Below are 57,671 nucleotides of genomic sequence, written 5' to 3'. Positions count from 1 at the left end.
GTCCGCGTCGTGGATCAGCCGCAGCCGGATGGGCTTGGCGCCGTAGCGGATGGCGTTGGTGACCAGCTCGCTCACCACCAGCTCCGCGGTGAACGTGGCCTCGGTCAGCGCCCAGCGCTCCAGCTGTTCGACGACCTGCTTGCGGATGGGGGCCACCAGCGCCGGGTCGGCCGGGATGTCCCAGGTCGCGACCTGGGAGGACGGCAGACCGCGGGTGCGGGCCAGCAGCAGGGCCACGTCGTCGGCGGAGCCGCCCGAGGGGAGCAGCGCCCCCAGTACGCGGTCGCAGATCTCGTCCAGCGAGTCGGCGGGGGCCGACAGGGACTCGCCGAGCATCCGCTGGCTCGTGTCGACGTCCCGTTCGCGGCTCGCGAGCAGCCCGTCCGTGTGGAACGACAGGACACTGCCCTCCCGCAGCTCCACCTCGGCGCTCTCGAACGGCAGTCCCCCGACACCGAGCGGGGGACCGGAGGGCAGGTCGAGCTGCCGGGCCGGGCCGTCCGGTGGGACCAGGAAGGGCTGCGGGTGCCCGGCCCGGGCCAGGGTGCAGCGCCGCGACACCGGGTCGTACACCGCGTAGAGGCAGGTCGCGCCCACCTCGCCGGTGCCGGCCGCCTCTTCGCCGCCGGACTCCTGGGACAGCCGGACGACCAGGTCGTCGAGGTGGGTGAGCAGTTCGTCGGGGGCCAGGTCGATGTCGGCGAGGGTGCGGACGGCGGTGCGCAGCCGGCCCATGGTGGCCGAGGCCGGGATGCCGTGGCCGACGACGTCCCCGACGACCATGGCGACCCGCATCCCGGACAGCGGGATCACGTCGAACCAGTCGCCGCCCACACCGGAGCGGGTGGCGGGCAGATAGCGGGAGGCCGCCTCCACCGCGGCGGTGCGCGGCAGACGGCGGGGCAGCAGGCTGCGCTGCAGCGTGAGCGTCGTCTCCCGCTCGCGGGAGTAGCGGCGCGCATTGTCGATGCAGACGGCGGCCCGGGCCGTGACCTCTTCGGCCAGCAGCACATCGTCGTCCGTGAAGTCCTCGGGGCGCTGAAAGCGGGTGAACACCGCGACGCCGAGGATGGTGCCCCTGGCCTGGAGCGGGACGGACATCGTGGAGTGGATGCCGTACTCGCGGACCCGCCGGAAGCGGACCGGGTCCCAGGCGAGCCACTCCTCGAGGTCGTCCTCCGAACCCGAGGCCACCACCGCGTGGCCCGCGATCAGCGAGGCGGCCTGCGGGGAGGACGCCGGGTAGACCTCCACCTGCCCCGGCTTGGCGACGGCCTCGGGGCTGCCCGAGTTGACCGACTGGTGGGCGGCCCGGCGCAGGCTCACCGGCGGGACGGGCGGCCCCGCGGACTCGCCGCCGTGCTCCCGGGTGTCGAGCAGGTCGACGCTGACGAAGTCGGCGAGCGCCGGGACGCACACGTCCGCCAGTTCCTGGGCCGTACGGGTGACGTCGAGGGTGGTGCCGATGCGCACGCTCGCCTCGTTGACCAGTTGCAGCCGCTCCCGTGACCGGTACTGGTCGCTGAAGTCGTGGGCGGTCACGCACACGCCCCGCACCTGGCCGGAGGGGTCGGTGAGCGGGGCGATCCGGGCCAGCCAGGCGTGCGCCCCCCGGGTCTCGCCGCTGGCCTTCATGTACGTCTGCATGTCCTGCCGCCGGCCGGTGCTCAGCACCCGGCGCAGGTTCTCCTCCAGCTCGGTGTTCTGCGGCCGGCTGCCGATGTCGGTGGGTCTCAGACCCCGCAGGCGGTGGGCGGGCATTCCCAGGAGGTCCGCCATGGCGTCGTTGACGCCGCGCAGCCGCAGCCCCTCGTCGAAGATCATCGTGGCGCAGGGTGACTGGGTGAGGGCCGCCCGCACCAGCGGGTCGTCCGCCGGCCCCACGTCGTCGGCTTCCGGCGGGGACACCGCGAACCACTCGGCCGCCTCGCCCTCCGGCGGCCTGCGGTGGGCGAGCACCCACACGGACACCGTACGGCCGTCGCGATGGCGCAGCGCGAGCATGCCGCTCCAGCGGGCGTCATGGGGCGCGGGCGGCGCGTCCGCGTCGGCGGCCAGCAGCTCGGCGGCCGGGCGGCCCACGACCTCGGCGGAGGTGTGGCCCAGGAGGCGGCGGGCGCCCTCGTTCCACTCGGTGAGCGTGCCGTCGGCGGCGATGACGACACGGGCGGCCACGCCATCGTCCAACGGCTCGTCCGGGATCATCGTCGCCACTCCATACGGACACTCACAGTGATCAGGGAGGTCGCTTGAGTTCCAGCCTAGTCCGTAGGCGCGCGACGTGAACCGGTAACCCCGAGGGCGCCCGGCTGTGCGGGGGCGAGGCTTGATTCCGGCCGATGTGACGCCCGGTACAGAAGGATGTCGCCGCACCCTTGACGGCCCTGTGTGACACCTCGACAGAATCTGTTTGTTCACGATCAGTTGTGAGTACTTCTGGGCCTTAATGAGGGAGAGCCTCCATGTCGGTCACGCGCAGATCGGTCTTGCTCGCCTCCGCCGCCGCGCCCGCGGCCGGAGCGCTGCTCGGCACGCCGGAGGCGTGGGCCGCCGAGGAGGTGCGCGGCGCGTCCGGCCGCAGTATCGTCCCGCTGCGCGACGGCTGGCGCTTCGCGCTGGTCAACCCGGGCGGCATCACCGACCCGACCGGCGCCTACGCCGATGCCGCGCTGCCCGGCTACGACGACTCCCGGTGGCGCGAGGTCGCCGTCCCGCACGACTGGAGCATCGAGCAGGCTCCCACCACCGAGCACGGCACCACCAGCGGCACCGGCTTCCTGCCCGGCGGCCTCGGCTGGTACCGCCTCTCCTTCACCCTGCCGCCCGCCCTCGCCGGCAAGCGGATCTCGGTGGAGTTCGACGGCGTCTACATGGATTCCCACGTCCACTGCAACGGCGAGGAGGCCGGCCGCCACCCCTACGGCTACACCGGCTTCGCCTTCGACCTCACCGACCTGGTGCACACCGACGGCACCACCGGGAACGTGATCGCGGTCAAGGTCCAGAACCGGCTCCCCAGCAGCCGCTGGTACTCGGGCAGCGGCATCTACCGCGAGGCCCGCCTGGTGATCACCGAGCCGGTCCACGTGGCCCGCTGGGGCACCCATGTCCGCACGCCCGAGATCTCCGCCGAGCGGGCCGTCGTACGGATCGACACCTCCGTCGTCGACGCGTCGGGCGCGGGCGCGGACGTCGAGGTCGTCTCCCGGATCGTCGACCGGAAGGGCCGTACGGTCGCCCGTACCTCCTCCACCGTCGCCGTCACCGACGAGCGGACCGAGACCCATGAACTCACCGTCGAGCGACCGGAGTTGTGGGACATCGAAGCCCCGCACCGCTACACCCTCCACACCGAACTGCGCGTCGGCGGCCGGACCACCGACATTTACCGCACGCCCTTCGGCTTCCGCACCTTCCGCTTCGACCCGGACGAGGGCTTCTTCCTCAACGGCACCCACCACAAGCTCAAGGGCGTCGACCTCCACCACGACCTGGGCGCCCTCGGCGCCGCCGTCAGCAAGGACGCCGTCCGCCGCCAGCTGCTCATCATGAGATCGATGGGCGTCAACGCCTTCCGCACCTCCCACAACCCGCCCTCCCCGGAGATGATCGAGGTCTGCGAGGAACTCGGCATCGTCATGCTGGTGGAGGCGTTCGACTGCTGGAAGAGCCCCAAGACGCGGTACGACTACGGCCGCTTCTTCGACGAGTGGGCCGACAAGGACATCGCGGAGATGGTCCTGGCCGCCCGCAACTCGCCCGCCGTCCTGATGTGGTCCATCGGCAACGAGGTCAGCGAGTTCACCTCCACCGCCGGTCTCGCCATGGCGGACCGGCTCATCGCCGCCATCAAGGCCTACGACACCACCCGCCCGGTCGTGATCGGCTCCCACCGGCACCGCAGCGTGCCCGCCCCGGGCTCTCCCGGCGATCTGATCCTCGCCAAGATCGACGGCCTGGGCCTCAACTACAACACCGCCAAGTCGGTGGACGCCCTGCACGCCCGCTATCCCGAGCTGTTCCTGTTCGAATCGGAGTCGTCCTCGGAGACCTCCACCCGCGGTGTCTACCAGGAGCCCGAACACCTCAACACCGGCGAGGACCACACGCCGGGCCGGCGCGCGACGTCCTCCTACGACAACAACCTCGCCTCGTGGACCATGAGCGGCGAGTACGGCCACAAGAAGGACCGGGACCGCAAGTGGTTCGCCGGGCAGTTCCTGTGGTCGGGCATCGACTACATCGGCGAGCCCACGCCGTACGACGTCTTCCCGGTCAAGGCGTCCTTCTTCGGTGCGGTCGACACCGCGGGTTTCCCGAAGGACATGTACCACCTCTTCCGGAGCCAGTGGACCGAGCGGCCGATGGTCCACCTGCTCCCGATGACCTGGAACCACGCCGAGGGCGACACGGTCGAGGTCTGGGCGTACGCCAACGTCGACACCGTCGAACTGTTCCTCAACGGGAAGTCGCTGGGCGTACGGCGGTTCGACACGAAGAAGACCGTCGACGGCCGGACGTATCTGGAGACCACCGAGGCCACCGGCGACGACAAGACCTTCACCGACGGCCCCTGGCCCGGCAGTTACACCAGCCCGAACGGCAGTGCCGGAAAGCTGCACCTGACCTGGCGTGTGCCCTACGAGCCGGGCGAGCTGAAGGCCGTCGCGAGCAAGGACGGCAGGACGGTCGCCACCGACGTACTGCGCACCGCCGGCGCCCCGCACGCGATACGCCTCACACCGGACCGCGAGTCCACCGCTGCTGACGGCCGTTCGCTGGTCTTCGTGACCGCCGAGGTGGTCGACCGGCGCGGTGTGGTGGTGCCCGGCGCGGAGCACCTGCTCTCCTTCGAGGTGGCGGGCGGCTCCCTGGCCGGGCTCGACAACGGCCGCCAGGAGAGCGCCGAGCGCTACCAGGCGAGCACCCGCACCGCCTACCACGGCAAGGCCCTCGCCATCGTCCGCTCCGGCACGAGGACAGGCCAGGTGAAGGTGACGGCCCGCGCCGACGGACTGCGCACCGGCACGGCGGCCGTACGGGCCACCCCGGCCCGGGACCGGGCCGAGACGGCCCCGCCCGCCTTCGGGCCGGAGCACCCGGCGCCCTCGGACCACCCGCACGCGGACGCCAGTTACTCCGGCCGCCCGGACACCCTGCCCGCCGCCATGCTCGACGGCGATCCGGCCACCGGCTGGTCCAACGGCTTCTTCAAACAGGCCACGGCCCTGCTGCCCGCCTTCGACGGGGCCCGCGGCGAGGACTGGGTCTCGGTCGACCACGGACGCACCCGCGCCTTCGACCGGGTGGACGTCTCCTTCACGGTGGACGCCACCCACAGCCTGCCCGCGGCGATCACGGTGGCGGTATGGGACGGCCGGGCGTGGCGGGCCGTGCGGGACGCCGCGATCGACTGGGCCACCGCCTCCGACGCCCCGACGGTGATCACCTTCAAGTCCGTCCGCGGCTCCCGGATCCGGCTCACTCTGACGAGCAGCCACCCCGGCGAGGCGCGGGGTGCGCTGCGCATCAGCCGGCTGGACTCCCTCTAGGCCGCGTTGGTCCGGACGGGTGACGGAGAGTCAGTCCCGTCCGGACCGTTGACGGAGTGTCACATCAGCCACAACCATGGCGGGCATCCGTATCTGGGAGCGCTCCCATGCCGAGCGTCACCCGCCCCTCTCCAGAGGAGCCCGGACGTGAAACGACGCAGAACCGCCCTGCTGTCCCTGACGGCCCTCCTGGCGACCGCGCTCACCGCGCTGCCCTCGGCGCCGGCCGGGGCCGAAGAGGTCGAACAGGTCGAGAACGGCACCTTCGACACCACCACCGCCCCCTGGTGGACGACCAGCAACGTCACCGGAGGACTGTCCGACGGCCGGCTCTGCGCCGACGTCCCCGGCGGCACCGCCAACCGCTGGGACGCCGCCGTCGGGCAGAACGACATCACCCTCGTGAAGGGGGAGTCGTACCGCTTCTCCTTCAGCGCGACCGGCACGCCCGCCGGGCACGTGGTGCGGGCGATCGTGGGCCTGTCGGTGTCCCCGTACGACACCTACTACGAGGTGACACCGCAGCTCAGCGTCTCCGGCGACCGCTACTCCTACACCTTCACCTCGCCCGTCGACACCGCTCAGGCCCAGGTCGGCTTCCAGCTCGGCGGCAGCGCGGACGCATGGCGCTTCTGCATGGACGACGTCTCGCTGCTGGGCGGCGTCGCGCCGGAGCCGTACGAGCCCGACACCGGCCCCCGGGTCCGCGTCAACCAGGTCGCCTACCTGCCCGCCGGGCCGAAGAACGCCACCCTGGTCACCGACGCCACGGCGAAGCTGCCCTGGGAGCTGAGGAACGCCCGCGGCACCGTGGTCGCCCGGGGCACGACCGTGCCGCGCGGGGCCGACAGCTCCTCCGGGCAGAACGTCCACTCGATCGACTTCGGCGCGTACCGCACGAAGGGCACCGGCTTCACACTGGTCGCCGACGGCGAGACCAGCCGTCCCTTCGACGTCGACGCGAGCGTCTGGGAGCGGCTCCGGCTGGACTCGGCGAAGTACTACTACACCCAGCGCAGCGGCATCGAGATCCGCGAGGACCTGCGGCCCGGGTACGGACGCCCCGCCGGACACGTGGGCGTGGCCCCCAACAAGGGCGACACCGCCGTGCCGTGCCAGCCGGGTGTGTGCGACTACAGCCTCGACGTCAGCGGCGGCTGGTACGACGCCGGCGACCACGGCAAGTACGTCGTCAACGGCGGCATCTCCACCTGGGAGGTGCTGAGCACCCACGAACGCGCGCTGCACGCCCGCACCGGCGACGCCGGCAAGCTCGGCGACGGCACGCTCGCCATCCCCGAGAGCGGCAACAAGGTCCCGGACATCCTCGACGAGGCCCGCTGGGAGCTGGAGTTCCTGCTGAAGATGCAGGTGCCCGCCGACAAGCCGCTGGCCGGCATGGCCCACCACAAGATGCACGACGAGCAGTGGACCGGACTGCCGCTGCTGCCCGGCGACGACCCGCAGAAGCGCGAACTGCACCCGCCCTCCACCGCGGCCACCCTGAACCTGGCTGCCACGGCCGCGCAGGCGGCCCGCCTGTACCGGTCCTACGACAAGGCGTTCGCCGACAAGGCCCTGGCGGCCGCCCGCAAGGCCTGGTCGGCGGCGCTGGCCCACCCGGACCGCTACGCCTCCGAGAGCGACGGCGTCGGCGGCGGCGCCTACCCCGACAACGACGTGACCGACGACTTCTACTGGGCGGCGGCCGAGCTGTATCTCAGCACGGGGGAGAAGCAGTTCGAGGAATACGTCCTGAAGTCGCCGGTCCACACCGCCGACCTCTTCAAGCCCCTCGGCTTCGACTGGGCCCGCACCGGGGCGGCGGGCCGGCTCGACCTCGCGACGGTGCCGAACAAGCTGCCGGGCCGCGACAAGGTGCGCGAGTCCGTCGTCAAGGGCGCCGACCGCTACCTGGCCACCCTGAAGGACCACCCCTACGGGATGCCCTACGCGCCCGACGGCAACAAGTACGACTGGGGCTCCAGCCACCAGGTCCTCAACAACGCGGTCGTCCTCGCCACCGCGTACGACATCACCGGCGCCTCGAAGTACCGGGACGGCGCCCTGCAGAGCATGGACTACATCCTCGGCCGCAACGCGCTGAACATCTCCTACGTCACCGGCTACGGCGAGGTCAGCTCCCAGAACCAGCACAGCCGCTGGTACGCCCGCCAGCTCGACCCCGGCCTGCCCCACCCGCCGAACGGCACCCTGGCCGGCGGGCCGAACTCGAGCATCCAGGACCCCTACGCACAGAGCAGACTCCAGGGCTGCGTCGGACAGTTCTGCTACATCGACGACATCCAGTCCTGGTCGACCAACGAACACACGATCAACTGGAACGCCGCCCTGACCCGGATGGCCGCCTTCGTGGCGGACCAGGGGTAGGGAACGTGCCCGGTGCCGGGGGAGTCCGCCGACAGGACGCCTCCGGCACCCGCGCGTAGCCTGGTCACATGCACGCGGTGCGGGTAGACGGCATCGAGGTCGCCTACGACCGGGTGGGCTCGGGCCCGCCCCTGGTGCTCGTGCACGGCGCCACCGCGGACGCCCGCCTCTGGCGTGGCCAGGTCGCCGACCTGGCCGACGCGTTCACCGTGGTGGCCTGGGACGAACCGGGGACCGGCCGCTCCTCCGACGTACCGCCCTCCTTCACCCTCGCCGACTACGCCCGCTGCCTGGCGGCGGTCGTCAAGGACGTGGGCCTCGGCCCGGCCCACGTCCTGGGCCTGTCCTGGGGCGGGACCATCGTGCTGGAGCTCTACCGGCACCACTCCGACCTCGTCAGGACGCTGCTCCTCGTCGACACCTACGCCGGCTGGAAGGGCTCGCTGCCCGCGGCCGAGGTGCGGGCACGGGTCGAGGGGGCCGAGCGGCTGCTGGCGGTCCCGGCCGAGGACTTCGCGCCGACCATGCCGGGCCTGTTCGCGGGCCGGCCGCCCGCCGAAGCCGTACGCCTGATGTCCGTGATGTCGGCCGACACCCGCCCCCAGACCATGCGGACCGAGCTCACCGTCATGGCCGAGGCCGACCAGCGTGACCTGCTGCCCACGATCACGGTGGAGACGCTCCTGCTCTGGGGCGAGCTCGACACGCGTTCCCCGGTGGAGCAGGTGGCCCACCCGTTCCTGGCGGCGATCCCGCACGCCACGCTGGTCGTGCTGCCGGGCATCGGGCACCTCAGCAACATCGAAGCCCCGGAGGCCTTCAACCGGACGGTCCGGGAGTTCTGCCGCGCCCGTTCCTGAGCGGCCGGCACCGGACGTTCACGCCTCCTCCCTGGGCACGTGGGCGAGCTTGTCCGGATTGGCCACGACATAGATGCCGCGCACCCGGTCGCCCTCCGGGGTGAGGTCCAGCACCAGGACGGCGAACGGCGCGTCCCCGTCGAACAGCACGGCGGCGTCGTCGCCGTTGACGCGGCGGTAGCGCCAGACGGGGTTGCGCGGACCGCCGCGCCCGGAGGTGAGCAGGCGGGCCACCTTGTCCCGGCCGTGCACCGGGCGCAGGCTCGCCGGCCTGCGTTTGCCGCCGGCGTCCGTCCACGCCGTGACGTCCGGCGCGAGGACCTCCATCAGCGCGGCGATGTCCCCGCCGAGCGCCGCCCGCACGAACCGCTCGGTCGCCTCCCGCCGCACCCGCGGATGCGCCTCGTAGCGCGGCCGCCGCGCGTGCACATGCTCCCGGGCCCGGTGCGCCAACTGCCGTACGGCGGCGGGGGAGCGGTCGATGACCTCCGCGATCTCGGCGTGCGGGTAGCCGAACACCTCGCCCAGGACGAACACGGCCCGCTCCAGCGGGGTCAGCGACTCCAGGACCACCAGCATCGCCAGCGACACCGACTCGGAGCGCAGGGCGGGCCCGTCGGCGGTGTCGGCCTCGCCCTCGGCGACCAGGGGCTCGGGCAGCCATTCGCCGACGTACGTCTCCCGCCTGCGGCTGATCGTGGCACGGCGGCGCAGCGCGTGGTTGACCGCCACCCGCACGAGATAGGCGCGGGGGTTGTCGACGCCGGCCAGGGGAGCGCCGCCGCCGCGGGCCGTCCAGGACAGCCAGGTCTCCTGCAGGACGTCCTCGGTGTCGGCGACACTGCCGAGCATGTTGTAGACGACGCCGAACAGCAGCTCGCGATGGTCGACGAACACCCCGGTCGCCTCGTCGACCGGGGCGCCGGTGCCGGGTGTGGTGATCTCGGTCATGCGTGGTCCTCCCGGAGACGGTTCACCACTGAGACCGGGGCGGGGACCCGGAATGTGACATCGCCGGGGTGCACCCGCTGCCCGGTACCGTCAGATTCCTCTCTGACCTGGTGATATTTACGAGTCAGTACCCGAGCGGTACCTTGAGGGCATGCCAGCTCTCAACGTGGAGTTCAGCGACCGCGAACTTGAGGACCTGCGGCAGATCGCCAAGGAGCGCGGTACGTCGATGAAGGCGCTCGTGCGGGAGGCGGCCGCGGCCGACATAGCGCGCCACCGGGCGCTCCAGGAGGGCGCGGAGGCCTTCCGCAGGTTCTTCGCGACCCACGCCGACGAGTTCGCCGCCGCCTTCCCCGACGACGAACAGCCCGCGAAGGACGAGGGGCGGGCCGCCTGACCGATGGCACCCGTCATCCATATCGACGTGCCGTGGCTGCTGCAGCGCCATGAGGAGGTCCTGCCGGACCAGCCCACCGTCAACGACTTCTCCGCGCTGGTCGCCGCCGTCGCCCGGCACCGTGTGGACCCGCCGCGCCTCGGGGTGAACTCCGACCCGGCCTGGCGGGCCGCCGCGCTGCTGCACACCCTCGCCGTGCTCCGGCCGCTGCCCGCGGCCAACGCACGCTTCGCCTGTGCGACGGCCGTGGCGTACATGTTCGTCAGCGGCGTCGGCATCGACCCGCCCTACGGCGCCCTCGTCGACCTCGCCCGCGACCTGATGTCCCACACGACCGACGTCTACGGCGCGGCGGACCGGCTGCGGTCCTGGCAGATCTGACCCGATTCACACAGGGCGCACGGAAATGTCGAAAACGGGTGCGAGCGATGAACGCGCGTTCCCCGTTTCTGACTTTCTGTCAATGGGCCGGATGTTGCACGGGCGCCTTGTTGGTCGTGTGGGGGTTGTGCAAGAGTGAAACACACGTGCGGGGGGAATGGCCGGGTGTCGCACGTGATTTGTGGACCGGGTCCGATTCGCCGCCGGTGAATTCGCACCTCCCGCGCCGCGCCAGAAAAGGTTCGCACCAACCGGGCTCCTTTTTCGGCGGCAGGACTTCTGTGTGTCACCTGCGCGTGGGAAGGAACCATCTCAGTGCCCACCCCCCACCCCCCTCGTCCCGCGTATCCCCCGCCCGGCGGGGATCCCGGGGAATCCGATGAATCACTCGCCGCCCCGCTGAGAGGCACCCCGGAGGGCGAGGTCGCCGCCCATTCCGTCGCGATGCTGACGGCGCGGCACTGGCAGCCGGTGCACGACTACGCGGTCATCTGTCTCGCCTCGTCGGCGCAGGTCGCCGCCATGGTCACCGGGACCGCATTCCACCGGACCCTCAACCGCGTCGCCTTCGGCGACTCGGCCGTCGCGCTGCGCCCGGTCCTTCTGGTGACCGTGCGCGACACGATCAGCGAGTGGTCCGGCGACGATCGAATATCCGCCGTACTGCCGGCGCTGCAGAAACCGGCCGGAGGGCGGGGGCTGCGCGCGGCGACGTCCATGACGCCCGAAAACCGGGCACTCGCGGAGCGGGCATTCCAGGCACTTCCCGCAGCCGCGCGCTGTTTGCTCTGGCATGTCGAGGTCGAGGCAGATCCTTTAAGCGTCCCCGCCGGCCTGCTGGGCATGGACACCGACATCGCGTCGGCCGCCCTCGAACAGGCGCGTGACAAATTCCGTGAAGGTTGTGTACATGCCCATCGCGAACTCGCGCCGACCCATGATTGCCGGTTCTACAACCGCCTCCTCGACGTCCCGATCCGCCGGGGCGGCGCACTGCTGCCGGACGTGCAGCAGCATCTGGCGGAGTGCCGCTACTGCCGGAACGCCGCCGAACAACTGAGCCATTTCGAGGGCACTCTCGGCCCGTTGATCGCCGAAGCGGTGCTCGGCTGGGGCGCGCGCCGCTACCTCGACTCGCGTCCGGGCCGGGCCGCGCACGGTACGCGCGGCGGTCGCGGCGGCCGGCGCGGCGGCGGACGGTCCGGGAACGCGCGCCACCGTCTGCTGTCCCGGATCCCCATGCCCGCCCGCCGGGTCCCGGGCGTCCGGATCCCGGACGCGCTGCGGTCCTCCCGGGCGCTGCTCTCGGGCGTCGGAGCGGTGTCGGCCGGGGTGCTGGCGACGGTGCTCATCATCAGCGCGTCGTCGTACGACGGCGGCCAGGCCGACCCGGCGGGCTCCAACAGCGCCGCCGGCGGCAACGGCGGCGGGTCCGCGACACCGCCGGACACGGCCGTACTGCCGACGGCCCCGGGCGTGACGCGGCTGCGCAACGCGGGCGCCGACCTGTGCCTCGACATCCGGGACCTGCCGAAGGAGGGCTCCGGGGCGAAACTGGCCTCGTGCTCGACGGCGTGGACCCAGCAGTGGACGTACGAGAACGACGGGCTGCTGCGCAGCGTCGCGGATCCCGGGCTGTGCCTGGACTCGCACAAGGACGCCGGTGTCGTCGTCCTCGGCACCTGCGCCGAGGAGGACGCCGAGCGGGGTGAGGACGTGCGCTACGACCTCACCGTGCAAGGGGAGTTGCTGCCACGCTGGGACGAGCAGCTCGCCCTCTCCTCCACCAACGACGACCCGGACGCCGACATCGTCGTCAAGGTCCGCGACCGGTCCGACGAACAGCGCTGGCAGCCGGAGCCCGTGCCCACGGCCGCGGGCGCCCTGTCGATCGCGGAGGAGCCCGTCCCGACCGCACGGCAGGTGACAGCGCCGAACCGCTGAACGGCCGAGCGGTGCACTCGGCCTCGCCCCCGCCCACGCCTCAGACCGGCTCCTCCGTCAGATCGGCCGGACCGACCGTCGAAGGCGTGGCATGGCCCGACAGGGCCAGGGTGAGGTCGAGTTCGGCCAGCAGGCAGCGGATGACGTGTTCGACGCCGGGCTGTCCGTCGAGGCCGAGACCGTAGACGTACGGGCGTCCCACGAGCACCGCCCGCGCGCCCAGCGCGAGGGCCTTGAAGATGTCGTCGCCGGTGCGGACGCCGCTGTCGAAGAGGACGGTGAGCCGGTCGCCGACGGCGTCCACGACACGGGGCAGCGCGTCGGCGGCGGCCACGGACCCGGCCACCTGGCGGCCGCCGTGGTTGGAGACGACGACGCCGTCCATGCCCGCCTCCGCGGCCAGCCGCGCGTCGTCCGGGTGCAGGACGCCCTTGAGGACGATCGGGCCGTCCCAGTTCTCCCGCAGGAACGCCAGGTCCGGCCAGGACTTGGCCGGGTCGGAGAACATGCCGACGAAGTGCATCACGGCCGCGTTCGGGTCCTCGTGCACCGGCTTGGCCAGACCGGCCTGGAAGGCCGGGTCCGAGAAGTAGTTGGCCGTGCCGACGCCGTGCAGGAAGGGCAGATACGCCTGGTCGAGATCGCGGGGCCGCCACGACAGCAGCTGGGTGTCCAGGGTGACGACGAGCACGCTGAACCCGGCCGCCTTCGCCCGGTTCAGGAAACTGCGGGCCACTTCCGGGTCCTTGGGCCAGTACAGCTGGAACCACCGCTCGGCGTCGCCCATCGCCTCGGCGACCTGCTCCATGGGCGTGCTCGACGCGGACGACAGGATGTACGGCACGCCCTGCGCCGCGGCGGCCCGGGCGGCGGCGGGTTCGGCGTCCGGGTGCATGATCGACAGCACGCCGACCGGCGCCAGCGCCAGCGGGGCGGGCAGGGCGCGGCCCAGCACCTCGACCGACAGATCCCGTGCGTGCACGTCCCGCAGCATGCGCGGCACGATCCGGCGACGCTCCAGGGCCGCCCGGTTGGCGCGGGCGGTGCTGCCGTCGCCCGCGCTGCCCGCCACATAGCCGACCGGGCCGGGCCCGAGCCGCTGTTCGGTCAGCTCCTCCAGCCGGGTCAGATCGGTGGGCAGGCGCGGCACGGCACCAGTCATCCCGTTGAGATAGATCTCGTACTGGAAGTCGGCCCAGTGCTTCGCCATGTCGTCCGTCCCGCCTCTCGTCGCTGAGAACGCGCAGTACGCCGACCATACCGACCGGTAGGCAGGACGGGAGTGATCAGGGCCGGGTCGCCGACTCGTGCAGGACGCGTGCAAGTTCGCGCGGCCTGGAGAACATCGGCCAGTGGCCGGTGTCCAGCTCGATCAGCTCCCAGCACTCGCTCTTGAGCAGCTCGGCCACCACGGGCATCGGCTCCTCGCCGTCGAGCAGGCACTTGACGTACGTCACCGGAAGCGCGCCGAGGTCACCCCGCAGCACGGCCGGTTCGGTCGCCGTGGCCCCCGGGTGCGGGGTCGAGCCGTTCACGATCCGGGCGATCTGCTCGTCCGTCAGATCCTGTCCCGCGTAGTCGGGCGCGGTCAGCGGCGGCCAGAAGCCGCTCGCGGCGATCGCCTCCCGCACCGGCTCGCTCGGCCAGCCCGAGAGGGCCGGCTCACCGTCGACCGGGACCATGGCGTCGACGAACACCACACGCCGCAGCCGGTCACCGATCCGCTCGGCCGCCTGCCCGACCGGGACGCCCGCGTAGCTGTGCCCGACCAGGACGACGTCCCGCAGCTCGAGCCGCTCGACCTCGTCGACGATGTCCCGCACGTGCGTCTGCTGCCCCGCCGGCAGCCCTTGTTTCTCGGCGAGGCCCGACAGCGTCACGGCATGCACGTCGTGCCCGGCGGCGCGCAACTCGCCCGCCACCTCGTCCCACGCCCACGCCCCGAGCCATGTCCCCGCCACCAGTACGAAGTTCGTCATGCCGGCAACGTAGCCGAGGGGTCCGACAACGCCCCCTCGGCGCCGGGCCCCGTGATCGGCGGCACCGGCACCTCGACGGTCCGGGCCAGCCGGGCGCCCTCGGGGCCGTACACCGCCCGGGGTTCGGGGAACAGCCACAGCAGCGCCAGGAACAGCACCGCTGCCACGGCGAGCGACAGCGGCAGGCTGATGTCGACACCGCCCGCCAGACCGCCGAGCGGGCCGACGAACTGCCCGGGGATGTTGGTGAAGAGCACGCCGAGCACGGCCGCCACCCACCAGGCGGTCATGCCCCGCCAGTTCCAGCCGTGCGCGAACCAGTAACGGCCGCCGCGCTGACGGCGGTTGAAGACCTGGAGCGCCTCCGGGTCGTACCATCCGCGCCGCGTCCAGTAGCCCAGCATCATCACGACCATCCACGGCGTGGTGCAGGTGATGATCATCGTGGCGAAGGTCGAGATGGAGCGTACGAGGTCGAGCCCGAACCGGCCGGCGAAGATGAACGCGATCGACAACGCGCCGACCAGCAGCGTCGCCCGGACCCGGGACAGCCTCGGGAACACGGACGAGAAGTCGAGCCCGGTGCCGTACAGCGCCGTCGTGCCCGTCGCCATGCCGCCGATCAGCGCCAGCAGGCAGACCGGCAGGAAGAACCAGCCCGGGGAGATCGCGAGCAGCCCGCCCACGAAGTCGGGGGCCGCCGGGTCGACGTAGTCCGGCGCCTTGTCCGCGATGATGCTGGCGGTCGTCAGGCCGAACAGGAACGGCAGCAGCGTCGCGAGCTGCGACAGGAACGCGGCCCCGACCACCCTCCGGCGCGGGGCGCTCGCCGGGATGTAGCGCGACCAGTCACCGAGGAACGCCCCGAACGACACCGGGTTCGACAGCACGATCAGCGCCGCCCCGATGAACGACGGCCAGAACAGGTCCGTCGTCGCCGCGTCCGCCGAGTCGGTGAAGACGCCCGCGTACGACGGGTCGAAGTCCCCCGCGAACGCCACCGCGCCGAGCAGGAACAGTGCGCTCGCCGAGGTCACCGCGATCTTGTTGACGAACAGCATGAACCGGAAGCCGTACACGCACACGGCGAGGACCAGCACCGCGAACAGCGCGTAGGCGACGGCGTAGGACAGGTCGTCCCGGGCGAGTCCGAAGAGCCGGTGCGCGCCGCCGACCAGGGCGTCGCCGGAACTCCACACCGAGAGGGAGAAGAACGCGACGGCCGTCAGCAGGGACAGGAACGAACCGACCACGCGGCCGTGCACACCGAGGTGCGCGGACGACGAGACGGCGTTGTTGGTGCCGTTGACCGGGCCGAACACCGCCATCGGACACAGGATCAGCGCGCCCGCGACGACCCCGAGGAGGGTGGCCGCGAGGCCCTGCCAGAAGGAGAGGCCGAACAGGATCGGGAAGGCGCCCAGGACGCAGGTGGAGAAGGTGTTGGCGCCGCCGAAGGCGAGCCGGAACAGGTCCAGCGGGGTCGCGGAGCGCTCGGCGTCGGGGATCCGGTCGATGCCGTGGGTCTCGACCTCCGTCAGGGACGGGGGAGACGCGGCGGGGGAGGGATGGTCCGCGTCTGAGGGACGGTCGGCGTCTGCGGGGCGTTCGGCCGGCGAGGACAAGAGGGCTCCAGCGGGGAGTGGGGCGGCGGAGCGCGGTGTGACGCGACTGCTGGGCGGACGGCCGCTCGCCGGCGCCGGGGTGTGCGGCGGCGCGCGGATGCCGTCCTCGGGGGTCTGCCGACCGTAAACGATCAAGGGCGGGAGACGCCAGAGGACGGTTCATCCATTCCCGGCGGTCCTGTTGGACGATTCCTCCACTCCTCGGTCATTCCTCGTCGTCAGCGGGCGGCGTGCGGTCCGGCTCGGCGTCCGGCCCCTGCGCCCGCACCCGCTGCACGTGTTCGAGGGAGTCGCGCAACTCCGCGAGCCAGTCGTCCGTATGACGCTGGACCAGTCGCACGCACCAGGCCAGCGCGTCGCTGCGGCTGCGGGCGACGCCGCCGGCGATCAGGGTGTCGAGGACCTGGCGCTCCGGCTGGCGCAGCCGCGTCATCACCGGCGCGGCCACGTGTGTGAAGAGCGCGCGCCGGTCACCGCACTGGACACCCCAGGACACCTTCCGTCCGAACCGGTGCTCGGCCTCCCGGGCCACGGCCATCCGGTCCTCGCGGGTGCGCTCCCGGAACTCCTGCACCCGGCTCTCCAGGGCCGCCTCCCGTTCGGCGTCCGGAGCGTCCTGAGCCAGCCGGGGTTCGGGGACGCGGCCGATCACGGTGATCTCCTCGCGGTCGACCGTGAGCTCGGTCAGTTCCTCGAAGAGGTCGTCGGGAAGGCGGCCGGCGAACCAGCCGCGCAGTTTCTCTCGCTGCTCATTCGTAATCATGTAATGACGATTACTCGACCCGAGCATGAACACAAGGGGTTGCGAAGTGGTCGGCTGAGAGCGGAATCGGAATGTTTCAGGCCTATTAACGAACAGCCCGAAATCGGCCATCTGGCCGCTTCGTGCTCCCGGAGGCCGTGCGGTTACGGGCTTCGCCCGTCCGGATTCCGTAACTTCACGCCACTGATTCAATACGCAATGTTACTGAAACCAGTGGGGTCGATGTGTGTTTCGGCGGTGGACTCGGCAGACTCGCGCTCGCCGATCCGGCACCGACCGAGCATGGATCGGCACACCCTGTAATCGAGCGGAAGGATGCACACAATGCGGAACACCGCGCGCTGGGCCATGATCCTCGGCATGACGGCCACCGCCGTCTGCGGACCCCTCACCGGGGCCGCGCTCGCCAGTCCGGGTCAGGCCCCCACCGCGCTCTACGCCCCGTCGGCCCTCGTTCTCACGGTGGGCCACGGTGAGAGCGCGATCGCCGTGACCCCGGAACGCGCGGTCACCCTGACCTGTGCCCCGAAGCCCGGGGGCACGCACCCGGTCGCCGGCTCGGCCTGTGCGGAACTACTGGGCGTCGGCGGGAACATCGACGCCCTGACCGCCAGGGACGGAGTGATGTGCACCAAGCAGTACGACCCCGTGGTCATCACTGTCGACGGTGTCTGGCAGGGCAAGCGCGTCTCCTATGAGCGCACTTTCTCGAACGACTGCGTGAAGAACGCCCACGGCTCGGGCCTCTTCGCGTTCTGAGACCGGGATCGTGCGGTTCCCGTGAAACAGGCGGCCCGTTGCTGGGGAGCCGGGTTGCCGCAGCGGGGATCCGCGATCTCGTACAAGGGGGCCGGCGGGCGGAGTGGGGCCGCCCGTCGGCCCCCGGGCTTTGTTCCGGGGGCGGGCCCCCCGGGTCACGCCCGGTCGCGGTGGCTCGTGTCGCACCACGGGTAGCGGCGGCTGCGGCGGCAGGTGCACAGGGCCACGCGGAAGCGGTCGGAGCGGACGACGGAGCCGTCCTCCAGCTCCACCTCCACCGGGCCCTCCACCAGGAGCGGGCCCTTGCGCTGGACGGTGACGCGCCGGGGCGGCGCGGACCGGTCAGACGGGGAGTTCGGCACGGACGACCACCAGCTCTTCCTCGTTCTCGGTGGCGGACAGCAGTCCCCGCTGCCGCAGCCAGCGTTCCCGGCCACGCAGCACCGGCCCGAACGTGATCCGGTGCCGGCGGGTCACCGCGGCCTTCAGGCCGGACGCGCGCAGTCGCCCGACGGTCAGCTCCGGGTCGCTGAGCGCCGACTGCACGAGCAGAAGCACCCCGCCCGGACGCAGCAGGGCGGGCGCCTCCCGGCAGATCCGGTCGACGACCAGCCGTCCGTCGGGGCCCGCGTCCCAGGCGCGTGACGCGCCGCGCGGCTTCCCCCCGTCCTCCGGCGCCGGCACGTACGGCGGATTGGCCAGGATCAGATCGAACGACTCCCCGCGCACGGGTTCGAAGAGGTTCCCGTGCCGGATGCGGAGGGGGAGCCCCGCCAGCCGGGCGTTCAGCCGCGTCGCCCACACGGCGCTCCGGGACACGTCCACAGCGGTCACACGGAGACCGCGGCGCGCGGCCGCCAGGCCCAGGGCGCCGGTCCCGGTGCCCACGTCGAGGACCTCCGCGCCCGGGGGCAGCGGCTCGTCGGACAGGGCGCGCGCCAGCAGCTCGGTGTCGTCCTGTGGGGCGTAGACGCCCGGGGGTGCCAGTGGATTCACGCCGGTCGGGTACCCCGACCATCAGGAGATATAGGTCATCTCCTGGGAAAGCGGTGCATGAAGTGACGAACGTGACGCACGCCAGTCGGCGAGCAGCCCGGTGCCGAAGCGGTCCTCGACGAACTCGGTGGCGTCGATCCCGAAGGCGACATCGGGGGCGAGGTGCGGCTCCCGCTCCAGCAGACCGCCGATGACGTCATGGCGCACCACCTGCTCGTGCACCGCGTCGGCCTCGACGTGCTCGTCGTAGAAGTGCTCGGCCGCGGGCCCGGCGCCCGTGCGGCGCATCGCCTCGGCCAGCCGCCGCGACCCGGGCGACGAGGTGATCTCGACCGTCGCGAAGTGGCCGACCAGGGCGCCCCGGAGGGCCCGGTGCAGGCCGAAGAGGGACATGAGGTTCACCGTGACCAGGGCCTCGGCGGTCGCCGCGTCGAGGTAGCGGCCGTAGGTGGTGTCCAGGCCCAGATCCGTCATCAGGTCCGCGTACAGCCGTGCGTGCACACGGTCGGCGCGGCCTCCGCCCCACTCGTCGAACTCCACCGCCGCCATCGCCGCCTTCGCCCGGCCCCACAGCCGCGGCAGCACCCAGGCGTGCGGGTCGGCCTCCTTGAGGTGGTACAGGGAGCGCTGGGCCGCGTACTCGCGCACCTGCCACAGTTCGCCCTCGTCACACAGGAAGTGTGTGACGCCCGTGCCGTGGACGGGCTCGACCAGCAGGCCCCGCAGCGCCTCGTCCACGCTGTCGTGGACCCGGGCGTCGGTGCGCAGCGCGGACAGGAAGCGGTGCTCCATGGCCGCCCGGGTGCGCAGCAGGCCGGGGTCCCACTCCAGCTCCGGGTCCACGCCCGTGAAGCCGCGGTAGTGCAGCTCGTAGCAGAGGTACAGGGCGAGCTGGAGGTCGTCGCCGTACACCTCGGCCCGGGCGATGTCCTCGGGGCGGGGCAGCCGCCCCGCGCCGCGCAGATACGCCTCGACGCCCCTGCTCAGCGGGCCACGCGGGGTGGGCAGGCCCGGTTCGTCGCGGTCATGCTCCATGCGCGCCGGGTACCCGGACAGGGCCGGGCCACCCGCCCGGGTCACTCTCCCTCCGACTCCTCCTGCGCACGCTCGTTCGGTGTGACGGCATCGCCGGCCTCGCCCCGGCGATGCCGCTGCCCGGCGGAGTCCCCGGTGCGGTTCTCGGCGTCCTCGATCTCGCGCAGGACCTCCTCCAGGGCCGTCTCGGGCCGCTCGCCGGAGGTGTCCGGCTTCTCGTCGTGGGACATGAGGGTCTCCTCTCTGTGCTGGGTGTGCCGGTTCCGGCCCTGGTGATCAGTTGGCCGCGGCGGCGATGCGCAGCGGCACCGGGTCAGGAGGGACGGTCTCCTCGTTGTGGCGGCTGACCTCCGCCCACCAGGACGGGCCGTCCTCGATGTGGCGCAGCAGCACGCCCTCGCGGATCGCCCAGGGGCAGACCGTGACGGCCCTGATGCCGGTCAGCTTCATCGCGGTGTGCGCCACCACCGCGCCGGCCAGACTCTGCGCGGCCCGCGGCGCGGAGATGCCGGGCAGGCGCGCGCGTTCGGCGGCGGGCAGTGCGGCCAGCGTCGTGATCGCCTCCCGCAGCCCCGCGCGGTGCAGTTCCCGGTCCACGAACGGGCCGTGGCGTCCGGGCGCGGCGCCGCACAGCCGGCCCAGCTGCTGGAACGTGCGCGAGGTGGCGACCGCGGTACGCGGCCCCTCCCAGCGGATCCGCGCCGCGACGTCCCGCAGTTGGTGGCGGACCCGGCGGCGCAGCGCCCGGACCCGCTCCGGCGACGGCGGGTCCTCGTCCTCGAAGAACTCATGGGTGAGCCGCCCCGCGCCCAGCGGCAGCGATGCCACGAAGTCGGGCAACCGGCCGCGCCCGAAGGCGACTTCCAGTGAGCCGCCGCCGATGTCGAGCAGGGCGAGCGGCCCCGACCGCCAGCCCATCCAGCGCCGGGCACCGAGAAACGTCAGCTCGGCCTCGACCTCCCCCGGCAGGGTGCACAGCTCCACACCGGTACGGGCCCGGACGGTGTGCAACACCTCCTGCCGGTTCGGCGCGTTGCGCACCACGGCGGTCGCGAAGGCCAGCGGGCCGGCCGCGCCCCACCGGGTGGCGGTCCTGCCCGCCTCGGTGACCGCGTCGGCGAGCTGTCCGACCGCCTGCTCAGGGATGGGTTCCCCCGGTGTGACCTGTTCCGACAGCCTGAGTCGCCACTTCGAGGTGTGCACCGGCAGTGGCACACCGTTCTGAGCGTCCGAGACGACGAGTCTGACCGTCTTCGATCCCACATCCACCACGCTGATTCGCATGGGGCGGGGGTACCCAATTACGCGGCGGAGCAACGGAAGTGCGCGCGGAGTACGGCGAAGTCACGCCACCGGACACGGGCACGACGTGGCCCTGAAGCGGTGTATTCCTTGACAGGCATATAACTGCGGGAGCATATTGGAGCAATGTCCGACGCCGCCCTCTGGACCGCCCTCGCCGACCCCCACCGGCGGGGCATCGTCGCGCTGCTCCTGGAGCGGCCCCGGGCCGTCGGTGAGATCGTCGAGGCGTGCGGACTGAGCCAGCCGAGCACCTCGAAGCACCTGAGAGTGCTGCGGGAGGCAGGCCTGGTCCGGGTACGGCAGGACGCGCAGCGCCGCGTCTACGCCCTCGACCCCGGCCCGATCGCCGCGCTCGACGCCTGGCTCGCCCCGTACCGCGAGCTCTGGAACGAGCGCCTCGACGCGCTGGGCCGCCGCCTCGACGAGACGCCGGACACCACGGAACCACCCGCACCGAAGGACTGATCCCCCATGGCAGCCGAACTCACCGGCACCTATCTGACCCTGGACGACGGCCGCCCCGCCGTCCGCTTCACCCGCACCTACGACCACCCCGTCGACCGCGTCTGGCAGTTCGTGACCAACCCGGACGAACTGGAGCGCTGGTTCCCCTCCCGCGCCGAGATCGAGCTGCGCCCCGGCGGCACGGTCCGGTTCAGCGGCGACCCGCACATGGCGGACTCCACGGGCCGGGTCATCGCCGTCGACGCGCCCCGGCACCTGTCGTTCGAATGGGGCGGGGACGAACTGCGCTTCGACCTGGAGGAGACCGAGGACAGGCGCACCCGCCTCACGCTCACCAACGTCCTCCAGGCCCAGGACTCCGCCGCCCGCAACGGCGCCGGCTGGGAAGTGTGCCTGACCGCACTGGACGCGACGGCGCGCGGCGAGCGTACCGCCGGTCCCCATGCCGGGGCCGACGCGCCCTGGCGGGAGCTGTACTCCGCCTACGTCGCGGCCGGGGTGCCCTCCGGCGCCCCCGTGCCGGGACCGGACTGACCACTCACGCCATCTGGCGCCGCACCAGCTCGTGCAGCCGGCCGTTCGTGTCGGCGAGCAGCAGGTCGGGCGGACCCTGCTGGATGACCTTGCCGTCCTCCATCACCACGACCCGGTCGGCGTCCATCACGGTGGACAGCCGGTGCGCGATGACGACCCGGCTCGCGTTGAGCGCCTTGGTGCTCTCGATGACCGTGCGCTGCGTCTCGTTGTCGAGGGCACTGGTCGCCTCGTCGAAGAACAGGATGCGCGGCCGGCGGATCAGCGCCTGCGCGATCATCAGCCGCTGGCGCTGGCCGCCGGAGACGGCGCCGCTGCCCGCGACGATGGTGTGCAGACCCATCGGCATCCGCTTGATGTCCTCGGCGAGGCCCGCCATCTCGGCCGCGGCCATCGCCTCCTCCGGCGTGTACGGCTCGGTGCCGCAGATGACGTCCAGGATCGAGCCGGTGAACGGCTGCGCGTGCTGGAGTACCACACCGCACTGGCGGCGCACCGCCGACTGGTCGAGGGCCCCCAGATCCTGCCCGTCGTACAGCACACTGCCCGACAGTGGCCGGTCGAAGCCGATCAGCAGGCGCAGCAGCGTCGACTTGCCGCAGCCGCTGGGGCCGACGACCGCGACGAACTCGCCCGGCTTCACCTCGAACGACACGTCGTCCAGGATCAGCGGACCGTCGTCCGAGTACCGGAAGGACACCCGCCGCGCCTCGATCGCGCCGGACAGCGGACCCGGCCGCGTGCTCGCGGTACGCACCTCCGGCGTCGCGTCCAGCACCGGCCTGATCTCCTCGAACAACGGCAGCGCGGCCACCGCGGAGACGAACGAACCGGTCAGCTGGGTGACGGAGGTCAGCACCATCGTCACCGAGGTGTTGAAGGTGAGGAACGCGGCCGCCGACATCGAGCCCCGGGCCGGACCCGCCAGCAGCATGAACATCAGCAGCGTGCACAGCGGCAGATACACCGCGCCCAGCACCGCCGAGAGGTTCTTGATGCGGCCGACCTTCTGCTGGAGCTCCCGGCTGCGCGCGAACTCCGACGCCCACGCGGCGTACGCGTAGTTCTCGGCGGCGGCCACCCGCAGCTTGGGCAGGCCGCGCAGGGTCTGGAACGCCTGGTTGTTCAGCTTGTTGGAGAGCACCACAAGACGGCGCTGCCAGCGCACCTGCCACAGTCCCAGCCCCAGGAACACGGCCGCGATGACGACGAGCATGCCGATCGCGGCCATCGCCATCGGCACGCTGAACCACAGCAGCAGCCCCAGGTTCATCGCCCCGATGGTCACCGACTGGGCGACCGTCGGCCCGACTCCCGCCAGCAGCCGGCGGATCGAGCTGATGCCCATCGCCGCGCTGGCCAGCTCGCCGGTGGAGCGCTCCGTGAAGAACCGCGTCGGCAGTCGCAGCAGCCGGTCCCACACGGCCGGCTGGAGCGTGGCCTCGATCCGGCCCTCGATGCGCAGGATGGTGAGGTTCTGCAACAGCATGAAGGCCGCCGCCACCACGCTGCTGAGCATCACCGCCAGGCACACCTGCACGATCAGGTTCGTCTGGGCCTTCGGCACGAACTCGCCGAGCACCTTGCCGGTCGCGATGGGCACCATCGAGCCGATCGCCACCGTGACCAGGCCGCTCAGCAGCAGACCGGTCAGGTCGCCGCGCATGCCCTGCATACAGAACCGCAGCAGCCCGAGCGGGCTGAGCCCCCGCTCGGGCAGCGGGCGGTAGAACATCACCGCACGCGGCTCGAACTCGTCGGCGTTGGCCTTCTCGATCGGCGTCTCACGGCCGGTCGACGGATGGACGGCGACATATCCGCCGCGCCGCCACAGCAACGCCACCGGCGCGCCCGACAGGGCCCGGTGACCCACCAGCGGCCCTACGTTGTCCCGCCACCAGCGGCCGTCCAGGCGCACGGCCCGGGTGCGGACGCGGGAGGCCAGCGCGACCTGCTCGACCGGGTCGAGGCGGTCGCCGCCGGTGCCCTTCTGGGTGGGCTCGGTGATCCTGATCCCGGCCGCCTGGCCGACCAGCTTGCAGGCCGCGTACGAGGCATCGGCATCGGCCGAGGTGGTCCGCTTCGAGGACCGCTTGCCGATGGAGGCCAGCAGCGTCTGGTCGGCCTGGGCACGGACCGCCTCACCGGCCTTGATGCCCTCGGCCGTGCGCGTCTCGTGGGTGCGCTCCAGCTGCTCGATCCAGCGGTCCAGCGTGGTCAGCAGCCGGTACTGCTGGTCGACCATGCTCTGCCACAGGCCCGGGTCCATCAGCAGGTCGGCCGCGGCCTCCGCGCCGTACAGCGAGCCGTACTGCACGCTGCCCGGCGGCACCTGCATCCAGAACACGTCGTCGTCCGTGGGCGCCGCGGCCCGCTCCGTCGCCATCGGCGCCTGGAACAGGATGGACAGACTGCGGCCGACGCCCAGGGCCAGCGCGTACTCCAGCGGAGACGTCGTCGGCGGCACGTACTGCGGATTGCCGTACTCGTCGTACGACCAGGTCGCGGTGTCGGCTGGCTGGTACAGCTCGCGCAGGCCGATCCGGTGCACCACGCAGTCCCGCAGCGGGCGGGCCACCAGCGTGTGCTGAGGGCCGGGCACCGGGCCGAGTACCAGTGAGCCCGGCTCGAGACGGCCGAGGTGATGCCAGTGGCCCTGCTGGCCGGCGTCCACCGCGAACAGGTCCACGGCACCGGAGACGACCAGCCACAGCACCTGCGGGCCCTCCAGGTCGAGACGGTTGAACCCGGCGCAGTCGATGCGCGAGCCCATCTGCCCGAAGGCGCCCAGGACGAGGTCGCCCTCATGTCCCTGAACGGTCGTCATCTCACCGCTCCCTGACCAGCGTGGCGTACGCGCCGCCGCGCGCCACCAGCTCCTCGTGCCGTCCCCGCTCCACGACCGTGCCGTGCTCCAGGACGACGATCTCGTCGCTGTCGCGCACGGTGCTGAGCCGGTGCGCGATCACCACGCAGGCACAGCCGCGCCTGCGCAGGTTGTCCATCACGACCAGCTCGGTCTCCGCGTCCAGCGCGCTCGTCACCTCGTCCAGTACCAGGATGCTCGGCCGGCGCACCAGCGCCCGCGCGATCTCCAGCCGCTGGCGCTGCCCGCCGGAGAAGTTGCGGCCGTCCTGCTCGACCTTGCTGTGGATGCCGCCGGGGCGCCGCGTGACCACGTCGTACAGGGCCGCGTCGCGCAGCGCGTCCTCCACCGCGTCGTCCGGGATCGACGGGTCCCACAGCGCCACGTTGTCGCGGATGCTGCCCTCGAAGAGGAACACGTCCTGGTCGACGAAGGAGACGGAGGCGGCCAGCGCCCCGCGCGGAATGTCGTCGATGCGCTGTCCGTCGATGCGGATCACACCTTCCCACGGCGCGTACAGGCCGGAGATCAGCCTCGACACCGTGGACTTGCCGCTGCCGGAACCGCCGACCAGCGCGACCTGCCGCCCCGGGCCGACCGTCAGGTCGAAGCCGGTGAGCAGGGGCTTGTCGAGCGGGCTGTAGCCGAAGGTGATGTTCTCCAGCTCGACATGCCCCTGGAGGCGGCGCGTCGACCCGTCGCCGGAGTCGGGCCGGCCGTAGAGCGGGTCGGCCTTGAAGTTCTCCACGTCCTTGAGCCGGGCCACGTCGGCCGCGAAGTCCTGGATGCGGCCCGCGACGCCGTTGAGCCGGGTCAGCGGGGCGGTGAAGCGGGCGACCAGGGCCTGGAAGGCGACCAGCAGACCGACCGAGATGTGGCCCTCGACCGCCCGCATGCCGCCGATCCAGAGGATGAGCCCGCTGTTGAGGGTGGCCAGGGTCGGCGCCACCACGCCCAGCCAGGCGCTCGGCACACCGAGCCGCTGCTGCTCCTCCAGCGTGGTGGCGTGCTGCCCGGCCCACTTGCGGAAGTAGCCGTCCTCGCCGCCGGTCGCCTTCATCGTCTCGATCAGCTGGAGACCGGTGTAGGCGGTGTTGGTGAGCCGGGCCGTGTCGGCGCGCAGCTTCGCCGTGCGGGTCGCGCGCAGCCGTACGACCACCCGCATGGCCACGATGTTCAGCAGCGCCACGCTGATGCCGACGAACGTCAGCTGCGGGTCGTAGCTGTACAGCAGCACCGCGTACAGGACGACCACGATCGCGTCCACGCCCGCCGCCGCGAGGTCGCGGGACAGGGTCTCGGCGACCGCGTCGTTGGACTGCAGGCGCTGTACCAGGTCGGCGGGGCTGCGCTGGGAGAAGAACGTCACCGGCAGCCGCAGCAGATGCCTCAGGAAGCGGGCGCTGGAGAGAGTGGAGGAGATGATGCGGCCGTGCAGCAGGTTGGCCTGCTGCAGCCAGGTCAGCACGACGGTGAGCAGCACGCACGCCGCCATCGAGGCGAACAGCACACTGAGCAGCGACGTCTGGTTGCCGATCAGGAACTCGTCGATGTAGGTGCGGCTGAGCGCGGGCACCGCCGCGCCGACCGCCACCAGCAGCAGGCTGGAGAGCACCGCGGCGGGCATCGTGCCCGCGGTGCCGCGCAGCCGGGCGGGCATCGCGCCCAGGACGCCGGGCTTGCGGCCGCCCCGGGCGAAGTCCTCGCCGGGCTCCATGACCAGCACGACACCGGTGAAGCTGCCGTCGAAGTCCTCCATGGGGACGAAGCGGCGGCCCTTGCCCGGGTCGTTGATGTAGACGCCGCGGCGCCCGAAGCGGCGGCCCATGCCGTCGTAGACGACGTAGTGGTTGAACTCCCAGAACAGGACGGCCGGCGACTTCACCTCGGCGAGGGCGGCCAGGTCCATCTGCATGCCCTTGGCCGTCAGGCCGTAGCTGCGGGCCGCCTTGAGGAGGTTGCTGGCGCGCGAGCCGTCGCGGGAGACGCCGCAGGCGATGCGCAGTTCCTCCAGCGGGACGTGCTTGCCGTAGTGGCCGAGCACCATCGCCAGAGAGGCGGCGCCGCACTCGACGGCCTCCATCTGGAGCACGGTGGGCGTACGGACGGTCTTCGCTGCGGCCTTGGGTACCTTGCGCTTCGGCGGGGCCGCGCGGCGCCTGCTCCGGGGCTCCTGTGCGGTGGCGCTCATGGCAGCAGCCAGTCGACGGGACGCTGGTCGGTGAGCCGGATCGAACCCGATGCCATCGTCATCGAGGTCAGCTTGTACGGCGGACCGTCCGCGGACGACCACTTGTATCCGCTCTTCGTGGCGGACGACTTGTCCAGCCGGACCGTCACGGCCACGGGCCTGCCCTTCTTGGTGAACTGCTCGCCGAGCTGGCTGTCCCCCAGGAACGCGGCGATCTGCTGCGGAGACTGGGCGGTGCGGTCCACCGACTTCACATGGCCGCGCAGCACGCCGTACTCCTGGGTCGGCACCGACTGCACGGTCAGATCCACGGAGGCGTCGTCCGGAATGGAGGCGGCGTTCTCGGCGGGGACGTAGAGGGTCGCGTACAACGCGTCCTCGGTGTGGGCGACCTTCTCGACGGCGGCCACGTTCGCGCCCGTCTGGATGATCTGCCCGACGGTCGCGGCGAGCCCGGAGACCCGGCCCGCGTCCAGCGCGCGGACGACGACCTCGCCCTTGGGCGTACGGACCTTCAGCACGGGGGAGTTCGCGGCCACCTGCTTGCCCTGCTTCGCGAGGACCGCGGTGACCTGGCCCGCGACGGGGCTCTGGAGGAGGTAACTGCCCTGCCCGTGCGTGAGGATGGCGGGTGCGCTGACGGTGGAGGCCACCGAGCCGGTCACCGCCCACACCGAGGCGGCCGCCATCGCGACCACGGTCACCGCGAGCACGAGCCAGCCCTGCGGGCGGGCGAAACGCACCGGGAGGTCGAGTTCCTCCGGTGACTGGAGCTTGGCGAGGGCCTGTTGGCGGAACTGCAAGGAACTTCCCTCACCCGTAGAAGAGGTACTTACGGCCGTGACGGAAACGGTCACGGCACCCGAAGAACCCGGAACCGCCGGCTGCGGTTCCGGGAATCAACGGCACAAAGGCTCGATCAGAGGCCGGAGACCAGGCCGGTGACCGGGGCCGTGTTCAGGCCGGTGACACCCTCGACGGTGCCGACGGCCGTGTCGACCACGCCGGAGACCGGGGCGATGCCGTCGACCGTGTCGGTGACGGTGTTGACGGCGTTCACGGACAGGCCGCCGGAGATGGCGTCCAGCTGCGCGTCGGCGATCTCGACGGTCTCAACCTGGGGGGTGGAGTTCATGATGGAACTTCCCTTCATATGGATATCTCACAAGGGGGGAGCGGCCCCCTCTGGGGACAGATGACGGCCGCGACCGCGAGCGCCGGGCACCCGTTTCCGGAGTGCCCTCCGCGGCTCCCGCGATGCGATGGATCAAAGCACGCTGCGGGTCCGCGCTTCCAATCAACCATGCGTCTCACCAGGGAATTTGCGCCCCAGCGGTACCTATTGGTGCAGGAGCGTGCACGTCTTGGTGGCGACTTCTTCACATGCGCCACAGCATCGGCCCATCCGGCGCCTTGCATCCGGAGGCGGCGAATCCGGCACTCCCGCCCCAAAGGCGTGACAGGCACCTCCCGCTTGTGGATAACCCTCCGCTTGGTGACTGGGTTGAGCATTCGATGTGCAGATTCGCTGAAGTCGGGATTCGGCTCGGTGTTCGCGACAGACCGTCTCCGGCCGGATACGGATCGTGTCGGTTCGGCGGGCCGGGGCGAGGGCCGCAGCCGAAAGACCGTCATCAAGCCAGGCGCTGTCCTGGGCCGACGGGGGTCCTCCGCCCGGCCCGCTCGCCCTGACCAGGGAAGTCGTCGACAGGGCGGGTCGGTGCGCGGGCGGCGGGAGTTGGCTGATTCCGCGATGCGAAGGGATCACTTGCAAACGCGATTGAACGCCCCATGCGACCCCTGCGTACCTACAGCCATCCAGGCGCCCCCCAGAAGCTGCCGGACGGCGGCAAGGCTCCGTCCCCCCCCCAGGAGGAGAGAAGTTTGAGTCACAAGCGAATTCCGAAGCGCAAGGCCGCGATAGCGGTGGGCGGCGTGGTGGCGCTGGGCGCGGCCGCGATCCTGCTCCCCAACGCCAACGCGTCACAGGACGGTTCGTCCGACGACGCGGCCGCCGCGCCGAAGACACTGAAGGCGGGCGACGCCTCGGATCTCGCCTCGCAGCTCTCCGGGCTCCTCGGTGAGGCGTTCGGCGGCTCCTACTACGACGGCGACAGCCAGCAGCTCATCGTCAACGTCGTACCGGGTGACAACAACAACGTGATCGTGCAGGCGAAGGCGGCCGGCGCACAGGTCCGCGAGGTCGAGAACAGCTGGTCGGAGCTGCAGAGCGGGGCGCAGACCCTGAAGTCCGACGCGACCATCGCGGGCACCTCGTGGTCGATCGACCCGCAGACGAACAAGCTGCGTGTCACCGCCGACAGCACCGTGACGGGTGCCAAGTGGGACAGACTGGAATCGACGGTCAAGAGCCTCGGTACCGGCATGGCGACCCTCTCGAAGTCCGCGGGCACCTTCAAGCCGTTCGTCTCCGGCGGCGACGCCATCTTCGCGGGCGGCTCGCGCTGCTCCCTCGGTTTCAACGTCACCGCGGGCGACGGCTCGCCCGCCTTCCTGACGGCCGGTCACTGCACCCTCGGCGGCAACGAGTGGTCGGACGCGCAGGGCGGCCAGCCGATCGCCACGGTCGACCAGTCGACCTTCCCGGGCGACGGCGACTTCGCGCTCGTGAAGTACGACGACCCGGCGACCGAGGCGCCCAGCGAGGTCAACACCGGCGACCAGACCGTCCAGATCACCGAGGCCGCGGAGGCGACCGTCGGCCAGGAGGTCTTCCGGATGGGCAGCACCACCGGGCTCAACGACGGCCAGGTCCTCGGCCTCGAGGCCACGGTGAACTACCCGGAGGGCACGGTCACCGGCCTCATCCAGACCAATGTCTGCGCCGAGCCCGGCGACAGCGGCGGCTCGCTGTTCACCCAGGACGGTCTCGCGATCGGCCTGACCTCGGGCGGCAGCGGTGACTGCACGGCCGGCGGCGAGACGTTCTTCCAGCCGGTGACCACCGCCCTGGAGGCCGTCGGCGCGACCCTCGGCGCGGGCGGCGCGGGTGCCGGCGCCGGTGCCGGTGAAGAGGCCGGTGCCGGTGAGGAGGCCGGTGCGGGCGAGGAGGCCGGTGCCGGTGCGGGCGCTGGTGAGGAAGCCGGTGCCGGTGAGGAGGCCGGTGCTGGCGAGGAGGCCGGTGCCGGTGCGGGTGCCGGTGAAGAGGCCGGTGCTGGTGCCGGCGAGCAGGCCGGAGGCGAGGAAGCGGGAGCCGGCGCTGATGCCGGTGCCGGTCAGGACGCCGGGCAGGGCGTCGAGGACAACTCGGGTCTGACCGAGTCCCGCTGACCTGAAAACCGTCGGAGCCGGTCCGACGATGCCGCCCCGGTCCCGCCCCCTTCCTGGCGGGACCGGGTCGGCCCACCGGCACATTCGAGCACCGTACGGCGGTGCACCGGGCCGGTCCTCGTGCGGGGGGACCGGCCCGTCCGTGTATGCCGTGCCCCGCCTGCCCTACCCGACGGCCCTCAGCAGCAACAGCGCGATGTCGTCGAGCCGTTCCTCCCCGTCCCGATGGTGCCGCTCCTGATGAATGAGACTGTCGGCCAGCTCGTCCAGCGGCTGGTCCCCGGCGTCGGCCAGGCGCCGGCCCAGGTCCGCGAGGGCCTCCTCGAAGTCCGTGCCGGGGGACTCGACCAGCCCGTCGGTGTAGAGGACGAGCAGCGAGCCGGGGGTGAGGGCGACCTCCGTCGTCGGGTACACCGCCGAGGCGTCGATCCCCAGCAGCGGCCCCCCGGCCAGGTCCAGGACGCGCACCCGCCCGTCCGGCCGTCTCAGCAGCGGCGGCGGATGACCCGCCCGGGACATCACGGCCCGGCCGTGCGCCGGGTCGAGCCGCAGGTACAGACAGCTGGCGAACAGGTCGGAACCCAGGTCGAGCAGCAGCCGGTTGGTGCTGCGCATGACCTCCTCGGGCGCCTGGCCCACGGCCGTGTACGCGCGCACCGCGGTGCGGACCTGCCCCATCAGCCCGGCCGCCGTGACGTTGTGGCCCTGCACATCCCCGATCACCGCCGCCGCCGTCCCCTGAGTGCCCACCAGGTCGTAGAAGTCGCCGCCGATGTCCATGCCCTGAGTGGCCGGCACATAGCGGCCGGCCGCCTCGATACCCGGCAGCGACGGCAGCGAGTGCGGCAGCAGCGCCTCCTGGAGGCCGTGCGCGAGCCGGTGCTTGGCGTCGTAGAGCAGTGCCCGCTCCAGCGCCTGGGCGATCAGCCCGGCCAGGCTGGTCAGCACCGCCCGCTCCTCCGTCGGGAAGGGGTGCGGCTCGGTGAAGGAGAGCACGCACGTCCCCACCGGCCGTCCCTGCGCGATGAGCGGCAGATAGGCCCACGCCGCGAACCCGTCGGGGGTGGCGAGTCGCGCCGGGTAGAGGCGCTCCAGCTGTTCCCGCGACTCGAAGAACGCGGGCACGCCCGTCCGCAGCACCTTCGTGCCGGGCATCGGCTCGGTGAGCGGCATCCCGTCGAACTGTTCCACCGTGTGCGCGTCCCGGTACCCGCGATGTCCGAGCACGCGCAGCCGGTTCGCCTGCGAGCCCAGCACGACCAGGGCCTGACTGCCCACGGTCGGGGCGATCTCGTCCGCGACCAGCTGCACCACGTCCTGCACCCCGACCGCCTCGGTGAGCGCGCCGGCCAGGTTCAGCACCTGGGAGATGGTGACCAGCCGGGACGGCGTCCCGTCGGGCGAGGGCGCGGCGCGGTTCATCTCCGACACGGCCCGCGACCTGGTGATCCGGACGCTGAGGCCCGTCGTGCTCGGATACAGCCGGAACGACAGCCACTCGCCGGGCGGGCGCAGCGCCACGAACGACGTGGTGTGCTGGCTCAGCAGCGCGGCCCGGTAACGGTCCTCGTACACGGGGTCGTTGAGCCACGGCACCGACGCCCACAGCTGGGTGCCGAGCAGCCGGCTGACCGGGACGTTCAGCAGCTCGGCCGCCGCCGCGTTGACGAAGCCGACCCGCCCGTGCAGATCCAGCGAGACCAGCCCGTACGGCAGCCGGCTCACCATCCGGGCCGCCTCGACCGTGCCGAGCGTGCCGGCGATCCCGCTCACCAGGGGCGAGGCGAGCACGTCGGTCTCGGGGTGCGGCGGGATGCTGTGCTCGGCCGCCCGCTCCAGCCGGACCGCGAGCCGGCCGCAGGCCGCCGTCAGATGCTCACGCTCATGGTCGGAGAGCTCCGGCGGGTGCGAGCCCGGCCAGGTCACGAACACCGCGCCGTGGACGGTGGACTCGGTGGCCACCGGCACCGCGGCCAGAGCGAACGGATAGGGGAGCACCACGGCGATCCGCGGATAGTGGCGGGCCATCTCCTCCTCGCCGCCGACCCAGACCAGCCGCCGCTCGCGCGCCGCGTCGGCGACCGGGATCGGCGCGCTCAGCGCCACCCGCTCCCAGGGCGCCGCGAACGCCCGGGGCAGCCCGGCCATCACCGCCATCTCCAGCACCGGCTGATCCGCCGCCATGAGGTACACCGCGCCGGAATGGGCGTGCACCTCGTCCATCATCGAGGCCAGCGCCAGGGACAGCAGGGGACGGCCGACGGGCGTCCTGGCGGCTGCCGGCGCCTGTGCGGACGACTGCCCGTCGGACACGCCGACCACCTCCTCGCACGGCCGCGCGACCGGGCTCAGGAACAAATCTCCACCCTGGCGGCCCGTCGCGCACGACGAGCGGCACCGGGACGGCCCTACGGTTACCGTCGGTTACAGTCTTGCGGCTCCGTCAAAGAATTCCGCGTACCCCGACCGCCGTGTCCCATGCCGCCGAAGTCGAAGCGCGACCGGGCGTACGGGCGCCGCGCGTGCGCCCCCACGCCCCTTGATGGCCGGATCTTCGCGCCCACGCAGGGTCACCATCACGAACAATGGAACAGACGCTCAACACGACGAGGGGGGCGTACGGCGAGCCGAGGGGGTGGCAGTGATCCGGGTGCTGTTGGTGCATGACGAGTGTCTGGTGCGATCGGTACTGGCGGAGTGGCTGCGGGGAGAGCCTGACCTGGCGGTGCACGACACGCCGTGGCGCGGCGCCTCGGGCCTGGTGCGGTCCGTGCGCCCGGACGTCTGTGCGGCCGACCTGGAGTGCGCGGACTCCTACGGCATCCCCCCACTGGGCGACCTGTGCCGGCCGGGCCCGGACCGGGCCCGCCCCCGATTACTCGTCCTCTCCACCGCGAACCGGCCCGGACTGCTGAAACGGGCGGTCGAGGCGGGCGCGCTCGGCTACGTCGACAAGGAGCGCTCGCCGCAGAACCTGCTGCGCGGAATCCGCCGCGTTGCTGAGGGGGAACGTTTCGTCAACGACTCACTGGGCTTCGGATTCCTCAAGGCCGCCGAGATGCCGCTCACCCGAAGAGAGCTGAGCGTGTTAACCCTCGCGGCCGAGGGAGCCTCCATCGCGGAGATCGCCGGGAGTCTGCACCTGTCCCACGGGACCGTGCGCAACTACATGGCGGCCATCACCCGCAAGACCGGGGCCCGCAACCGCATCGACGCCATACGCATCTCGCAGGGACAGGGCTGGCTCTGACCGCCGCCGGGACGGACCGGGCGCCCAGCTGCCTACGAGGTCGCGGTAGAGCGCCGAGGTCCGCAGCAGTTCCTCGTGGCCGCCGTACGCCGTGCTCCTGCCGTCCATGACCAGCACCCGGCCGGCGCGGCGGGCCGAGCTGATGCGGTGGGCGACGACCACCAGGGTCCCGCCCGGCCGCGCGGCGAAGGCCCGCTCCGCGCGCTCCTCCGTCTCCGGATCGAGGTGACAGGTCGCCTCGTCGAGCAGGGCGAGCGGCGCGTACGACAGATAGGCCCTGGTCAGCGCGATCAGCTGGCGTTCGCCTGCCGACAGGGCCGCCGGGTCGACCCGCGCGCCGAGACCGCCGAGCCGGCCGGCCAGCGGGGCGAGGCCGACCGCCTCCGCCGCGGCCAGCAGTTCCTCCTCGGGCACCGGGTCCGGCCGCAGGTAGGCGAGGTTCTCGGCCAGGGTGGCGTCGAAGACGTACGCCTCCTGCGGGATGAGCACGCGCGCGGCGGCCGCCTCCGGTCCGGGCACGGTGTGTCCGCCCACCGTGATCGTCCCCTGGTCCGGCGTGAGGAGCCCGGCGACCAGGGCGGTGAGTGTGGACTTGCCGGTGCCGCTGGGGCCGACGACGGCCAGGTGCCCGCCGGCCGGAAGGGTGAGGTCGAGGTCCTGGATCACGGGGGCGCTGGCGGGGCCGTAGGCGAAGGTGGCGGAGGTGAGGGAGAAGGCCGGGGGCGTGCCCTCGGTGGGTTCCGGCGCGGGGAGTCCGGGGTCCGGCTTCTCCGTGGGCCTGTCGGTGTCCGTCCGGGCCAGCCTGCGCAGCACCACCGTCAGCCGGGAGCCGCTCGTGCCCAGCCCGTGGACCAGGTTGCGCAGGGCGGGCAGCAGGGACTGGGTGACGTAGGCGAGGGCACCGACCAGGGCGCCGGTGGTGACGCCGTGGGCCAGGAGCCACGGGGCGGCGACGAGCAGCAGCACGATCGGCAACTGGCCACCGATCGCCAGGGACGCCACGCGCAGCACACCCCAGTGCGCCAGGGCACGCGCCGCGCGCAGTTCCGCCTCGACCCGTTCGCCGGCGCCGGCGGCGATGTGCGCCTCCGCGCCGGTCGCGGTGATGTCCCGCAGGCCCGGGCAGACGGCGCCCAGCTCACCGGCGAGCGCCTCGTCGGCGACGAGGAACGTCTCCTGCCGCCGGGCGAGCGGCCGCAGTGTCGCCGCGAACAGTGCCACTCCGGCGACGAGGGGCGGCCCGACGACGAGCAGCAGGGGCGGGGCGAGGGCGAACAGGCCGGCCAGGGCACCGGCGGCGGTGAACACGAAGGAGCGGGAGACCATCACCAGCCCGGCGAAGGTGTCCCGGGCGATCTCCACCTGCTGGGTGAGCCCCGACAACGAGCCCGTGTCACCGGTCCGCACCCCGCGGGAGACGACCCGCTCCACGAGCCGGTCCCGGAGGGGTTCGACCAGCGCGGCGACGGCGGCGTACACCCGCGCGGTCCCCCACGCGCCGACGAGCACACCGAGCCCGGTCACCGCCAGCCAGATCAGCCCGACATCCGCCCGCCCGCGCAGGAACCCCTCGTCCAGGGCGCGGGCGGGACCGTAGCCGATGAGGAAGGTCTGCCCGGTCTCCAGCACGGACCAGGCGACCAGGCGGAACAGCACCCGGCGGCGGGCCAGCAGGAAGCGCAGGCCCCGGGCGGGGAGGCCGGTTCCGCCGGGTGATCCGCCGTCCTGGGACCCCGCGCGCTTACGGATCCGGCCCGTCATGCCGGCACACCTCCCTCCGCACTCGCACCCGTACTCGCCGGTTCCGTCCCCTCCCCGAACGCCGCCCGGTACGCCGCGAGCCGCCACAGTTCCTCGTGCCGCCCCACCGCGCGCACCCGCCCGTCGTCCAGCCAGGCCACCGCGTCGGCGGAGGCCGCCGTCGCGCTGCGGTGGGCGACCAGCAGCCGGGTGCCGCCCGGGCCGTCGCCGAGGAGGGCGTCGGTGATGTGGCGTTCCGTCACCGTGTCGAGGCTGGAGAGGGCGTCGTCGAGGATCAGCAGCCGACCGCCGTGGGCGAACGCCCTGGCGAGGCCGAGCCGTTGGGACTCGCCGCCGGAGCGCGGGGCGTCGGCGACGGCCGTGTCGTAGCCGTGGGGGAGGCGGCGGACGAAGTCGTCGGCGAGGGCCGTGCGGGCCGCCTCTCGGACGCGGGCGGGGGAGGGGTCCGGCAGGCCGAGGCCGATCGCCTGCCCGACCGTGCCGCCCAGGAGGGCCGGGCGGGCGAAGGCGTAGCCGACCGCGCGGCGCAGGTCGGCGTGGCGCAGGTCGCGCAGCGGCACCCCGTCGAGGAGCACCTCGCCCTCGTCCGGGTCGGCCAGCCGTCCGGCGAGGGCCGCCAGCAGCGACTTGCCCGCGCCGGACGGGCCGACCACGGCCAGCGTCGTGCCCCCCGGCACGACGAGGTCCACTCCGTCGAGCACGACGCGTCCGCCACGCCGGGCCGTCACACCGCGCAGCTCCAGCCGGCCGGGTCCGTCGGGCAGCCGTCGTACGCCGAACCCGGTCGCGGGCTCGGTCCGTACCTCTCCGAGACGCCGGGCCGCCGCCCGGGCCCGGGCCAGGCCCGCGAGCCGGCCGACCAGGACGCCGACGCCCGTCGCGAGCACCGCGTACCGCGAGGCGGCGAGGACGTCCCCCACCGAGAGCCGGTGCCGGGTGAGCAGCACACCGGCCACGGCGACGACCCCGAGGTGCAGCAGCGGTGCCACGGCGACCGCCTGCGCGGCGGCCCGCCCCTGCACCTGCCACATGCGGTGCCCGGCCCGGGACAGATCGGGCAGAGGGCGCAGCACACGGGCGGTCTCCTTGTCCTCCGTACCCGCCGCCCGGACCGTACGGACGCCTTCGACGGCCTCCGCCAGCGCGGCCGCGATCCGGCCCTGGGCCCGCTGGTACCGGGCCGCGCTCTCCGAGGTGCCACGGGAGACGGCACGCAGCAGAAGGGTGAGGACGGGGGCTCCGGCGAGGAAGACGGCCGCGAGCCACCAGTCGATCAGGCCGAGCGCGACCACGCCGCCGATCGGGCCGGCCAGCGCGGCCAGGAGTGCCGCCCGGGCCGAGGGCGTGGTCCCCGCCTCGGCCGCGTTGCCGACCAGACGGGCGACGAGGTCACCGGAGCCGAAGCGGTCGGCCGCCCGGGGGCCGACCCCCAGGACGTGTCCGGTCAGGGTGCGGCGCAGCCACGCGGTGGTACGGGCGTCGACGGTGCCGGTGAGGACGGTCTGCGCCGCGTCAAGCAGGGCGAGCAGCAGGACGAGGCCGGCGCAGCAGAGCACCCAGCGGGTCGCCGGAGCCTGCGCCAGCAGAAGATCGAGGGCCCGGCCGAGCGCGGCGGGCAGCAGCAGTCCGGCACCGGTCGCGGCGACGCTCACCAGGCACAGGGCCACACAGCGGGCCCCGCTGTGGCGGGTGGCCGTACGCAGCAGCGTGCGGGCCTGTCCGGCCGCCGGGTCGTCGTCACCACGCGGGGTCATAGGGGCCTTTCGCGGAACGGGTGGGGCCCCGGGCGGCCCTGTCCCCGAAGGGAGAAGGCCGCCCGGAGCCGTACCGCAGACGCGGTCAGAGACAGAGCAGAACGCTCGCGGCGCTGATGCAGGAGAGCAGGCTCACCGTGCTGGCGCCGCCGCCGTCGGTCCGCTCTTCCGACTCGATCGTCTGCAGGTCGAGAAGTGCCATGGTGTGTCCTTTCATCGGGTGTCCGTCCGTGTCATCCGTGGGGACGGGGTTGTGTCACGACTCCGCGGGATCGCGGAACCGCGTCATAGGGGCCGCCTGTTCGGCGGCGGGAGGAACGGCAGATGGGCGTCGGACGCCGGGTCGAGGGCCGCGCCGAGCGCCAGCAGGCACCCTGCCGTTCCGGTGGCGAGATCCATGGACAGCCGCATCATCTGGTGTCCGGGGAAGGCCAGTTGGCCCTGGTACGCCATCGCGAACCAGCCGAGTCCGGCGATCTGCCCGGCCAGCCGGTCCGCGGTCGCGTCCGGCGAGGTCGTGCGGCTGAGGTGCAGGATCATTCCGGCGCGGCCCTGGAAGAGCCCGGGCTGCGCGTAGAAGCGTGAGGTGGCGGCGGTCAGCACACCGGAGCGGGCCGGGGCGAACTCTTCGGCGAGGTCCGGGGCGTGCGCCACGAGGTCGTCGAGGACCATGCCGAGTCCCGCGCTGCCGTCGCCGAGGTAGGGCAGGGTCCGCCAGCCCTCGTCGACCTCCAGTGACCCGCCCTCGCGGGTCACGCAGGACTCCAGGTCCCGGCGCACGGCGATGGCTGCGGCCTCCAGCCATCCCGCCTTGCCGGTCCACTCGTACTGCCGCAGCATGAGCAGCGCGGGACCGCTCGCGCCCCGCAGCAGTCCGGCGCGCCGTTTGGGCGTGGCCGGGGGCGGCTCGGTGAGCCGCTGTACGAGGATCCGCGCGGCCTCGTCGGCCCGCTCGCGCAGCTCCGTCTCGCCGGTCGTCTCGGCCAGCCGGCCCAGGACGAGGCCCAGTCCGGCCAGTCCGCCGTGCAGGTCGGAGGAGAGGTTCTGCCACCGCTCCGCGAGGATGCCCTCGACCAGGTCCAGCGCCCGCTGCCGGTGCCCGAGCCGGTCCAGGACCAGGGCGACGCCCGCGAGCCCGTCGTACAGACCGAGCGGCGTGCCGACCGGAGCCGGTGCCGTCCGGGTGAGCAGCCAGCGCTCGCCCTCCTCGTACCGCTCGGCACCGGTCGCGTCCAGCGCGTACAGCACCCCGGCCGCGCCGTGGGCGAGCCCCAGCCCGCCGCCGTCGGAGAACTGGGCGACATCGCCCGGGAAGAGCCGGTCGTCGCGCTCCGGGGTGGCCGAGGCGAGGATCGCCTTGACCATCGAGTCGCGGCTGTACGGCCAGTCGCCGGGGTCCACCGGCGCGGACGGAGCGGCCACCGCACGGCCGGACACCTCCCGCGTGATCTCCGCGACCGCCTCGTCGAGGAACTCCCGCGGGACCTCGGGGAACTCGTGCGAGATCACCTCGGCCAGATGCGCCGCCTTGCCGCGGTCGACCACGAACAGCGTGGTCACGGGCAGGAACAGGGCCAGTCGCAGACAGGCCAGGGCGTAGCGGTCGACATCGGCGCCCCGGCGGTCCGGCGGCGCGAAGAAGCCCGGGTGGGCGACGACCTGGCGGCCGTTCTCCTCGGCCGGTGCCGCCGCCTCGAAGTCGAGGAGGAAGACCGACTCCTCGTCCGGCGCGACCATGATGTTGAAGACGTGCAGGTCGTTGAAGACGATGCCGCGGGCGTGCACCGCCGCCACGGCCTCCTCCACCTCGCGGTGGATGCGCAGCGCCCACGCCGTGTAGGCGGCGACGGCCCCCGCGTCGGGATCCTGGGCCAGCAGCGGATGCCGCTCGGCGAAGAACGAGTTGAGCGGGCGGCCCTCCAGGAAGTCCATCACCAGGAACCGGTGGCCGCCGAGCTCGAACCAGTCGCGCACCTCCGGGACCACGCCCGTGCCCGCGACCTGCTCCAGCGCCTGCTTCTCCCGCTCCAGCCGGGTGACGGCGTCGGCCCCGTCCGAGGCGAGCCCCGCGTGCGGCCGCCCCTCCTTGAGGACGACCTTGCGACCGTCACGGGTGTCGGTGCCGACGTACACACCGCCGCCGTTGGAGAAGTGCAGCGCCTTCTCGATGCGGTACGGCAGCTCGCCCGTCGTCGTGTTGTTCCGCGCGTCGAGATGCGACTGGAGGAACGCGGGCAGCGTCACCCACTCCGGCACCTGGAACGACGGCGTCCGCCGGTCCGGCACCAGCTGCCCCGCGCCGTCGCGCACCGCCGGCACCAGCGAGCCCCGCTCGTCCACGACGAACGAGCGCGCGAAGGCGCCGTAGCGGACGTACAGCGGACCCTCGCCCCAGCGCAGATCGGTGAGGATGTACGGCCCCTCGAACCCCTCCAGCAGCGCGCCCAGCTCGCGCAGCACCTCGTGCAGCTGCTCCTCGTCGGCCGGATAGACGGTGACGAACTTGCCGCTGCCGTCGCGGGGCGCGTACTTGGTGTTGCGCAGGTGCAGCAGGTGCGGTCCGGGCACGAACTTGAAGGGGACGCGCCGCTCGACGCAGTAGTCCCAGACGATCCCGGCGATCTTCTCCGCGTTCGCCCGGGTCGCCGAGGCGTGGATCTTCCAGCCCTGCGCGGGACCCTGGAGCGGCTCGCCGTCCGGACCGGGCGGCGTCATCGTCAGCCAGTCGCCGATCCGCGCCGTCTCCCACCCCTCGGGCACGGGCCGGCGGGCCGTCTCGTAGAGGTGCGTGGCCGCCCCCTGCGAGGCCTCCTGCCCGCCTCGCGCCAGCCGGTCCGGTGTCTCGTAGAAGTGCCGGTCGGCCAGCGCGTACACCTCGTACCGCTTGTCCATGCGTCCCCCTCCGTGATCGGCACCGAGCTTTCCAGCCACGCGCCGGGCCGGGACAGTCACGGCTGTCACGAGAACGGCGTGCGGAACGCATAGGTAAAGACCTGTTCGGTTCCGTTCGAGCGGACGCGTCGGTGCTGGTCCACGGAACGCCCATAGGGGCTGCGCGGGTGTCGCATAAGCGCTGTAATGGCCAACGTGGTCAGTGAGGGCACCCGAGAACCCCAAGAACGCAGAACGCGGATGCTGCGTGCCGAAGGTGCCCTCAAAGCGATCGCCGTCGATCAGGAATCGCCAGAACGAGTGCACCGTGTCCTCGAACAGGCACTCGTCTTCGCTGGCGCCGCGTTCGCCGCCCTGTACACCCCCGGCCAGGACGGCGAGCTGCTGCGCCTGGTGGAGTCGGCCGGGGTGCCGAGGACGCTGTACGGACTGCGCGACAGCTATCCGCGCACCGGGCGGTCCCCGGTCGCCGAGGCCCACCGCGGCGGACGCCCCGTCTCGCTGGGCCCCGCGGAACTCGCCGAGCACGTCCAGGCCCGCCGCGTGCCGTCCCGGGACTTCTTCCTGACCGCCCTGCCCGTCCAGGGGGACGGCGGCGGCTGTCTCCTCGCCGTGTGCGAGCGCCCCGGCGGATTCGACGCCGACGACCGCGAGTGCCTGCACCTCATCTCCGAGGCGGTCGCCTTCCCCGCCCCGGCCGCGCCCGCCGAGGGCGGTGAGCTGCCGCCCGGCGCGTTCAGCCTCGCCATGGACACCGGCCGCGTCCGGGCCGGCGACGACCTGCTGGACCTGTTCGGCCTGGACCCCGTGGAGTTCGACGGCCGGGTCGAGACCCTGCTCGGCCTGACCGTGCCGGAGGACCTGCCCTCACTGATGTCCGTGGTGGAGGCCGACCACCTGTCCATCGGCGACCGGGAGCTGGAGTTCCGGGTGCTCCAGCCCACCGGACCGCCGAAGTGGCTCCGGCTGCGCGGGCGCCTGCTGCCCGGCGGCGTGGGCCACTCCGCGCGGCTCGTGGGCACCGTCGACGACGCCTCCACGCTGCGCTCCGACGTCACCGACGTGGCCCGCGTCCAGCGCCTGGCCACCGCGCTGGCCACCGCCGTCACCGTCCGCGACGTCGGCGAGGCCGTCGTCGCCGCCCTGCGCCGGCCGCTCAGAGCCGACCGCATCGCGCTCGCCGAGCTGGAGAGCGAGCGGCTCGTCGTCACCGTCCTGGACCCGCCCGAACCCGAGTCCTGGCCCGAGCTGTGGCGCCGGGAGTGGCGTACCGAATGGCCCGACGCGCCCGTACGCGCCATGCCCACCCTCGCCGCCGCCCTGCGCGAGGGCCGCGCCCGGATCTGGCCCGCCGGCAGCGCCCTGGAACGCGGCCTGGCCGAGGTCGGCCCCGGCGGCCTCGCCGTCCTGCCGCTGCCCGCCGGGAACCGCATGGCCGGGGCCTGCCTGATCGGCTGGGACACGCCGCACGACTTCGGCTCCGACGAACGCGCCCTGCTCACCGCCTGCGCCGGCCTCGCCGGACAGGCCCTGATGCGGGCCCGCGCCTTCGACGCCGAACACGAACTCGTCGGCATGCTCCAGCGCCAGCTGCTGCCCCGCCGCCTGCCCCGGCTGCCGGGCGCCGAGGCCGTCGCCCGCTATCTGCCCAGCACGGCGGGGCTGGAGCTGGGCGGCGACTGGTACGACGTCATCCCGCTGCCCGACCACCACGTCGCCCTCGTCATCGGCGACGTCCAGGGCCACAGCGCGGGCGCCGCCACCCTCATGGGCCAGATGCGCACCGCCCTGCGCGCCTACGCCGTCGAAGGGCACACGCCGGACGTGGTGGTCTCCCACGCCAACCGGCTGCTCATGGACATGGAGACCGACCTCTTCGCCACCTGCGCCTACGTCGACATCGATCTGGAGGAGGGCTCCGCCTGGTGCGTGCGCGCAGGGCACCTGCCGCCGGTGCTGCGCTACCCGGACGGCACGACCGAGATCGCGGAGGCCGAGGGCGGCCCGCCCCTCGGGGTGATCACCCAGGCCGACTTCCCCATGAGCCCGCTCCGCCTCCCACCCGGCACCCTGATCGCCCTGGTCACGGACGGACTCGTCGAGACGCCCGACTCCGACATCGACGAGGGCATGGACCGCCTCGCCGCCGAGCTGGCCGCGTCCGCCCCCGTCGATCCGGGGCTCGTCGCCGACGCCCTCCTCGGCAGCGCCCAGCGCAGCGACGACGTCGCCGTGCTCCTCCTGCGCTACGACGGCATGGACCTGCGCCCGCTGCGGGAGAGCTGGACGGTCTGGCGCGTGCCGCAGGCGGTCGGGCACGCCCGCCGCTTCGCCCGGCGCACCCTGCGCTCCTGGAGCGTCACCGAGGACTTCGACGCCGCCCTCCTCATCGTCTCCGAACTCGTCACCAACGCACTCGTCCACACCGACGGCCAGGTCCGCATGGACCTCACGCTCGTCAACAACCGCCTGCGCATCGCCGTCGCCGACGCCTCACCCCGCTCCCCGGTCAGACCGACCAGCATCGGCTGGGAGGCCACCGGCGGCCGGGGCGTCCTCCTCGTCGAGGCGCTCGCGGCGACCTGGGGCACACTGCCGGTCAGCGGCGGCAAGCAGGTGTGGGCGGAGCTGACGCTGGGGCGCTGAACACCGGCGCGCGTTTGTTCGGTTTATCTCGGGTTACTCGAACAGCAGCGGACCCAGAAGGAAGATGATGAGTCGTGACGTCCATGATCCTGAGTGAGAAGCCCGCCGTCCGTCGGCCGGAGACCGGCTGGTCGAAGGCGCGCCGTCTGCGCGGCAAGGCCGCGCTGCGGACCTGCCTCCCCGCCGTCGAGGACCGGGCCACTCCCGGAATCACCAACTCCGGGTCGGAGTGGAACATCGTCAGGGGTGAGGACTGACCGCTCCCCGGAAGGCCGCGCGGTGACGATCCGAGTAACTCCGCGCATCGGCAACCAAAAGAAGTGATGTTCACATCCGCCGGATCACGACTAAGGTGAACCGAATGAAGGCTCTCGTGCTGTCCGGCGGCGCAGGAACAAGACTGAGGCCGATCACACACACGTCGGCCAAGCAACTGGTGCCAGTGGCCAACAAGGCTGTGCTCTTCTACGGGTTGGAGTCGATCGCCGAGGCCGGCATCACCGACGTGGGAATGATCGTCGGGGACACGGCCGCCGAGATCGAGGAAGCGGTGGGTGACGGGTCGAAGTTCGGCCTGAAGGTCACCTACATCCCCCAGGAGCGGCCCCTCGGGCTGGCCCACGCGGTGCTGATCGCCCAGGACTTTCTCGGCGACGACGACTTCGTGATGTACCTCGGCGACAACTTCATCGTCGGCGGCATCACCGACCTCGTCGAGGAGTTCCGCGACAGTCGGCCCGACGCCCAGATCCTGCTCACGCGCGTGGCCGACCCACGCGCCTTCGGTGTCGCCGAACTCGACCCGTCCGGCCAGGTGATCGGCCTGGAGGAGAAACCCGACCGGCCCAAGAGCGATCTCGCCCTGGTCGGCGTCTATCTGTTCACGCCCGTGATCCACGAGGCCGTGCGCGCCATCGAACCGTCCTGGCGCGGCGAACTGGAGATCACCCACGCCATCCAGCACCTGATCGACTCCCGCGCCGACGTGCGCTCCACGGTCATCAAGGGCTACTGGAAGGACACCGGCAACGTCGGCGACATGCTCGAGGTGAACCGCACGGTCCTCGAAGCCATGGAGCGCCGCATCGACGGCACGGTGGACGACGCCTCGCAGACCATCGGGCGGGTGGTCGTGGAAGAGGGCGCCCGGATCGTCAACTCCCGCATCGTCGGACCCGTCGTCATCGGGGCGGGAACCCTCGTCAGCGACTCCTACGTCGGCCCCTTCACCTCGATCGCGGAGAACTGCCGGATCACCGACAGCGAACTGGAATTCTCGATCGTGCTGCGGGACTCCTCGATCCAGGGCGTCGGCCGGATCGAGTCCTCGCTGATCGGCCGGCATGTCGAGGTGACCCCGGCCCCCAGCGTCCCCAGCGCCCACCGACTCGTCCTCGGAGACCACAGCAAGGTGCAGATCACTTCATGAACCTCCTCGTCACCGGTGCCGCCGGGTTCATCGGCTCCCGCTACGTCCGTGCGCTGCTCGCCTCGGACGCGCCCGACGCGCCGCGCATCACCGTGCTGGACAAGCTCACCTACGCCGGCACCCTCGACAACCTCGAACTGACCCACCCCCGGCTGGAGTTCGTCCAGGGCGACATCTGCGACGCCGAACTCGTCGACAAGCTGACGGCCGGCGCAGACCAGGTCGTGCACTTCGCCGCCGAGTCGCATGTGGACCGCTCCATCACCGGCGCCGCCGACTTCGTCCGTACCAACGTGCTCGGCACCCAGACCCTGCTGGACGCCGCCCTGCGCTACGACGTGGGCCCGTTCGTGCACGTCTCCACCGACGAGGTCTACGGCTCCATCGAGTCCGGGTCGTGGCCGGAGGACCACCCGCTGCAGCCGAACTCGCCGTACTCGGCCTCCAAGGCATCCTCCGACCTGCTCGCCCTCGCCTACCACCGCACCCACGGCCTGGACGTGCGCGTCACCCGCTGCTCCAACAACTACGGCCCGCACCAGTTCCCCGAGAAGGTCATCCCGCTGTTCGTCACCAACCTCCTCGACGGCGGGACGGTGCCCCTGTACGGCGAGGGCCGCAACGTCCGTGACTGGCTGCACGTCGACGACCACTGCCAGGGCGTCGACCTCGTCCGCACCCAGGGCAGGCCCGGCGAGGTCTACAACATCGGCGGCGGCACCGAACTCACCAACAAGGAACTCACCGGCCTGCTCCTTCAGTCCTGCGGCGCGGACTGGGACCGGGTGGAGTACGTCGAGGACCGCAAGGGCCACGACCTGCGCTACTCCGTCGACTGGTCCAAGGCCCGCGACGAACTCGGCTACCGCCCCGCCCACGACTTCACCACCGGCCTCGCCGAGACCGTCGCCTGGTACCGCGACAACCGTGCCTGGTGGGAGCCCCTGAAGCGGCGCGTCGCCCAGGAGCGCGCATGAGGTGGCTGATCACCGGAGCGGGCGGCATGCTCGGCCACGACGTCGTCGACGAACTCACCCGGCGCGGCGAGGACGTGGTGGGCCTGGACCGCTCCGCCCTGGACATCACACGCCCCGAGGCCGTCGACACGGCCGTACGGGAGCACCGCCCCGACCTCGTCGTGAACTGCGCCGCGTACACGGCCGTCGACGACGCCGAGACCGACGAGGCCCGCGCCCTGGAGATCAACGGCGACGGACCGCGCCTGCTGGCCCGCGCCTGCGCGGCGCACGACGCCCGGCTGATCCACCTCTCCACGGACTACGTCTTCTCCGGCGAAGCCCGCACGGCCCCCTACCCGGAGGACCATCCGACGGGCCCGCGCACCGCCTACGGCCGCACCAAGCTGGCAGGCGAGCGGGCCGTGCTGGAGGAACTCCCCGGGGCGAGCGCGGTCGTGCGCACGGCTTGGCTCTACGGGGTCCACGGCACCAACTTCGTGCGGACCATGATCGGTCTCGAAGCCCGCCGCGACACCCTCGACGTCGTCGACGACCAGCGCGGGCAACCCACCTGGAGCGCGGACGTCGCCGAGCGGATCGCCGACCTCGGACCCCGGCTCGGCCCCGACGCGCACGGCGTCTTCCACGCCACCGACGCCGGCGAGGCCACCTGGTACGAGCTGGCCCGCGAGGTGTTCTCCCTGCTCGGCGCCGACCCGGACCGGGTGCGCCCCACCAGCAGCGCGGCCTTCCCCCGGCCCGCGCCCCGCCCGGCGTACAGCGCCCTCGCACACGACCGGTGGCAGGAGATCGGCCTGCCCCCGCCGCGTGAGTGGCGCTCCGCCCTGCACGAAGCTCTGCCCCGCATCCGCAAGGAAGGTCCCACTCCGTGAAACGCCATGAGTTCCTCCGGGGACTGCACAAGGTCAGCGCCAATCGCAACTACCTGGAGATCGGCGTCAACGACGGCCGCAGCCTGCGTCTGTCCCGCGTCCCCAGCATCGCGATCGACCCCGCCTTCAAGGTGGTCTCGGAGCTGAAGTGCGACGTCCACCTGGTGAAGGCCACCAGTGACGACTTCTTCGCCCGCGACAACCCCCTCCAGCACCTCAAGGGCGGCCGTCACCCGCTGCGCAACCTGCGCCGCGGCCGCAGCCCCATCGGCTACTGGCGCCGCACCACGCTGGATCTGTCGTTCATCGACGGCATGCACATCTTCGAGTACGCCCTGCGCGACTTCATGAACGTCGAGAAGCACTCCGACTGGTCCAGCGTGATCGTCTTCGACGACATGCTGCCGCGCAGCGTCGACGAGGCGGCCCGGGACCGGCACACCAACGCCTGGACCGGCGACGTCTACAAGATCACCGAGGTGCTGGCGCGCTACCGCCCCGACCTGGTCACGGTCCAGGTGGACACCGCGCCCACCGGCCAGCTCGTCGTCTTCGGCGCCGACCCGAACAACCGGGTCCTGCACGACAAGTACGACGAGATCATGGCCGAGTACAAGGTGCCCGACCCGCAGAAGGTCCCCGAGGCGATCCTCGAACGGGCCGGCGCGGTACGCCCCGAGACCCTCCTGGAAGCGGGCTTCTGGGGGCCCCTCACCCAGGCCCGCAACCGCGGCCTGCCCCGCCGCATCGGCTGGGAGCCCCTGCGCAAGTCCCTGGAACAGGTGGGCGTCAGCCGCTGAACGACGACGACGCCGGCCGCCGCCCCGGAGGGCGACGGCCGGCATCGTACGTGGGTCAGCCGTCGAGCCGCCCGGCCCGCAACTCCTCGTAGTACGCATGGCAGGCCTCGTACGACGGCAGCAGACCCTGGCGTTCCGCCTCGGCCAGGGTCGGGGCCTGTTCGTCCTTCGGGGAGAGGACAGGGGTGATGCCCTCGGGCCAGGCGATGCCGAGGGCCGGGTCGAGGGGGTGGATACCGTGTTCACGCTCCGGGGCGTAGCCCGTGGAGCAGAGATAGACCACCGTGGCGTCGTCGGTGAGTGCCATGAACGCGTGGCCCAGCCCCTCGGCGAGGAACACCGCGTGGCGGGTGTCGTCGTCGAGCCGTGCGGCCTCCCACCGGCCGAAGGTGGGGGAGCCCACCCGGATGTCGATCACCACGTCCAGGACGGCACCGCGCACACACGTGACGTACTTGGCCTGGCTGGGCGGCACATCGGCGAAGTGCACACCACGCAGCACGCCCCGCCGGGAGACCGAGCAGTTGGCCTGGGCCAGGGCCAGATCATGGCCCGTGGCCTCGCGGAACTCCTCGCCGCGGTACCACTCGTGGAAGCTGCCCCGGTCGTCCGGAAAGATCTTGGGCTCCAGAATCCAGGCGCCCTCTATCCCCAGTGGTCGCATGCTGTCACTGCCCTCCGATCCTGATACGGGAAACCACCTTCCGACGCGCGGTACCGACCACCCGCCGCGCCCGTCGCGCCAGCCGCAGCGCGACACCGGGCCCCGGCACCGGCACGACCAGCACCTGACCGTCGGCGGCGCGCAGCGCGAACGGCAGCCCGGTGAAGCGGGGCCGGTCGGCGCCCGGGGTCAGACACACAGCCACCCGCCAGGTGTCACGCGAGAGGTCCTTGGCGGGCATCGCCGCCTCCAGCACCGCCCCGCGCCCGTCCGGGGCGGGGGAGAGCGTGCCGGACGCGTCGAGGATCCGGCTGGAGGAGACGAACCTCAGTGGCACCTCCCGGTCGCCCTCGACCTGCAGCGGCAGAGGAGCACGGAAACGGTCCCCGGCGACGGTGACGTCCATCGGCTGCACGCCGCCCAGACCGAGCCGCTTGCCCCGCGCGCCGAGCTGCAGGGAGAGGTTGCCGTGCGGCTCCGTCCAGTACGGCAGCACCGGCCGGTCGCCGACGAGTCCCACGTCCGGCGTGGGGCGGGTCGCCCGCGGGGCCGGGCCCAGCCGGCACTCCTTGGTCCAGCCGCCCAGCTTGACCCGTACGACCGCGTCCCAGACGCCGTCACCCGGAAGGGTGGCAGGGTCGACCGTGGCGGTCGCCCGCAGCACCAGCCGGACCTCCTCGCCGTCCCCGACGGGCACGGTCTCGCGCGTGAACCGCACCGGCTGGAAATACTGCGCGGCGCTGGAACGCTCCCGCAGCAGCAGATCGGCCGTGGCCTGCCCGAAGCGGGCGGCGGTCTCCGAGGCCACCCACTCCACCGCCTCGGTCACGTCCTTGGGCGTGTCGCTCAGCGGGGCCGCCTCGGCGTCTGCGGGGAAGGTCATCGGCTCGCCGCCGGACGTGTACCCGGCCGTGAAGCCGATGCTGAGGGAGCCGTCCCGCCACTCCACGTGCGCGGGAGCCGCCTCGGGTGCGATGCCGGCCTCCCATTCCGCGAAGGCCACGACATCGTCGTACCGGTCGGCCGCGGTCAGCGCGGCGACGACCTGCTGCGTCGGCTGCAGCCCTTCCGCGACACCGGGACCGAACCGCTCGACGACGACCTCGTGGATCTCCCCGAACAGCTCCCTGCGGTAGTCGTCCGGCAGATTCAGGAAGCGCCGGGCCCGCAGCCGCTCGACCATCTCCACGCGCAGCCAGCGGCGGAAGAGCTTGTCACGCACCGGGCCGGGGTCGGTGTACTTCTCGACGACGTCGAGGGCCTCGCGGAGGTTCTTGAAGTACCCGGCGGGGTCGAAGCGTTCGAAGCCGGCGTTGGAGCTGTCGTCCCGCCTGATGTGGTAGTAGCAGACGTAGTCGCTGACCACGGAGACGTTCTCCGCGCGCAGATACGCCTCGGCGATGAAGACGTGGTCCTCCAGCCGCCGTCTGCCCTCGGGAAAGCGCAGGCCGATGCGGTCGAGGAAGGCCCGGCGGATCATCTTGTGCGGGGTGAGGCTGTCGATGAGCGGGGCGTTCTCGACGGTGGCACGCGGGTGGTTGCGGCGGAACAGCTCCACCGGCACGCCGCGGCCCTTGCCCGCCATCTTGCCCACGACGACGTCGGCGCCGTTGGCCACGCCGTAGTCGTACATCCGCTCCAGGGCCTCGTCGCCCAGGTAGTCGTCGTTGTCGACGAACATGACGAACTCGCCCGTGGAGGCGGCGATGCCCACGTTGCGCGGCTTGCCCGACCAGCCGGAGTTCTCCTGGTGGATGACCTTCATCCGGGGATCCTCGGCGGCGAGCGCGTCGAGCCGGGCCGGGGTGGCGTCGGTGGAGCCGTCGTCGACGAAGATCACCTCGAACTCTTCGGGAGGCAGGGACTGCCTCTGCAGCGAGGTGATGCAGTCCTCGATGTAGATCCCCGGGTTGTAGACGGGGATGATGACGCTGACCTTGACCGGCATCGGGTTTCCGGGCCCCTTCGGGTCGCTTGCCGTAGACGTCCTGTCTTACTGCGTGTTGCCCGATGCTAACCCGGCAGGCAAACCTGCCTCACCTTTCGAGACCTGGCCGTGATCATCTCCGTCGCCACGGCAACTGAGCTGCACTGTCTGTCTGTTCGCGGTCAAGTCGGTTCCGGGGCGGAGCGGGCCGCTGCCTCTAGGCTGGGAGCGTGCGTCTGCTCCTCATGTCCGACACCCACCTGCCGAAGCGGGCCAGGGAACTGCCCGCGCCGCTGCTGGCCGAACTTCCGCACGCCGATGTCGTCTTCCACGCCGGGGACTGGGTCGACACGGCCACCCTCGACCTGCTGGAGAGCCGCTGCCGCAGGCTCGTCGCCGTGTACGGCAACAACGACGGACCGGACCTGCGGGCCCGGCTGCCCGAGGTGGCGTACGCGGAACTGGGCGGGCTGCGCTTCGGGGCGATCCACGAGACGGGACCCGCCCAGGGCCGGGAGAAGCGCTGCGCCGCGCGCTTCCCCGACCTCGACGTGCTGGTCTTCGGCCACAGCCACATCCCGTGGGACACCACGGCCCCCACCGGCCTGCGCCTGCTCAACCCGGGTTCCCCGACGGACCGCCGCCGTCAGCCCCACTGCACGTACATGACCGCCACGGCCGCCGACGGCCGGCTCACCGAGGTGGAACTGCACCGGCTGCCGCCACGGGCCTGACGGTTGCGGGAGCCGCCGTGACATGATCGGCGCATGGGTCAGGACAAGGGATATCTCCTGGACAACCGGCAGGTCGAGGCCGGTACCCGCTTCGACGCGCTGGCGGCCCTCTTCGACGCCTCGACGTTCCGGCACTTCGAGACGGCCGGGATCGACGAGGGATGGCGGTGCTGGGAGGTCGGGGCCGGAGGGCCGGGCGTCGCCGCGTGGCTCCGTGAACGCGTCGGGCCGCGCGGGCGCGTGCTCGCCACCGACATCGACGTCTCCTGGGCGCGGACCGCGGCCACCGGGGGAGTGGAGGTGCTCCGCCACGACGTGGGCCGTGACGAGCCCCCGGCCGGGCCCTTCGACCTGGTCCACGCCCGTCTCGTCCTGGTCCATGTGGCCGACCGGGATGCCGCGCTGCGCACGATGGTCCAGGCCCTGCGCCCCGGCGGGTGGCTCCTGGTCGAGGACGCCGACCCCGCCCTGCAACCGCTGATCTGCCCCGACGAGCACGGCCCCGAGCAGGAGCTGGCCAACCGGCTGCGTCACGGCTTCCGTCGGCTGCTGCGGCAGCGTGGTGCCGACCTCTCGTACGGACGGAGGCTGCCGCGCCTGCTGCGCGAGGCCGGCCTCGTCGACGTCGAGGCCGACGCCTACTTCCCGGTCACCTCGCCCGCGTGCGACATCCTGGAGACGGCCACCGTCCAGCAGGTACGCGGCAAACTCGTCGCCGAGGGCCTGGCCACGGACGAGGAGATCGAGCGTCACCTCGCCAACATCGCGGCCGGGCGCCTCGACCTCGCCACGTCACCGATGATCTCGGCCTGGGGCCGCCGCCCGGCGGACGACGGCCCGCAGCCTTGATTCAGGGCTGAACCCTCACGACCGGGGAATGTCGAAACCGGGGTCCAGTTCCACACCGGTGGCGTTCAGGAAGAAGGCCACCATGTGGTACTGCCCCACCAGCATGGCGATCTCGATCAGTTCGGCGTCGCCGAAGTGCTCGGCCAGGGCCTCCCAGGTGGCGTCGGACATGGTCGCCTCGCGGTTCAGCTCGTCCGCCGCCCGGATCAGGTGCCTCTTGAGGTCGGTCCAGCCTGGTGCTTCCGGGCCCTCGGTGACGCGGTCGATGTCCGCGTCCGTGACGCCCGCGGCCCTGGCCAGGGGAAGGTGCCGTCCCCACTCGTACCGTGCGCCGGTGTTCCACGCCGTGCGCAGGATCAGTAACTCGCGCAGTTCTTCCGGCAGTCGGCCCTCGCGTAGCAACTGGCCGCCGAACGGCAGGAACCGCTCGTAGAGATCGGGATGGCGCACGAGGGTGGTGAAGATGTTCGGTACCCGGTTCCCGGGGTCGTGGGGCGCGAAGGCCAGCAGGTCCCGGGTCCGGGCGTCCCACTGTTCCTCGGGGAGCGGGATCAGCCGCGGACGGGGCTGCCCGGCAGCTTCGTCGAACTGTGACATGGCGACCTCCAGTGTCCGAGGGGTTCAACCCTAGGAGGCCTGCCGAACGCCTGGCAGCCGAATGTCCGGGACCGTCAGTGGGCCGGGTCGAGGAGGATCTTGCGGACGCCGTCGGAGCGGCCCGCGAACAGTTCGTACGCCGCGGGGCCTTCGGAGAGGGCGAAACGGTGCGAGACCACGGCCTCGGGCTGGATCCGGCCGGCCCGGGTGAGCTCGATCAGGGGAGGGAGTTCGTAGTGCACCGAGCACAGCCCGATGGCGAACTCCAGTTCCTTGATCTGCGCCAGGTACATGTGGAACGGGAACGCCTTGTTCTGGCTGACCCCGATGACGCTGACCCGGCCGGCCTGCCGGACCGCCTTGAGGGCGAGCTGGATGGTGGCGTCGGAGCCCACGGCCTCCACCACGGCGTCCGGCCCGCGGCCGGCGGTCATGTCCCGGATGGCCGACCGCGCGTCATCGCCCTCGACCGGCTCGACGCCCAGACCGGCGGCGAAGGCGCGGCGCTCCGCGACCAGGTCCGCGCCCAGCACCCGCGCCGCGCCCATCGCGAAGGCGGACTGGGCGGCCATGAGGCCGACCGGGCCGAGGCCGATGACCAGGACCGTCTCGCCGGGCTGGACGCGGGCCCGGCGGCAGCCGTACCAGGCGGTGGGGGCGTTGTCCGTGAGGACGACGGCGGCCTCGTCGGAGATGTCCTCGGGCAGGTGCACCAGATTGACGTCGGCGTAGGGCACGGCCAGGGTCTGTGCCTGGCTGCCCTGGAGCTGCGGGCTCACTCCGTAGCAGAGCTCCGTGCTTGACTTGGCGCGCTCGCACCGGGCGGTGAACCCGGCCGCGCACGACCGGCAGTGCGTACAGCCGGCCGAGGCGGGAACCAGGACCCGGTCGCCCGGCTTGAACCGGGTGACCTGGCCGCCGGTGTCGGCCACCACGCCGACGCACTCGTGTCCCGGTGTGTAGCCCAGTTCCGGGCTGAACCCGTTGCCGCCGTAGATGTGCAGGTCGCTGCCGCAGATGCCGGCCGCGGTCACTCGCACCACCGCGTCGGTGGGGCTGGTGACGGCCGGGTCGGGGACTTCCCCGTAGCGGATGTCGTGACGGCCGTGGTAGGTCAGTGCCTTCATCGGATCTCTCTCCCCTTCCCCTCCTCCCTGGCCCCGTCAGTCGGCGATCTTCAGCACCAGCTTGCCGCGGTTGTCACCGCGGAACAGCCGCATCAGGGTTTCGGGGAACTCCGCGACCGAGCCGGACACCACGTCCTCCAGGGACTTCAGCCGGCCCTCCGCCCGCCACGTGGCCATCTGCGCGATGCCCTCGGCGTACCGGTCGGCGTAGTCGAACACCACGATGCCCGTCATCGAGGCGCGGTTCACCAGCAGCGACAGGTAGTTGGCGGGGCCCTGCGGCTTGGTGCTGTTGTACTGGGAGATGGCGCCGCAGACGACGACGCGGGCACCGCGCGCCAGCCGCAGCAGCACGGCGTCCAGAACGTCTCCGCCGACGTTGTCGAAGTACACGTCGACGCCGTCGGGGGCGTGCTCGCGCAGCGCCTTGCGGACGTCCTCGTTCTGGTAGTCGATCGCGGCGTTGAAGCCGAACTCGTCCACCACCATCCGGCACTTGGCCTCACCGCCGGCGATGCCGATGACCCGGCAGCCCAGGATCTTGGCTATCTGCCCGACGACGCTGCCGACGGCCCCGGCCGCTCCGGAGACCACGACGGTCTGCCCGGGCTCGGGCCGCCCGGCCTCGATCAGGCCGAAGTAGGCGGTCAGGCCCGACATGCCGAGCGTGCCGAGATACGTCGGCAAGGGTGCCGCCGCCGGGTCGACCTTGGTCACGTCGCGTCCGTCCGACACGCAGTACTCCTGCACGCCGAACGAGCCCGACACATGGTCGCCGACCGCGAATCCGGAGTGCCGGGAGGCGATCACCCGTCCCACCGCGCCGGCGCGCATCACCTCGCCGATCTCCACCGGGCGGATGTAGGACCGGCCGGCGTTCATCCAGCCGCGCATCGCGGGGTCGATCGACAGACAGAGCACCCGCACCAGGAACTCGCCGTCGCCCGGCTGCCCGGCAGGCTCCTCGACGTGCTCCCAGTCGGTGGGCCGCGGCTCTCCCACGGGACGTGCGGCCAGACGCACCTGGCGGTTGATCGTGCTCATCTCCGGCGGCTCCTTCGGGTGTCCATACCGGCTAGTCGGTATGGACGGGGAGCGTACGGTGCCGTGCCGTCCGGGACAAGAGGCAGTCGGTGAGATGTGCGGCAGGGTGCTAGTCCTGCCCCGGGACCGCCATCTCCCCGAGGAGCGCCCAGTCGTCCTGCGGAATCGTCGCGTTCACGATGCGCGGCGTCTCGGCCAGATGGGGCGGCAGCGTCTGCTGCGCGGCCTTGAAATGTGCGGACTGCACGTGCGCGGCCCCGGCCTCGTCATCGCGGAAGGCCTCGACCAGGACGTACTCCGTCGGCTCGTCCACACTGCGCGACCAGTCGAACCACAGGCAGCCGGGCTCGGCGCGCGTCGCCCGGGTGAAATCGCCGGCGATCTCGGGCCAGCGGTCGGCGTGCTCGGGCCGGACCCGGAACTTGGCGGTGATGAAGATCATGGGGTTCCCTTCGCTGAGTGTGCTGACGACGACACGATCGTACGAACCCGGCCGACGGGCGAATCGACCGGGAGCGGTGCGGGTGATCAGGAGGAGCGGCGCGGGTGCACCGCTCCCTTCGTGGTGGTCAGCGGGGCGCCGCTGCCGCCCCAGCGCAGTGCGACGATCTCGGCGGCGACGGACACCGCCACCTCCTCGGGGGTACGGGCCCCGAGATCGAGACCGACCGGTGAGCGCAGCCGGGACAGCTCGTGTTCCGTGAGGCCGGCCTCGGTCAGCCGTCGCGCCCGGTCGGCGTGGGTGCGGCGGCTGCCCATCGCCCCGATGTACGCGGCCGGCCGGCGCAGTGCCTCCTCGAGCAGCGGCACGTCGAACTTGGGGTCGTGGGTGAGGACGCAGATCACCGTGCGTTCGTCGGTGTCCGTGTCGCGCAGATAGCGGTGCGGCCACTGGGCGACCACCTCGACGCCCTCGGGGAAGCGCCGGGGCGTGGCGAAGACGGGGCGGGCGTCGCAGACGGTGACCCGGTAGCCGAGGAAGTCCCCGATGCGGGCCACGGCCGCGGCGTAGTCGATCGCGCCGAAGACCAGCATCCGCGGCGGTGGCGCGAAGGACTCCAGGAACACGCTGACGGAGTCCTCACGGCGCTGCCCCCGCGGCCCGTAGTGCCGTAGGCCGGTGGCGCCCAGAGCCAGCTCGCCCCGTGCGTCGGCGGTGACGGCCGCGTCCAGGCCGCTCGCGCCGAGCGTGCCCGAGACCCGGTCCGGCCGGACGACGAGCGTCGCCCCGCGCGGCGCCGGGCCGTCGGCCACCGTGGCGAGGGTGACCGGCTCACCGGCGGCGACCGAGTCGGCGACCGCGCCGAAGACGGGGTCCCGCTCGGGCGTGACCGGACGCACCAGCAGCGTGATCTCGCCGCCGCAGGTCAGGCCGACGGCGAAGGCGTCCTCGTCGCTGTAGCCGAAGGTCTCCAGACGCGCCTCGCCGCTTGCCACGACGTCCCGCGCCAGCTCGAACACCGCGCCCTCGACACAGCCCCCGGACACACTCCCCACGACCTCCTCGCCCGGGCCCACCGCCATCGCCGCACCCGGGTCGCGCGGCGCGCTGCGGCTGACCTCGACGACCGTCGCGAGGCCGAACGGCAGCCCGGCCGCGTACCAGCGGCCCAGCGCCGGGAGGATGTCACGCACGATCCGCTCCTTCTCCTGCGGAGATCCATCGGAAGGCCCTTAATTCCGTTGTGCCCCCTCGGGCCCCTCTGCTGCACTGCACAGGACAGCGACGTCACCGAGTCCCGAGGAGCAGCAGATGCGCACTGCGTTCATGTCCCCCCAGCCAGGAACGGACCCCTCTCCGAAGGACATGACGCTTCGTGCACGTGCTCAATCTTGGAATCCTCGCCCATGTCGACGCCGGTAAGACCAGCCTGACCGAGCGGTTGCTCCATTCGGCCGGGGTGATCGACGAGATCGGCAGCGTCGACGACGGGAACACCCGTACCGACACCCTCGCGCTGGAGCGGCGGCGCGGCATCACCATCAAGTCCGCCGTGGTCTCGTTCCCCCTCGACGGTGTGACGGTCAACCTGATCGACACCCCCGGCCACCCGGACTTCATCGCCGAGGTGGAGCGGGTGCTCGGCGTGCTGGACGGCGTCGTGCTGGTCGTCTCCGCCGTCGAAGGAGTGCAGGCGCAGACACGGGTGCTGATGCGGACGCTCCAGCGGCTGCGTATCCCCACCCTGCTCTTCGTCAACAAGATCGACCGGAGTGGCGCACGGCAGGAGGAGGTGCTGCGGGCGATCTCGGCCCGGCTGACACCCGCGATCGTGCCGATGGGCACCGCCACCGGCCTCGGCACGCGTGGGGCTCGCTTCACGCCCGGCCCCGTCCCGGCCGCGCTGGACGTCCTCGCCGGCCACGACGACACGCTGCTGACCGCGTACGTCGAGAACACCGTCACGGACGCCCTCCTGCACAACTCCCTCGTCGCCCTGACCCGGGAGGCCCTGATCCACCCCGTCTTCTTCGGCTCCGCCGTCACGGGCGCCGGTGTGGACGCGCTCCTGGCCGGCATCGAGGAACTGCTGCCCCCGGCCGACGGGGACGCGGACGGTCCGGTCTCCGGGACCGTGTTCAAGGTCGAGCGGGGCCCGGCGGGGGAGAAGGCGGCCTACGCCCGGCTGTTCTCCGGCACCCTGCGCACCCGCGACCGGATCCCGTTCGGAACGGACGGCGCCGAAGGCCGGATCACCGCGATCAGCGTCTTCGGACAGGGGACGGACAGCCGTGGCGACGCCCTCGTGGCCGGACAGATCGCCCGGCTCTGGGGACTCGGCGACATCAGGATCGGCGACGCGATCGGCGCACCCCGCAAGGCGTACGAGCACGTCTTCGCCCCGCCCACCCTGGAGACCGTCGTCGTCCCGGGCCCGGATGCGAACAGGGGCGCACTGCACCTCGCGCTCACCCAGCTCGCCGAGCAGGACCCGCTGATCGGCCTGCGCCACGACGAACGGCGGCAGGAGACCTCCGTGTCCCTGTACGGCGAGGTGCAGAAGGAGGTCATCCAGGCCACCCTCGCCGAGGAGTACGGGCTCGGGGTCACCTTCCGTGAGACCACGCCCCTGTGCGTCGAGCGGCTCGTCGGCACGGGGCAGGCCGTGGAGTTCAACAAGAAGGACGCCAACCCGTTCCTCGCGACCGTCGGCCTGCGCGTCGACCCCGCACCGGTCGGCTCGGGCGTCGCCTTCCGGCTGGAGGTGGAGCTCGGCTCCATGCCGTACGCCTTCTTCAAGGCCGTCGAGGACACCGTGCGCGAGACCCTCGACCAGGGCCCGCACGGCTGGCGGATCCCCGACTGCGTGGTCACCATGACCCACAGCGGCTACTCGCCCCGCCAGAGCCACGCCCACCAGGGCTTCGACAAGAGCATGTCGAGCACCGGCGCCGACTTCCGCGGTCTGACCCCGCTGGTGCTCCTCGAAGCGCTGCGGCGGGCCGGGACCCGGGTCCACGAGCCGATGCACCGCTTCCGTGTCGAGGCCCCGGCGGACACCCTCGGCGCGCTGCTGCCGGTGCTGGCCGCGCTCACCGCCGTACCGCGGACGACCGAGACCCGGGGCGCCGGATGCGTCCTGGCGGGCACGGTGCCCGCGGCCCGGGTGCACGAACTGGAGCAGCGACTGCCCGGGCTCACCCGGGGCGAGGGCGAGGTGGAGAGCGTCTTCGACCACTACGCGCCCGTCACGCACGGCACGGTTCCGAGGCGCCCGCGCACCGACCACAACCCGCTGAACAGGAAGGAGTACTTGTTGAATGTGGCACGAAGAATGGCCGGATGACGTGTGCGAGTCGGCCCAGCGGGAACTTACTCCAGAGTCAGGGGTGTTGACGGTGTCCTGATATCGCCGGACTGTAGTGGACATGCCAACTATTCGGGCACGTCTCCTGGTTGTCCTGGCTGTCCTCTTCGGCTCCCTGACGGTGGGGGGGGGGCCCCCCGCCCCCCCCCCCCCCCCCCCCCCCCCCCCCCCCTCTTCCCCCCCCCCCCCCCCCCCCACTGGGGGGCGCCCCCTCCATACCCTCCTCCACAAAGATGTCCTTCTTCGGTGGC

Annotated in this window: 46 protein-coding genes and 1 pseudogene (1 of these 47 running past the window's edge); 20 read left to right on the top strand and 27 right to left on the bottom strand. The window is 72.1% G+C overall.

Going from position 1 to position 57,671, the window contains the following annotated elements; translation table 11 throughout:
• A protein-coding gene (locus ACZ6I3_RS12785) for a SpoIIE family protein phosphatase (protein WP_469414158.1) crosses the window boundary here: on the bottom strand, positions 1-2,205 show its 5' portion. Its footprint begins 183 nt before the window's first position; only the first 2,205 of its 2,388 coding nucleotides appear in the window; it begins with the start codon at positions 2,203-2,205; its stop codon lies off the left edge, out of view.
• 257 nt (positions 2,206-2,462) lie between these two features.
• Between ACZ6I3_RS12785 and ACZ6I3_RS12780 the strand changes: the two genes are divergently transcribed.
• From ACZ6I3_RS12780 to ACZ6I3_RS12770, 3 genes are all read left to right on the top strand, one after another.
• The gene (locus tag ACZ6I3_RS12780) at positions 2,463-5,552 is read left to right on the top strand and encodes a glycoside hydrolase family 2 TIM barrel-domain containing protein (RefSeq protein ID WP_469414156.1); all 3,090 of its coding nucleotides are present in this window, start codon (positions 2,463-2,465) and stop codon (positions 5,550-5,552) included.
• A gap of 147 nt (positions 5,553-5,699) precedes the next feature.
• Complete coding sequence (locus ACZ6I3_RS12775) at positions 5,700-7,943, top strand: glycoside hydrolase family 9 protein (RefSeq protein ID WP_469414154.1); 2,244 nt, start codon at positions 5,700-5,702, stop codon at positions 7,941-7,943.
• A gap of 68 nt (positions 7,944-8,011) precedes the next feature.
• Positions 8,012-8,803 carry an alpha/beta fold hydrolase gene (locus ACZ6I3_RS12770; RefSeq protein ID WP_469414152.1) on the top strand — a complete coding sequence of 264 codons (792 nt, stop codon included), beginning with the start codon at positions 8,012-8,014 and terminating at the stop codon, positions 8,801-8,803.
• A gap of 18 nt (positions 8,804-8,821) precedes the next feature.
• Here the strand turns inward: ACZ6I3_RS12770 and sigJ are convergent, their stop codons facing one another.
• Positions 8,822-9,754 carry an RNA polymerase sigma factor SigJ gene (gene sigJ, locus ACZ6I3_RS12765; protein ID WP_469414151.1) on the bottom strand — a complete coding sequence of 311 codons (933 nt, stop codon included), beginning with the start codon at positions 9,752-9,754 and terminating at the stop codon, positions 8,822-8,824.
• Positions 9,755-9,905: 151 nt separating this feature from the next.
• On the opposite strand from sigJ, the gene ACZ6I3_RS12760 reads away from it, so the two are divergent.
• The 3 genes from ACZ6I3_RS12760 to ACZ6I3_RS12750 all read left to right on the top strand — a co-directional run bounded on the left by ACZ6I3_RS12760 (position 9,906) and on the right by ACZ6I3_RS12750 (position 12,476).
• On the top strand, positions 9,906-10,151 hold the full coding sequence (locus tag ACZ6I3_RS12760; RefSeq protein ID WP_469414150.1) for a hypothetical protein: 246 nt from the start codon (positions 9,906-9,908) through the stop codon (positions 10,149-10,151).
• Between the two features lie 3 nt (positions 10,152-10,154).
• Positions 10,155-10,532: a toxin Doc gene (locus ACZ6I3_RS12755; protein ID WP_469414149.1), complete on the top strand. Its 378-nt coding sequence runs from the start codon at positions 10,155-10,157 to the stop codon at positions 10,530-10,532.
• 315 nt (positions 10,533-10,847) lie between these two features.
• Positions 10,848-12,476 (top strand): RICIN domain-containing protein, encoded by a 1,629-nt coding sequence (locus ACZ6I3_RS12750; protein ID WP_469414147.1) that lies wholly within the window; start codon positions 10,848-10,850, stop codon positions 12,474-12,476.
• A gap of 40 nt (positions 12,477-12,516) precedes the next feature.
• On the opposite strand, the gene ACZ6I3_RS12745 is transcribed toward ACZ6I3_RS12750, so the two are convergent.
• The 4 genes from ACZ6I3_RS12745 to ACZ6I3_RS12730 all read right to left on the bottom strand — a co-directional run bounded on the left by ACZ6I3_RS12745 (position 12,517) and on the right by ACZ6I3_RS12730 (position 16,843).
• Complete coding sequence (locus ACZ6I3_RS12745) at positions 12,517-13,686, bottom strand: lactate 2-monooxygenase (protein ID WP_469414145.1); 1,170 nt, start codon at positions 13,684-13,686, stop codon at positions 12,517-12,519.
• A 76-nt stretch (positions 13,687-13,762) separates the two neighbouring features.
• Positions 13,763-14,455: an alpha/beta fold hydrolase gene (locus ACZ6I3_RS12740; protein WP_469414143.1), complete on the bottom strand. Its 693-nt coding sequence runs from the start codon at positions 14,453-14,455 to the stop codon at positions 13,763-13,765.
• Positions 14,452-16,080: a purine-cytosine permease family protein gene (locus ACZ6I3_RS12735; protein WP_469414141.1), complete on the bottom strand. Its 1,629-nt coding sequence runs from the start codon at positions 16,078-16,080 to the stop codon at positions 14,452-14,454. Before ACZ6I3_RS12735 ends, ACZ6I3_RS12740 begins: the two co-directional genes overlap by 4 nt.
• 205 nt (positions 16,081-16,285) lie before the next feature.
• Positions 16,286-16,843 carry a hypothetical protein gene (locus tag ACZ6I3_RS12730; RefSeq protein ID WP_469414139.1) on the bottom strand — a complete coding sequence of 186 codons (558 nt, stop codon included), beginning with the start codon at positions 16,841-16,843 and terminating at the stop codon, positions 16,286-16,288.
• A 324-nt stretch (positions 16,844-17,167) separates the two neighbouring features.
• Between ACZ6I3_RS12730 and ACZ6I3_RS12725 the strand changes: the two genes are divergently transcribed.
• Positions 17,168-17,602 (top strand): protease inhibitor, encoded by a 435-nt coding sequence (locus ACZ6I3_RS12725; protein WP_469414138.1) that lies wholly within the window; start codon positions 17,168-17,170, stop codon positions 17,600-17,602.
• A 155-nt stretch (positions 17,603-17,757) separates the two neighbouring features.
• Here the strand turns inward: ACZ6I3_RS12725 and ACZ6I3_RS12720 are convergent, their stop codons facing one another.
• Genes ACZ6I3_RS12720 through ACZ6I3_RS12700 form a run of 5 tightly spaced genes read right to left on the bottom strand, consistent with a single transcriptional unit; the run spans position 17,758 to position 20,917 of the window.
• The gene (locus ACZ6I3_RS12720; protein WP_184587059.1) at positions 17,758-17,964 is read right to left on the bottom strand and encodes a CDGSH iron-sulfur domain-containing protein; all 207 of its coding nucleotides are present in this window, start codon (positions 17,962-17,964) and stop codon (positions 17,758-17,760) included.
• Positions 17,945-18,598 (bottom strand): HemK2/MTQ2 family protein methyltransferase, encoded by a 654-nt coding sequence (locus tag ACZ6I3_RS12715; RefSeq protein WP_469414136.1) that lies wholly within the window; start codon positions 18,596-18,598, stop codon positions 17,945-17,947. Before ACZ6I3_RS12715 ends, ACZ6I3_RS12720 begins: the two co-directional genes overlap by 20 nt.
• 21 nt (positions 18,599-18,619) lie before the next feature.
• The gene (locus tag ACZ6I3_RS12710; RefSeq protein WP_469414134.1) at positions 18,620-19,633 is read right to left on the bottom strand and encodes an iron-containing redox enzyme family protein; all 1,014 of its coding nucleotides are present in this window, start codon (positions 19,631-19,633) and stop codon (positions 18,620-18,622) included.
• 41 nt (positions 19,634-19,674) lie between these two features.
• Positions 19,675-19,863 (bottom strand): hypothetical protein, encoded by a 189-nt coding sequence (locus ACZ6I3_RS12705; protein WP_469414132.1) that lies wholly within the window; start codon positions 19,861-19,863, stop codon positions 19,675-19,677.
• A 46-nt stretch (positions 19,864-19,909) separates the two neighbouring features.
• On the bottom strand, positions 19,910-20,917 hold the full coding sequence (locus ACZ6I3_RS12700; RefSeq protein WP_469414131.1) for a Ppx/GppA family phosphatase: 1,008 nt from the start codon (positions 20,915-20,917) through the stop codon (positions 19,910-19,912).
• Between the two features lie 144 nt (positions 20,918-21,061).
• On the opposite strand from ACZ6I3_RS12700, the gene ACZ6I3_RS12695 reads away from it, so the two are divergent.
• Together ACZ6I3_RS12695 and ACZ6I3_RS12690 are read left to right on the top strand one after the other, a co-directional pair.
• Positions 21,062-21,403 (top strand): ArsR/SmtB family transcription factor, encoded by a 342-nt coding sequence (locus ACZ6I3_RS12695; RefSeq protein ID WP_469414129.1) that lies wholly within the window; start codon positions 21,062-21,064, stop codon positions 21,401-21,403.
• Between the two features lie 6 nt (positions 21,404-21,409).
• Entirely contained in the window at positions 21,410-21,937 is a 528-nt protein-coding gene (locus ACZ6I3_RS12690) for an SRPBCC family protein (RefSeq protein ID WP_469414128.1), read from the top strand.
• 4 nt (positions 21,938-21,941) lie between these two features.
• Here the strand turns inward: ACZ6I3_RS12690 and ACZ6I3_RS12685 are convergent, their stop codons facing one another.
• The 4 genes from ACZ6I3_RS12685 to ACZ6I3_RS12670 form a co-directional block, all read right to left on the bottom strand.
• A complete protein-coding gene (locus ACZ6I3_RS12685; protein WP_469414126.1) occupies positions 21,942-24,764 on the bottom strand; it encodes an NHLP bacteriocin export ABC transporter permease/ATPase subunit in 2,823 nt (940 codons plus the stop codon).
• A 1-nt stretch (position 24,765) separates the two neighbouring features.
• A complete protein-coding gene (locus ACZ6I3_RS12680) occupies positions 24,766-26,994 on the bottom strand; it encodes an NHLP family bacteriocin export ABC transporter peptidase/permease/ATPase subunit (protein ID WP_469414123.1) in 2,229 nt (742 codons plus the stop codon).
• The gene (locus ACZ6I3_RS12675; RefSeq protein WP_469414122.1) at positions 26,991-27,797 is read right to left on the bottom strand and encodes a biotin/lipoyl-containing protein; all 807 of its coding nucleotides are present in this window, start codon (positions 27,795-27,797) and stop codon (positions 26,991-26,993) included. The genes ACZ6I3_RS12680 and ACZ6I3_RS12675 overlap by 4 nt, the downstream gene beginning before the upstream one ends.
• 116 nt (positions 27,798-27,913) lie before the next feature.
• Positions 27,914-28,129 (bottom strand): type A2 lantipeptide, encoded by a 216-nt coding sequence (locus ACZ6I3_RS12670; RefSeq protein ID WP_184587045.1) that lies wholly within the window; start codon positions 28,127-28,129, stop codon positions 27,914-27,916.
• A gap of 749 nt (positions 28,130-28,878) precedes the next feature.
• Here ACZ6I3_RS12670 and ACZ6I3_RS12665 point away from each other — a divergent pair.
• Positions 28,879-30,285, top strand: coding sequence for a S1 family peptidase (locus tag ACZ6I3_RS12665; protein ID WP_469414121.1), 1,407 nt, complete (start codon positions 28,879-28,881; stop codon positions 30,283-30,285).
• 165 nt (positions 30,286-30,450) lie between these two features.
• On the opposite strand, the gene ACZ6I3_RS12660 is transcribed toward ACZ6I3_RS12665, so the two are convergent.
• Entirely contained in the window at positions 30,451-32,607 is a 2,157-nt protein-coding gene (locus ACZ6I3_RS12660) for a PP2C family protein-serine/threonine phosphatase (RefSeq protein ID WP_469414552.1), read from the bottom strand.
• 220 nt (positions 32,608-32,827) lie between these two features.
• Here ACZ6I3_RS12660 and ACZ6I3_RS12655 point away from each other — a divergent pair.
• Positions 32,828-33,451 (top strand): annotated as a pseudogene (locus ACZ6I3_RS12655) (response regulator transcription factor); the annotation flags it as partial.
• On the opposite strand, the gene ACZ6I3_RS12650 reads toward ACZ6I3_RS12655, so the two are convergent.
• From ACZ6I3_RS12650 to lanKC, 4 genes are all read right to left on the bottom strand, one after another.
• On the bottom strand, positions 33,374-35,296 hold the full coding sequence (locus ACZ6I3_RS12650; RefSeq protein ID WP_469414120.1) for an ATP-binding cassette domain-containing protein: 1,923 nt from the start codon (positions 35,294-35,296) through the stop codon (positions 33,374-33,376). The pseudogene ACZ6I3_RS12655 and the gene ACZ6I3_RS12650 overlap by 78 nt on opposite strands.
• Positions 35,293-37,050, bottom strand: a complete 1,758-nt coding sequence (locus tag ACZ6I3_RS12645) for an ABC transporter ATP-binding protein (RefSeq protein WP_469414119.1) — start codon at positions 37,048-37,050, stop codon at positions 35,293-35,295. The genes ACZ6I3_RS12650 and ACZ6I3_RS12645 overlap by 4 nt, the downstream gene beginning before the upstream one ends.
• Before the next feature lie 85 nt (positions 37,051-37,135).
• The gene (locus ACZ6I3_RS12640) at positions 37,136-37,252 is read right to left on the bottom strand and encodes a SapB/AmfS family lanthipeptide (RefSeq protein WP_010040504.1); all 117 of its coding nucleotides are present in this window, start codon (positions 37,250-37,252) and stop codon (positions 37,136-37,138) included.
• 83 nt (positions 37,253-37,335) lie between these two features.
• Complete coding sequence (gene lanKC / locus ACZ6I3_RS12635; protein ID WP_469414117.1) at positions 37,336-39,942, bottom strand: class III lanthionine synthetase LanKC; 2,607 nt, start codon at positions 39,940-39,942, stop codon at positions 37,336-37,338.
• 186 nt (positions 39,943-40,128) lie between these two features.
• Between lanKC and ACZ6I3_RS12630 the strand changes: the two genes are divergently transcribed.
• From ACZ6I3_RS12630 to ACZ6I3_RS12605, 6 genes are all read left to right on the top strand, one after another.
• On the top strand, positions 40,129-42,588 hold the full coding sequence (locus ACZ6I3_RS12630; RefSeq protein WP_469414115.1) for a SpoIIE family protein phosphatase: 2,460 nt from the start codon (positions 40,129-40,131) through the stop codon (positions 42,586-42,588).
• A 74-nt stretch (positions 42,589-42,662) separates the two neighbouring features.
• On the top strand, positions 42,663-42,845 hold the full coding sequence (locus ACZ6I3_RS12625; RefSeq protein ID WP_215124619.1) for a hypothetical protein: 183 nt from the start codon (positions 42,663-42,665) through the stop codon (positions 42,843-42,845).
• A 104-nt stretch (positions 42,846-42,949) separates the two neighbouring features.
• Positions 42,950-44,017 carry a glucose-1-phosphate thymidylyltransferase gene (locus ACZ6I3_RS12620; protein ID WP_469414113.1) on the top strand — a complete coding sequence of 356 codons (1,068 nt, stop codon included), beginning with the start codon at positions 42,950-42,952 and terminating at the stop codon, positions 44,015-44,017.
• Positions 44,014-44,994, top strand: a complete 981-nt coding sequence (gene rfbB / locus ACZ6I3_RS12615; RefSeq protein ID WP_469414111.1) for a dTDP-glucose 4,6-dehydratase — start codon at positions 44,014-44,016, stop codon at positions 44,992-44,994. Before ACZ6I3_RS12620 ends, rfbB begins: the two co-directional genes overlap by 4 nt.
• The gene (gene rfbD / locus ACZ6I3_RS12610) at positions 44,991-45,869 is read left to right on the top strand and encodes a dTDP-4-dehydrorhamnose reductase (RefSeq protein WP_469414110.1); all 879 of its coding nucleotides are present in this window, start codon (positions 44,991-44,993) and stop codon (positions 45,867-45,869) included. The genes rfbB and rfbD overlap by 4 nt, the downstream gene beginning before the upstream one ends.
• Complete coding sequence (locus ACZ6I3_RS12605; protein ID WP_469414108.1) at positions 45,866-46,669, top strand: class I SAM-dependent methyltransferase; 804 nt, start codon at positions 45,866-45,868, stop codon at positions 46,667-46,669. Before rfbD ends, ACZ6I3_RS12605 begins: the two co-directional genes overlap by 4 nt.
• A gap of 55 nt (positions 46,670-46,724) precedes the next feature.
• On the opposite strand, the gene rfbC is transcribed toward ACZ6I3_RS12605, so the two are convergent.
• Both rfbC and ACZ6I3_RS12595 read right to left on the bottom strand, forming a co-directional pair.
• Complete coding sequence (gene rfbC / locus ACZ6I3_RS12600) at positions 46,725-47,333, bottom strand: dTDP-4-dehydrorhamnose 3,5-epimerase (protein WP_469414107.1); 609 nt, start codon at positions 47,331-47,333, stop codon at positions 46,725-46,727.
• A 4-nt stretch (positions 47,334-47,337) separates the two neighbouring features.
• A complete protein-coding gene (locus ACZ6I3_RS12595) occupies positions 47,338-49,281 on the bottom strand; it encodes a glycosyltransferase family 2 protein (RefSeq protein ID WP_469414105.1) in 1,944 nt (647 codons plus the stop codon).
• Positions 49,282-49,490: 209 nt separating this feature from the next.
• Between ACZ6I3_RS12595 and ACZ6I3_RS12590 the strand changes: the two genes are divergently transcribed.
• Positions 49,491-49,994: a metallophosphoesterase family protein gene (locus tag ACZ6I3_RS12590; protein WP_382829170.1), complete on the top strand. Its 504-nt coding sequence runs from the start codon at positions 49,491-49,493 to the stop codon at positions 49,992-49,994.
• Between the two features lie 33 nt (positions 49,995-50,027).
• Entirely contained in the window at positions 50,028-50,843 is an 816-nt protein-coding gene (locus ACZ6I3_RS12585; RefSeq protein ID WP_469414102.1) for a class I SAM-dependent methyltransferase, read from the top strand.
• Positions 50,844-50,858: 15 nt separating this feature from the next.
• Here the strand turns inward: ACZ6I3_RS12585 and ACZ6I3_RS12580 are convergent, their stop codons facing one another.
• From ACZ6I3_RS12580 to ACZ6I3_RS12560, 5 genes are all read right to left on the bottom strand, one after another.
• Entirely contained in the window at positions 50,859-51,440 is a 582-nt protein-coding gene (locus ACZ6I3_RS12580; protein WP_469414101.1) for a carboxymuconolactone decarboxylase family protein, read from the bottom strand.
• Between the two features lie 74 nt (positions 51,441-51,514).
• Positions 51,515-52,567, bottom strand: a complete 1,053-nt coding sequence (locus ACZ6I3_RS12575; RefSeq protein ID WP_469414100.1) for an alcohol dehydrogenase catalytic domain-containing protein — start codon at positions 52,565-52,567, stop codon at positions 51,515-51,517.
• Between the two features lie 36 nt (positions 52,568-52,603).
• Positions 52,604-53,611, bottom strand: coding sequence for an NADP-dependent oxidoreductase (locus tag ACZ6I3_RS12570; protein ID WP_469414099.1), 1,008 nt, complete (start codon positions 53,609-53,611; stop codon positions 52,604-52,606).
• A gap of 109 nt (positions 53,612-53,720) precedes the next feature.
• Positions 53,721-54,053, bottom strand: a complete 333-nt coding sequence (locus ACZ6I3_RS12565; RefSeq protein WP_469414098.1) for a putative quinol monooxygenase — start codon at positions 54,051-54,053, stop codon at positions 53,721-53,723.
• An 86-nt stretch (positions 54,054-54,139) separates the two neighbouring features.
• Positions 54,140-55,246 (bottom strand): XdhC family protein, encoded by a 1,107-nt coding sequence (locus tag ACZ6I3_RS12560; protein ID WP_469414097.1) that lies wholly within the window; start codon positions 55,244-55,246, stop codon positions 54,140-54,142.
• 182 nt (positions 55,247-55,428) lie between these two features.
• Here ACZ6I3_RS12560 and ACZ6I3_RS12555 point away from each other — a divergent pair, with 182 nt between their 5' ends.
• On the top strand, positions 55,429-57,399 hold the full coding sequence (locus ACZ6I3_RS12555; protein ID WP_469414096.1) for a GTP-binding protein: 1,971 nt from the start codon (positions 55,429-55,431) through the stop codon (positions 57,397-57,399).
• Positions 57,400-57,671 lie beyond the last annotated feature (272 nt).

This window comes from Streptomyces sp. NPDC041940, assembly GCF_055589465.1.
This window is presented reverse-complemented; position numbering and strand designations above follow the sequence as displayed.

Excerpts from the sequence above, each read along its gene's own strand:
- ACZ6I3_RS12780 (WP_469414156.1), top strand. The coding sequence starts at position 2,463 with ATGTCGGTCACGCGCAGATCGGTCTTGCTCGCCTCCGCCGCCGCGCCC.
- ACZ6I3_RS12770 (WP_469414152.1), top strand. The coding sequence starts at position 8,012 with ATGCACGCGGTGCGGGTAGACGGCATCGAGGTCGCCTACGACCGGGTG.
- sigJ (WP_469414151.1), bottom strand. The coding sequence starts at position 9,754 with ATGACCGAGATCACCACACCCGGCACCGGCGCCCCGGTCGACGAGGCG.
- ACZ6I3_RS12760 (WP_469414150.1), top strand. The coding sequence starts at position 9,906 with ATGCCAGCTCTCAACGTGGAGTTCAGCGACCGCGAACTTGAGGACCTG.
- ACZ6I3_RS12755 (WP_469414149.1), top strand. The coding sequence starts at position 10,155 with ATGGCACCCGTCATCCATATCGACGTGCCGTGGCTGCTGCAGCGCCAT.
- ACZ6I3_RS12745 (WP_469414145.1), bottom strand. The coding sequence starts at position 13,686 with ATGGCGAAGCACTGGGCCGACTTCCAGTACGAGATCTATCTCAACGGG.
- ACZ6I3_RS12740 (WP_469414143.1), bottom strand. The coding sequence starts at position 14,455 with ATGACGAACTTCGTACTGGTGGCGGGGACATGGCTCGGGGCGTGGGCG.
- ACZ6I3_RS12730 (WP_469414139.1), bottom strand. The coding sequence starts at position 16,843 with ATGATTACGAATGAGCAGCGAGAGAAACTGCGCGGCTGGTTCGCCGGC.
- ACZ6I3_RS12725 (WP_469414138.1), top strand. The coding sequence starts at position 17,168 with ATGCGGAACACCGCGCGCTGGGCCATGATCCTCGGCATGACGGCCACC.
- ACZ6I3_RS12710 (WP_469414134.1), bottom strand. The coding sequence starts at position 19,633 with ATGGAGCATGACCGCGACGAACCGGGCCTGCCCACCCCGCGTGGCCCG.
- ACZ6I3_RS12705 (WP_469414132.1), bottom strand. The coding sequence starts at position 19,863 with ATGTCCCACGACGAGAAGCCGGACACCTCCGGCGAGCGGCCCGAGACG.
- ACZ6I3_RS12700 (WP_469414131.1), bottom strand. The coding sequence starts at position 20,917 with ATGCGAATCAGCGTGGTGGATGTGGGATCGAAGACGGTCAGACTCGTC.
- ACZ6I3_RS12695 (WP_469414129.1), top strand. The coding sequence starts at position 21,062 with ATGTCCGACGCCGCCCTCTGGACCGCCCTCGCCGACCCCCACCGGCGG.
- ACZ6I3_RS12690 (WP_469414128.1), top strand. The coding sequence starts at position 21,410 with ATGGCAGCCGAACTCACCGGCACCTATCTGACCCTGGACGACGGCCGC.
- ACZ6I3_RS12685 (WP_469414126.1), bottom strand. The coding sequence starts at position 24,764 with ATGACGACCGTTCAGGGACATGAGGGCGACCTCGTCCTGGGCGCCTTC.
- ACZ6I3_RS12680 (WP_469414123.1), bottom strand. The coding sequence starts at position 26,994 with ATGAGCGCCACCGCACAGGAGCCCCGGAGCAGGCGCCGCGCGGCCCCG.
- ACZ6I3_RS12670 (WP_184587045.1), bottom strand. The coding sequence starts at position 28,129 with ATGAACTCCACCCCCCAGGTTGAGACCGTCGAGATCGCCGACGCGCAG.
- ACZ6I3_RS12650 (WP_469414120.1), bottom strand. The coding sequence starts at position 35,296 with ATGACGGGCCGGATCCGTAAGCGCGCGGGGTCCCAGGACGGCGGATCA.
- ACZ6I3_RS12645 (WP_469414119.1), bottom strand. The coding sequence starts at position 37,050 with ATGACCCCGCGTGGTGACGACGACCCGGCGGCCGGACAGGCCCGCACG.
- ACZ6I3_RS12640 (WP_010040504.1), bottom strand. The coding sequence starts at position 37,252 with ATGGCACTTCTCGACCTGCAGACGATCGAGTCGGAAGAGCGGACCGAC.
- lanKC (WP_469414117.1), bottom strand. The coding sequence starts at position 39,942 with ATGGACAAGCGGTACGAGGTGTACGCGCTGGCCGACCGGCACTTCTAC.
- ACZ6I3_RS12630 (WP_469414115.1), top strand. The coding sequence starts at position 40,129 with ATGGCCAACGTGGTCAGTGAGGGCACCCGAGAACCCCAAGAACGCAGA.
- ACZ6I3_RS12620 (WP_469414113.1), top strand. The coding sequence starts at position 42,950 with ATGAAGGCTCTCGTGCTGTCCGGCGGCGCAGGAACAAGACTGAGGCCG.
- rfbB (WP_469414111.1), top strand. The coding sequence starts at position 44,014 with ATGAACCTCCTCGTCACCGGTGCCGCCGGGTTCATCGGCTCCCGCTAC.
- rfbD (WP_469414110.1), top strand. The coding sequence starts at position 44,991 with ATGAGGTGGCTGATCACCGGAGCGGGCGGCATGCTCGGCCACGACGTC.
- rfbC (WP_469414107.1), bottom strand. The coding sequence starts at position 47,333 with ATGCGACCACTGGGGATAGAGGGCGCCTGGATTCTGGAGCCCAAGATC.
- ACZ6I3_RS12595 (WP_469414105.1), bottom strand. The coding sequence starts at position 49,281 with ATGCCGGTCAAGGTCAGCGTCATCATCCCCGTCTACAACCCGGGGATC.
- ACZ6I3_RS12585 (WP_469414102.1), top strand. The coding sequence starts at position 50,028 with ATGGGTCAGGACAAGGGATATCTCCTGGACAACCGGCAGGTCGAGGCC.
- ACZ6I3_RS12580 (WP_469414101.1), bottom strand. The coding sequence starts at position 51,440 with ATGTCACAGTTCGACGAAGCTGCCGGGCAGCCCCGTCCGCGGCTGATC.
- ACZ6I3_RS12575 (WP_469414100.1), bottom strand. The coding sequence starts at position 52,567 with ATGAAGGCACTGACCTACCACGGCCGTCACGACATCCGCTACGGGGAA.
- ACZ6I3_RS12570 (WP_469414099.1), bottom strand. The coding sequence starts at position 53,611 with ATGAGCACGATCAACCGCCAGGTGCGTCTGGCCGCACGTCCCGTGGGA.
- ACZ6I3_RS12565 (WP_469414098.1), bottom strand. The coding sequence starts at position 54,053 with ATGATCTTCATCACCGCCAAGTTCCGGGTCCGGCCCGAGCACGCCGAC.